A 57671-nucleotide genomic window follows, 5' to 3' on the forward strand; every position below is an offset into this window, starting at 1 on the left:
AAGTTTTGTTCAGTTTTCAATGTGCGTACCCGATTGGGCAACTCATATATCATAGCAGCTTATTACCTTACGGTCAACTGTTATTTTGAGTTTTTATTGACGCTCGTGACTTAAGTCATTTGCACCAGTCCCTCGCAAGGAACAATAATTAGTATACTGACTTTGCCGGGGCAGGTCAATGGGTTTTTAGAAGAAAATCAACGAATCTAGAAAAACCGAAGAAAGATTCATAATATGAACTGAATCGTCTGCCTTTTACCCGTTAATCGCCTCTTATTAATTAAAAGACCTTCGCCCTATTCGTCAAAAGAGGTAAAGGTGGAAGGCTGAATGGTCATTAAGAGATCCCGGAGCTCATCCCCCGACTTAAAAGAGAGTGTTTTCGGAAGATCCTTTTCGACTTTTGCAAAGTCGGTCACGTGAAAGGAATAAAGCGGTGCCTGCTCTTCTCCCGGCAATTTAATCGTCGCCAGTTCTCCTAAGCGCCAAGAATCAAAGTCTTTGACACCCAAAGCGGCAAAGGACTTCAAAATCATGCCCAGTGACGTTTCCTCATGGTGCTGGTGAACATTGACTGCTAGGAATTCATCCTTGCCCTTCACATCTTCCACCAAAAAATAAGGGATCTCATTCTGATAGGCAATCACCGTTGCTGCAACTACTGTCATCGTCTCACTCCTTTTAGTCCGAAATTCCCAAACGTTTCGTCGCTTCCTTCAACCAACTTGGCATTGCCAAGGCAATTGGTTCAAAGCCAAAGTCCAAATGGTAGTTCGTCCAAAAACGACGCTTCACATTCGTGTTTTTGATAATTGGCGTATCCGCAAGGGGCATCAGGCTCAATTGACGAACTGAAAGCGAGATTTTCTGACTATACTGGTCAATGTCTAACACAATAGCCGTCACCTTTTGACCAACCGACAGTTCGTCTGAAAGGTTTTTTACCACGCCAGACTTTAATTCTGAAATGTGAATTAACCCCTGGGTGTCGTCATCTAATTTAACAAAAGCGCCGTATGGCTGAATACCCGTTACGGTTCCCGTGACTTGTTGACCGATTTGATATGTCATCACGCGACTCCTTTCTTTTTTAAATAAAAAAGTCCTCGCCAAAGGCTAAAGGACAACTTGTTCAATCACAATGTCTTTTACTGGTCGGTCGGCACGATCGGCTTTTGCTGCTGCAATCTTATCAACAACGTCCATCCCTTCGACCACCTGGCCAAAGACGGTGTGCTTACCATCTAACCATGGCGTGCCACCCTCTTCTTGATAAACCTTCGCGATTTCGTCATCATAACGGCCCAAATAAGGTTTCATCTGCTTTGGGAAGTGCTTGTTTTGAACAATGAAAAACTGGGAACCATTCGTATTGGGACCAGCGTTTGCCATCGACAAAGCACCGCGGATGTTAAAGAGTTCCTTTGAGAACTCATCCTTAAAAGGCTTCCCCCAAATACTTTGACCACCACGACCCGTTCCTTCTGGATCGCCGGTTTGAATCATAAAGTCATTAATCACACGGTGAAAAATCACTTGATCATAGTCGCCGTTTTTAGCATGGGTCAAAAAATTCTCAACAGCCTTTGGCGCTTGTTCGGGGAAAAGCGCTAAGGCAATATCACCAACGCTTGTTTTCAAGGTCGCTTTGATGTCATTTGGACCTAAGTCCAATTGTGGAAAGTCGCTCATCTTAATCCTCAGTATCTTGCACAACGGGGTTAATCACCACGTCGCCGGCTTCGATTTCTTCAAGGGCTTGTCCGACCGTTTTAACGGAATCAAACTTCACTTGCGTTGCAGGCATTCCAGCGTCCAATTCGCGGGCACGCTTTGATGCCAAAGCGATTAACTTATAACGTGAATCGACTTTTTCAAGTAACTTATCAACTGATGGGTAAAGTAACATGGTTTTCTCCTTATTATTCCGTAATTTGGTCAATCACGCGCGACACCCGAAGGCGTTCGGCTGTAATAATGGCCTTGATTCGATCAACCGCCTTTTCAACCACGTCGTTTTCAACAGCGTAATTGTAGTTAATCATTTTCTTCAACTCATCCTTGGCGGCTGCCACACGTTTTTCAATCACTTCAGCGGAATCCGTTCCGCGACCTTCCAAACGCATGCGTAAGTTCTTAATATCTGGTGGCGTCAAGAAGATATAAACGCCCTCTGGCATCTTAGCCTTTACTTGCAAGGCCCCCTGAACATCGATTTCCAAGAAAACATCTCGACCGGATGCTAAGGTTTTTTCAATAAACGAACGGGGTGTGCCGTAGTAATTACCAACGTACTCGGCATACTCTAACATGTCACCAGCTTGAATCTTTTCTTCAAATTCGTCACGGGAAACGAAGAAGTAATCCTTCCCATTCTCTTCGCCAGTACGAGGCTTTCGCGTCGTCGCTGAGATTGAGTAACGGAAATCAACCGCGTCATCCTCAAAAATCGCCTTTCGAACCGTCCCCTTACCAACACCAGATGGTCCTGATAAGACAATTAGCAAGCCCCGTTCAGTCATGTTCGTCCTCTTTATCGTCTTTAGTATCTAATAGTAGTAGTCTACCAGGAAAAGGCAACAAATTCAATCAATCCTTCCCATAATCCCGTCCCTCAATCCGCCACTCGTCCCTCATAAAACGAGACGAACAAAATACGAAAAGAGAAAGGCTGTTCCCTTTTTCTGAATTGTGGATAAATGACTGATATAGAAGCTTTTATCCACTCTTTAGATAAATTTAAGAAAGAAAAGCTCTTGCTTTTCCGAACAGTTGTTCGTATACTAAAGTCAACAGCTAAAGAGGAGGCGGCATGATGCAAGTTAAGCTTTCAGCCCAACCACAAATCAATTTTTTCAACCAACTCAAAAACAGTTGGACAAAAATCAAGGAGCACTTTGAAGTGGTGCCATTAAAGGAACAACAGAACAGCACCGTTCTGATTAACCGGTTAGAAGCGGCCATTAACAATGGTCAGCCCGTGGCCGTCCAAATGAACTACGGCTTTGATCAAGAGCGCATTCAAGACTTCTTTGGTATCGTCTTCCAAGACAAGGCAGGCGCCCTACTCATTGAAGATGAGATGACGAACCGCTGCCATCAATTGGCCCCCGCTCTCCTTCGCCACATCGGCTAAACCGAATCAAAAAGACGCAACGTCCCCTCTCTTGGGCGTTGCGTCTTTTTTTATTTCTCAGATCGCTTTGGTTCTTGTAAAAGTGCTTCAACACGCTGCATTGAAAGTTGTGCCAGCAGAGTGTTCACCGCCAAAATATCAACAAAGTGATCCAGACCTGAACTTTCTAAGGCTGCTAAGCGAACCGTGTCAACGGCCTTCTTTTGGTCAAGGAACTTCACGTAACGTGCAATTTCGCCCCCTAACCCATCAAGAGAATCCCATTCTGGTTGCCAATAAGCCATCAAATCGTTCTTAGCAAAAGTGGTTAACAGATCATTTGTCCATTCGCGGTGCGTCACCTGGTACTTTTCAGCTAAGCCCTTATGGAAAGCCAATAACATCTGAACTTCCTGCTCAGAAACCACATCCTTGATGGCCGTCTTCTGGAAAGTCTCGACCATTCGTTTACCGAAGGCCACTTCGTCATCAATTGCTTCTGGCGAAAGCTTCTCTTCCTTGGGTTCGACAGTCTTACCAGACAACACTGGCTGCGTGACCGCCAAGCCCTTATAAACCTCTTCAATTGTCGCCAAATCAAAGTCGTCATCTTCAGCGTTTTGGTTCAGGAACTTAAATTGCAGGTCATCAATGGCATTGCCTTCCGACATGACTTTGGCAACATCTTGCCCTTGAAAACGGAAATAGTTAACCGCAAGCACTGTTCGGATGATCATTCGCCAGAAGTTTGGGTCGAAAGCAGTCGTCTGAACGGAAAAGCGATCCGAAACGGAAGCTTCCTTGGCGATAAAGGCCTGAATATCGTACAAAACGGGCATCAGCACGATAAAGTAGCGCCAATCGCGATCAGAAGACTGGACCAATGCCGCCTCCATGACCTCATTGAGCTTAACAATCACGTGCTTATCCGAAGTGAAGTCCGAAAAGTTCTGCTGCACCATTGTCGCAATCAAATCATCCAAGAAGAATGAAGCCACTTCAAAGGTTTCCTTTTGATAACTGTGTTGCTTCGTCAAAAAGAATCGTGCACGTAGAAAGCCAGCAAAGTCATTGTAGTCAAATGGGGATAACTTTGCCTTTTGCTGAAACTTCTGCAAGCTTTTTTGCTTTTTGAATTTTTTAATTTGAGCTGATTTTCCTTGTTTCATGACAACTCCTTAAATACTTAGGTCGAGAAGGTACTTTCCGTGACCAAATTCCTTCATTTTGAATTGGAAAATTTGGTCTTTACGTGTTAAGTCGGGTGTTTTCACCGTCGCTTGTCGGTCACCTTCCAATTCTGCAATCTCGATGGCTTGGTTAATCGCTGACAGTACTGGAGCAAAAGCCTTTGGTTCTGCCGATGAATAGAATAAATCGGCGTGTCCATAGGTGTTTGACCGGCGCTGCAAGGAAACGGACACCTTGAAGCGGTTCACTTCAAATACTAAGTGATTATAGTTAAAGTCACGGGCATAGCCAAACAATGCGGATAGGTATTGTCCTGCTGGATACTTCTTTTCTGCCATACGGCTCCTTTTGGGCAAAAGCCCCTCATTTCATTTAAAAGTTCATCACGTGACCTCGTCTTATTTCAAAGTCACAATCGTTGCGCCATCGCCACCGGCGTTTGCTGAGGCAAAGTGGAATTCCTTTACTCGGCGATCAGAACGTAAGAATTCGGTGACACCTTGACGTAGTGCACCAGAACCCTTTCCGTGAATAATTTCAACGGAGGAAAGGTTGGCCAGCACCACAGAATCCAAATAGCGGTCAAGGTCGTGCAAGGCGGCTTCATAACGAACACCACGAAGATCAAGCTTAGCCTGAACGCGACCGGTATTACCGGAACGAGCGGCGGTCTTTTTCACCTTTTGTCGCTGCTTCTTTTCCTTTTGCGCCTGAGCGGTTCCTTCGGTCTTCGTCAGGTCATCTTCATCGACCAGCATTTTCAAAATACCCATCTGAACTTCCCATTGGCCATTTTTGTGTTTTTTCACCAAAGTTCCCTGCTGATTGTAAGATGAAACCACGACTTCATCGCCAGCATTCAGTTCCTTGACGCGTTTGGCCTTTTGTAAGACCTTGTTCTTTTCAAGCTTATCCGATTGTTGCAAGGCAGCAATCGCTTGCTTTTGCTTCTGAAGATCTTGTTCGGACATCTTTTTCTGCTGCCCACCAGCCAAGCGTTCGGCCCGAATGGACTTAATTAATTGATCCGCTTCATCGCGGGTCTTTTTAACCAGCTCATTAGCCCTTTGCTTGGCATCGAGCATGACTTTGGCCTGCTCTTTTTCGATCTTCAGTTGTTTTTCTTCTAGTGTCTTTTGTAAGCGATCGGTTTGTTTTTGCTCTTCACTCAAGCGTGCCCGCTCACTCTTGACCGCTTGCCGTTGATCAACCAGGTCCTTAATCATGTCATTGAGCTGCTGGTCTTCTGGGTTCACCATTGTTTTGGCATCATCCAAAACATCCTTTGAAAAACCGAGTCGAGCAGCAATGGCAAGGGCGTTCGACTGTCCTGGAACACCGATTAGCAATTGGTAAGTCGGCTGCAAAGTTGCCACATCGAAGACCATTGAGGCATTTTCCGTTTCGGACCGCTCGTTTCCATACAGCTTTAATTCGGGATAGTGCGTGGTGGCAATGGTTTTTGCACCAAGCGCCTTCGTCTTATCCAAAATGGCCATGGCCAGGGCTGCCCCTTCGGCTGGATCCGTTCCGGCGCCTAATTCATCAAAGATCACGAGACTGTTTTCATTTGTTTGAGACAAAATGCCCTTGATATTTTCCATATGTGATGAAAAAGTCGATAGATTCTGCTCAATTGACTGTTCATCCCCAATATCGGCAAAGATGTCTTCAAAAACGGTCACCGTTGATGGCCGAGCCACTGTGATAAAGAGACCGGATTGGGCCAACAGCTGCAGCAGGCCCAGTGTTTTAATCGTGATGGTTTTACCACCCGTGTTTGGCCCTGTAATAATCAACGTTTCAAAGTCACCGCCAAGACGAATATCATTTTTAACGGCCTTTTCTTCGCCGATCAACGGATGCCAGGCCTGGACCAAAGACACTTCCTTTTTTTCAGACAGTTCGGGTGCCATCGCATTTTGAGCTTTGGCGAGACGGGCCTTGGCGTTAATAAAGTCTAGCTGCCCCAAAACAAAAGCGTTTTGGCGCAGGTCTTCTTCGTGTTCCGCCAATAAAACAGAAAGCTCGGCCAGCACGCGGTCTTCCTCGGCTAATGCCAAGACGCGAACTTCTGACAAGTCGTTTGCTAATTCAACCACTGCCTGTGGTTCAATGTAGTAAGTTTGACCGGATTGACTCTGATCATGAACGATTCCGGGCACTTGATGTCGGTATTCGACTTTGACAGGTAAGACATAGCGATCAGCACGCTTCGTCACGATGGTTTCGGACAGATAGCGTGCGGATTTACCACGGGTATAGTTAGCTAAGCGATCTCTTATGGCTGCTTCCTTTCCAGCCATTTGCCGGCGGAAGGAGGCTAAGGCTGATGAGGCCGAATCGAGCACGCGGCCCTGTTCGTCAATCGTCTGGGCTACCTTCTTGGTTAGCTCTGGTAAGAGAATCAGTTGATCAACCTTTGCCTGCAACCGTGGCAACGATCCCTGTAGGTCGTCTGCCTCAATGCGTTCAAAGAAATGCGCAACCGCAGCGGTCGCCTGCAAGACTTTGGCTAGGGAGACGATTTCGCTACCACTAAGCGACGCTTCGATTTGCAAACGGCGCGCTTGCTCTTGAATGTCTTCCAAATTTGGTAAAGCCAAGCCACCGTGCAGCCGTTCAACCATTGTGGCTTCCGCTGTTTCTTGGAGCCACTCGGCCACTTCAGCATAGGAAGAAGATGGTTGCAAAGCCGCCACCATCTTTTCGCCCTGAGCCGTCTGGACATAGGGCAGAAGCATTTGTTTTACTTTTTCGTATTCAAGTGTTTGAAGAACTTTTTGATTCATAAGACCTCAGTAATTAAAGCCACCATTGATAAATTTGATTTGAAATGATGGGGAATTGATCCAAATAGTGATTTAAGAATTGGTTTTCCGCAAACTGGCCCTGCAACCAGGCGTTTGGAATAACCGACAAAATTTCAAGGCAAAAGAAAGAAAGGACCAGTCCCAAAACAAGGGACAGGGCTGCGCCTAGTAGGCCATCGACTTTGCCTAAGAAAGGAATGCGGCGCACGAAATGCACCGACCGTAGCAAGAAATGGCCAACGAATGTCCCGAGCGCCATGATTAGTGCAAAGGCAAGGCCCGATGCGAGAAAAGTCGATCCTGAACTCGCCCAAGAACTTGGTACCGATGGCCGAGCAAACTGGCCCGAAATCCATCCAGAAAAAACAGTTGAGAGGGGCTTTGAAAGGACGGTTGCCACGTAAAGAATCAGTCCCCATAGGACAATCCGTGCCAGACTCGTCACAAATCCAGTCCGATAGCCCGAATGGACCATCAGAATTAAAAAGATTATGCCAATCCACATGAGTACCATGGGCGTCCTCCTAAAAAATAGGCGAGCAAAAAGGCTCACCTGAATCCTCTCAATTATACCATTAAAACTGCTATAATTAAGGCATGCAAACTGTGATTTTACTGACAAACGAAGGCCTAAAACAGGTCAAAGCGGCCTATTCGAAGGAACTCGTTCGGCCCGCACCGAAAAACAGCCTTTTTCAAGCAAAGAAAAACGGCCTGACAATCACTGGCTACTCTTCTGGCAAAGTGCTTTTTCAAGGAAAAGAAACGGATCACGAAGCGGCTCGCTTTCAGTCCCTCATTAAAAAAGGTGAAAAAATGACCCAACACAACCAACAGCGGTCTAAATCGACCAAGAGCAGTCGGCCAAAACTACCGGCCGGCTTCGCGGATTGGGGGGTCATTGGTTCGGATGAGGTGGGTGCTGGTGCTTACTTCGGTCCGCTAACCACCGCAGCGGTCTACGTTCCGGCAGATCAGGTCGAAAAGCTCCGTGAACTTGGTTTTGCCGACTCAAAAACCTTGACCGATGACAAAATTAAGAAGTTAGCCCCCTACATTCTGGAGCATTTACCCTATCACATTGTCAATTTAATCCCTGACTTTTATAATCAAAAACAAGAAAGCGGTCAAAACGTTGTCGCGATGAAGGCCCTCTCCCACAACTTCACGCACAATCAGGTTCTAAAAAAGATTGGGCAAGAAAAAAGGCCCGATGCCATTCTGGTCGATCAATTTGTCCAGGGGTCCTCCTACTATCGCTACCTAGAAAAGAACCACCAACCAAGGCCGGACCTGCCGACTTATTTCATTACAAAAGGGGAAACCGAGCACGTCGCCGTGGCGGCCGCCTCGGTCCTTGCCCGCTATGTCGAATTACGCAGTATGGCCGAACTGAGTCAAGAAGCCGGCGTCACCTTGCCCATTGGTGCCGGAAAAGAGGCTGATCGAATCGCTGCTTCCTTAATGAATCAAGGCAAAGACTTACGACACTTTGCGAAGCTCCACTTTGCCAATACAAAAAAAGCCCAGGCCTTTCGTTAAACGAAGCCAAAGAAAAACACCGCTTTCATCAAAAGTCGGTGTTTTTTCTTTACTTATTCAAATCAAGATCCGTTTCTTCAAGTTCGATGTCTTCTTGATTGTCATCTTCACTTGGAACAACGGAATCAGACAGTGCTTCTTTTGATGACACATACGAAGCCTTTGCCTGTTCGATGTATGGCTGAACTGCCGTTGATGCCTTGTCAACCATGTCAGCCAATTGGCTTTGAACGTCGTTTAACTTGGCTTTCAGGTTTTCTTGATCTTGTTCGGACTTAGATAGCTTATATGCGGCTGATGCGCCCATGGCAAAGAGAAAACCTGCCAGTACTTTAGTTGATGCTTTCATGATTGATCCTTTCACTTTGCCTTCTTTGAGGACTTTTTGAAGAGTTTTGACAAGACGAGGGCAAAACCAGTCTTGGTTGCTGTCCCAAATCCAGAAACTGACGTCGATGTCTTACGAACGGATTGGTTCAAATCAGAAATCGTTTCGGACAAGTCAGCTGCGGCCTGTACCGTCACGTTCAACGTCGCCATTTTGTCATTGACATCATCAACCAACAGATTGGTATTGGCAATCAATTCGTTTGATGAACGGACCACCGTGTCCAAATCAGTCGTCAATACCGAAACGGAACGCGTCAAGCGAAGCAAGAATACGGACAAGGCCAACACAAGTAGCAAGAAGGCCAAGGCGAAAATTAATAGTGAAATCTGTCCTACTGTCATAATCTCTCCAATCAATAAATTTAATAAATAATCAAACCCATTGTAACAAAATATGAAGGAAATAACAGGAAAAAGGCGGTATTCGCCAGTTTGCAACCGCCGATTTGTTTTCAAAAAAGAAAAAAGCCCCGAGGGGCTTTTTTTAACGGGCGTAATCAACTGCTCTTGTTTCACGGACAACCGTTACCTTCACGTGTCCTGGATACTCGAGCTGATCTTCAACTTCCGCTTTAATATCGTGGGCGAGAACCGTTGCCTGAATGTCAGAAATCTGATCAGGCTCAACCATCACGCGGACCTCACGGCCGGCTTGAATGGCATAGGCGGTTTTAACACCTTGATAGTCACTTGCGATGTGCTCCAAATCCGTCAATCGTTGAACGTAATTTTCAAGCGACTCGGAACGAGCCCCTGGACGAGCAGCTGATATGGCATCGGCCGCTGTGACCAGTTCAGCAAGTGGTGATGTTGCTTCCGTATCACCGTGGTGGGCGGCGATGGCATTAACGACATTGGCCTTTTCATGATACTTTTCTGCAATTCGAACACCGAGTTCAACGTGAGAACCTTCAACTTCGGCATCGACGGCTTTTCCAATATCATGTAAAAGTCCGGCACGCTTTGCTTGTGCGACATCCATTTTAAATTCTGAAGCCATTAAACCAGTGAGTTTAGCGACTTCTAGAGAGTGTTGTAAGACATTTTGGCCATAAGAAGTACGGTAATTCATGCGACCAACCAACTTAATCAAGTCGGGGTGCAAACCGCGGATTCCCAATTCAAAGACTGCTTCTTCACCCTTTTGACGAATGTTTTCATCCATCTGACGGCGAGCCTTTTCAACTGCTTCTTCAATCTTTGCAGGATTGATTCGGCCATCGGCAATCAGCGCCTCCAAGGCGTTTTTAGCAATCTGTCGGCGGAGTGGGTCAAAACCAGACAAAACGACGGATTCTGGCGTATCATCGATAATCAAGTCGATACCCGTCAGCGATTCAATCGTTCGAATGTTTCGTCCTTCGCGACCAATAATCCGGCCCTTCATGTCCTCGCTAGGCAAGTTCACAACGGAAACCGTCACATCGGAAACCGTGTCGGCAGCAGAGCGTTGGATTGCCTCCACCACTAGGTTACGGGCACGCTTCTCCCCTTCGTTTTTAGCGTCTTGTTCATATTCTTGAATCAAGGCTGCCCGCTCTTTTTCGAGTTGGGCTTTGGAAGTCGACAAGATGACGTCTTTGGCTTGATCCCTGGTCATTTGACCAATTTCTTCAAGCTTACTCTCTTGTTCGGAAAGCTTTTGCTGTGCCGCTTCTTCCTTTTCAGTCGCCGCATCCAAACGGTTTTGCAACTTTGTTTCTTTCTTAATCAAAGAAGCATCGCGTTCATTTAACGTGGCGTCCTTCTTGTCCAGTGTATCAATCCGGTCTTGCAGACGTGTTTCCTGTCCTTCGACTCGCTTTTGGCGATCGGCAAGGGATTGTTCAACCTGGTGACGATACTCTTGGGCGTAGACCTTCGCATCGACTTCAGCGGATTTTTTAATGCTTTTTGCTTCGTCTTCTGCTTGTTTTAAAATGTTTGTTGCCATCTGCTTAGCGTTATTCAAACGAATCTGATCCAGAATCTTTTTCGTTAAATAACCACCAGCTAAGCCGATGAAAAGTGCAAAGAGTGCTGAGATAATGATAGTCAGCATATTCTTTTCCTTTCAGTCATGAATTTTAATTCAATTCACATGTCTAGTATAGACAAAAGACAGCCGCCGGTCAATTAGAGAAAGGATTAAAAAGCTCCTAGAATTCTTTTATTTAGACGATTAAACGGGACTTTTTAGCGCGAAGTAACCGATTAAAAATTTTATGAGCAGGCGGCTGAATTTTCTAAATAAGAAAAAGGGACCATCAAATGATCGCCCTTTTTCTTATCGTTTAAATTGTCGGTTCAAATCACGCTCGACATCCCGTTTCTTAATCGATTGCCGCTTGTCATACTGCTTTTTTCCACGGCCGACACCAATTAATACCTTAGCGAAGCCTTTTTTTAGGTAAACCTTTAACGGTACCACGGTCACACCGCTTTCCTTCACCAACACTTCGAGATGCTGAATCTGTTTTTTATGCAAAAGCAAAATGCGCGAACGTAAAGGATCAACATTAAATTGATTGCCTTGTTCATAAGTGGCAATGTGCACGTTCGTCAGGTAGGCCTGCCCGTCATGCACCGTCACAAAGCCATCCCCAATGGTAATTTGTCCGGCACGAACGGACTTGATTTCCGTCCCTGTTAAGACAATGCCGGCCTCAAAAGTCTCTTCAATCGCGTAGTTAAAACGAGCCTTTCGATTGGTTGCCAGAGCATCATTTTGAACTTGTTTTTTCTTTGCCATGGCAGCTCCTTTCGCTAACGACTTACTTCTGCTTCATTTGGAAGGGGTGCTTGTGGTTTTGACCAGACTTGGCAGCCTGCTGGCCCCTCTTTTGATTGCCATTCGAACGGCCTTGGACTGACTGACCCTGGCTCTTTCTCTGCCCATCTTGTTTGCCTTGACGGTCAGAGCGGCCACGGTTACGGTCATTACCGCCTTTCCGGTTGCCACCGTTTCCACGCCCGCGGTTCTTGTCCCGCTTATCGCGACCGAATTGGCCACGGCTTGGCTGTGGGACTTTGATATCAGTCGTTGGTGCTTCTTCTGGATTGACCAGCATAAAGTCGACGGTCGAATCCTTCTTAGAAGCACGGATGACCTTCACCTTGACCTTTTGACCAATCTGGAAGATGTGGTGCTTGGAACGGCCAATCAAAGCCGCGTGCTTTTCGTCGTAGTCATAGTGGTCATCCGTCAGGTTTGAGATGTGAACCAAGCCTTCAACGGTGTTATCCAAGGAGACAAAGAGGCCGAACTTCAAAGCCGCGTTGACCACACCTTCGTATTCGTTGCCGACTTTGTCTTCCATGTACTCGGCCTTCTTCATGGCATCGACCAAACGTTCCGCGTCGATTGCCCGGCGTTCACGAGTGGAAGTATCGACCCCGATTTCTGCCAGTGATGAGGCATACTTTTCCTGTGCTTCAACGCCGTAACCATTCTTTTCGTACCACTTAATCAAGCGGTGAACCGTTAAGTCAGGGTAACGACGGATTGGCGAAGTAAAGTGCGTATAGTACTCAGCTCCCAGGCCAAAGTGGCCCAGTGGTTCTGGTGAATACTTGGCCTGCTTCATGGCCCGCAGCATCATCGTTGAAATCATTTGTTCGGTTGGGTCGTCCTTGACCTTTTTCATCAAGGTCTGGAGCATCATTGGCGTCACGTTGGCTGGATCTCCCTTAACCGGGTGGCCCAATGCCTTAGCAAATTCAAAGAAGGACTGCGCCCGTTCCTCATCCGGCGTTTCGTGAATTCGGTAAAGGAATGGGACCTTCTTCTTATCAAAGTGTTCGGCGACCGTTTCGTTGGCAGCCAGCATGAAGGATTCAATCATCCGTTCTGCAGTGCCTCGTTCGCGGACAACCACGTCAATCGCCTTCCCCTGATCATCGACGATAATGGAGCCTTCCGGTGCATCGAATTCGATGGCCCCGCGCTTTTCACGCTTCTTGGCCAAAATTTGGTGCAAGTCGCCCATCGTGTCAAACATGTCGGCCAGACCGGCGTATTCTTTTCGAGCTTCTTCATTGCCAGCAAGAATCTGGTTGACTTTGTCATAGGTCATCCGGGCGTGGGATTCGATGACGGATTGCTCTAAGCGGTGCTTGACTACTTCACCCTGTGGGTTGATTTCCATCTCCACGGACATGGCCAAGCGGGTGACGTTGGGGTTCAAAGAAGCAATGCCGTTGGACAACTTCTGAGGCAGCATTGGAATCACGCGGTCAGTCAAGTAAACCGAAGTGCCACGGTTGTAGGCCTCTTCATCGATGGCCGTTCCCGGACGGACATAGTGGGAAACGTCGGCGATGTGGACCCCGAGGTGGTAGTTCCCGTTTTCTAATTTCCAGGCTACAACGGCGTCATCAATATCCTTGGTATCAGCCCCATCAATGGTCACCAAAGGCTGATCCGTAATGTCTTGTCGGCCTTCCCATTCGGACTTCAGCACTTCGTTTGGAATGGCGTCAGCTTCCCTCATCACGGCGTCTGGGAAGCGGTTTGGCACCTTCTTGTTTTCAACGATCTGCATGATGTCCATGCCGGGTTCATTTTCAAAGCCAAGTACTTCCGTCACAGAAGCCACCAATTGCTTTGGATGAACGGCATCAGCGTATGATTCGACTTCGGCGACAACAACTTGGCCATCGTGTAAATCCGCATCGGCCGTTGATGATTCAACAATCACCTGAAAGGAGCCAACCTTTTTGTCGGAAAGTCGGATCTGGCCAAGCGTTCCCTCAAATGGGGAATCGGACGTGTAAACGCCAACTACTCGAGTATAGGCATGCTCGAGAATCTCTTCGACTCGTCCTTCTGGGCCTCGGTCAGCTGATTGGGCTGGCTTTACCATCGAAACACGAACCGTGTCCCCCTGCATGGCTTGCATGGTGTTATCGGGTCCAATAAAGTAGTCAGGAAGGTTTTCATCATAGCGAACAAAGCCAAAGCCCTTATCATTGGCCTTGAACTCACCAACGATATCGCCCTTTTTGCCCTGGAATTGATAGCTATCCTTTTCGACTCTCTTAACAATCTGATTATCAGCCAAATTTTCGAGGACGGCAAGCACCTGACGGTAGCCCGCTGCCCCTTCTAAACGAAGCCCATCCGCCAAGTTTTGGGCGGAAAAGGCTTGTTTGGGGTTGGCTTTCAAGAAGCCTTCCAATTGTTCTTTTACTTGCTTTGTTTCCATCTTTGTTTCTTTCTAAAAAATGCTAATAAAAAATCAGTCTACAAAAAAGTAAACTGACCTTATTGATTAATGAGCGGCTAAGTACATCAAAATAAGTGCAATGATGAACCAGAGAGCACCAAGAACCGTCGTAATTCGACGCATGATGGCCTCAAAGCCGCGAGACTTTCGTTCCGTAAATAAATCGGTTGCGCCACCAGACAAAGCTGACAGTGCATCTTGTTGCTTACTAGGCTGCATCATTACCGAAACAATCAGTAAGAAGCCAACGACTAGCAAGAGAATGGTTAAAATATTAGTCACAAGGACGCCTCCACTCGCAATTCATACTACTTAGTATAGCAAAGTTCCCTTTAATTTCCAAGGGACAGGCGGAACATCAAAACGCCACCAGCAACGGCAACGTTCAATGATTCGGCTGAACCAATCAATGGGATATAGAGGTTGGCCGTTGTCTGCTTGGCCAATTCTGGATCCAAGCCCTGTCCTTCGTTTCCCACAATCAAAGCACCGGCTGAAAGACCGTGAATGTCTTGATATGGCTTGGCTTCTTCGTTTAATTCTGATCCGTAAACAGGCAAATCATTTTCCTTGAAAGCCGAAATCCAATCGGTCAAGTTACCTTGCAGCACTTCCAAGTGGAAGTTTGATCCCTGCATGGCACGAACCACTTTTGGCGCGTACAAGTCGGCCGTTCCTTCACCCAAAACGACACCCTTAAAGCCAGCGGCATCAGCTGTTCGAACCAAAGTACCAACATTGCCAGGATCCTGAATGGCATCCAAGAAGAGCCAAAGACCATCGTGGACATAATTTGGATCAAAGGTCTTTTCTGGCAAGGTCACCTCAGCAAAAATGCCCTGGGGAGTCTTCGAACCAGCGATATGGGCCGCCACTTCCTTTGAAATTTCAAAAGCTGGCACACCGTGTGGAACATCGGGCAGGTGTTCGGCCATTTGCTCTTCCGTTGCCATAATGGCGTGGAATTTGGCGTTGGCGTTAATCGCTTCTTGCACCAGGTGCCACCCGTCCAAAAGATAAGTCTTTTGTTCGAGACGGCCCTTCTTCGTGGCCAACTTCGCCCAGGCTTTCACCTTATTATTCTGTTTTGATAAAATTCGTTCCATAATACTTCCTTTTTTTCTTGGACAATTTAGTCGTTTTCACGGTGTTGCTTGCCAGCGTTACGGCCTTGTTCGGGCTTTTCATCCGTCACATCGCGTGGTCGAAGATCTTCTGGGCGAACACGGTTAACGGTTTCATTTCCAAAAGATGGGCCAGCCTGACCGGCTGTTTGAGTGGCCGCTCCTTGCTGCAACAATTCATCCGCCGTCTTCAAAATCACAAAGTCATCTTCTACTTGCTTCTTCAAATTAGCGTGCATCAAGTGGGTGATAAATGCCTGCAAAACCACGAAGATTCCACCAACGATGAAATACAAGCCCAGCGCACCAGAGGAAACAAAGGTAAAGCCAGCAATCACAAGTGGCATCATCCACATCAAAGCGCCGGTTTGCTTCTTTTGTGCTTCTGGAACATGCAACTGTGTCAAATAGGCTTGCCAGAGGTAGATGACCAGCACCAAAACAGAGAACAGCACCTGTGGTGATGACAATTGGAAGCCAAAGAAGGTCGCACTCTTCAGCCCGTTGGCATGCATGATGGCCAAATACAAGCCGGAAAAGATGGGCATCTGAATCGCCATCGTCAACCAGGAAACACCGCCAGTTAAGGAAATGTTGTTTTCCCGGTAAAGTGCCATGGAAGCCATTGAGGCGGCCTGTTGTTCGGCTGGTGTTTGCGCACTTTTAACAGCTGCTTGCACCTTTTCAAATTCACGACGCATCTTTTGCATCTTGAGTTGTGACACGGTCGTCTTCTTTGATTGGTTCACCATGATTGGCAACAAAATCAAGCGAATGATGGCGGTCAAAATAATAATCGCCCAACCAATGGCGTTCACACCACCAACGGCTTTGGCAATTTGCAAAAGGATTTCGGCAATTGGCTTGGAAACCAAGGCATAAATTCGCCCGTGGACACCGTATCCACCTGTGAAGAGGTAGATGTCAAAGAGAACCACCAAGATCGTGGCATAGCGTTTCAATAATTTCATAGTTGCTCCTAAAAAGCTGATTTCAATTCGTTTTTTCAGTAATCCTCACCAATTATAGCAAGATTCGTCGATCACTGGGTTACTTTTCGTCTTCGTCGGATTCCGTCACGACCTGTTCAGTGGTTAAGGGAAAGCGCAAGCGGAAAGAAGAGCCCGAGCCAAGGGCCGACTCAACCTGAACCTGACCGCCGTATGCCGCCACCATCTTTTTGACGATGGAAAGGCCCAAGCCGTTACCACCCGGTTGGTAGACACGGGCCTTATCGACACGGTAAAAGCGATCAAAGATGCGGTCCAAGTCTTCGGCGGCAATCCCCTGGCCAAAGTCCTGCACGCCAATTTCAACCCAGGCGCCCGTCTTGGCTAAAGCCAAATGGACTTCCTTACGTTCGGTTGAATACTTCAGGGCGTTATCCAATAGAATAATCAGTAATTGCTCCAAATGGTCGGGCCGAATGGCAACGGAAGCCTTCTGGTCGAGACCGTTATCAAAGGTCCAAACAAACTCGGGATGCAGAATTTGAAAATCATGGTAGACCCGCTCCACAACTGGCCAAACGGCCGTCTGGACTTGGTCAGCGTTGACCGTCAACTTTTCAGCACGGGTCAATTCAAGCATCTCGTTAACAAGGACTTCCATTCGCTTGATTTCAGAAAGTGAGGAGGACAAAGAATCAGCCAACACCTCTGGGTCGTCCTTTCCCCAACGCTCCAAAAGATTCAAGTGTCCCTTCACAATGGCGACGGGCGTCCGAAGCTCATGGGAAACATCCGAGACAAAGTCCTGCTGTGAATGGACCAGGTTTTGCACCTGTGTCATCGTCACGTTCAACAGTTGGCCAAGGTTGTCGAGCTCTTGATTGTAGTGCACGGAGCGCACACGGTCGCTTGTCAGTGGATCTTCTTCGAAGGCCAGCATGACTTTGGTAATGGCCTTAACTGGCCAAACAAACAACTGAGCCAAGAGAAAGGCGAGCAGCAAGATGCCCAAAATGGCAAAGGCCAAAAACGACCACCACCAATGGCCAATGGCGGAAAAGACCGCCTTAGTTAAATCGGGGCCCTGAACAACCATCAAGCCAAGAATAATCCCGCAGGCGATTAGTAAAAAACCCACCGTTAAACCAAGGGTCAAGATGGCTTGACTCGTTGTCAACGATGAGTGTTTTGAATTGTTATTCTTACCTTTAGCCATCTCAGCTCCGCATCACATAGCCCGTTCCACGGACCGTTTGGATATATGAAGTCTTTGATTCGGGATCATCGAGCTTGTTTCGTAAGTATCGAATGTAGACGTCAACAACGTTTGTTTCAATCTTTGTGTCAAAGCCCCAGACTTTTTTCAAAAGCTTTTCGCGGGCTTGGACAACGTCGATATTTTCAAGCAAAATCAACAAGAGATCGTACTCACGTTTTGTTAATGAGATGATTTGATCATCCCGGCGAACCGTCCGGTTTTCCTTTTCCAACTTCAAGTTTTTAAAGGCAATCACGTTTAATGAAGCAGCCGATGGCGCCTTTTCAATGTCAATACGACGCATCAGCGAGCGAACGCGGGCCAACAATTCTTCGATGGCAAAGGGCTTGACGACATAGTCATCAGCACCGTAATCCAAGCCGGAAACACGGTCGATGACTGAGTCACGGGCCGTCATCATAATGATTGGCGTCTTCTTGACTTCACGCAGGCGACGGGCCACTTCGAAACCGTTTAATTCGGGCAGCATTAAGTCCAAGAGAATCAAATCAAAGTCTTCTGCAAGGGCACGGTCAAGGCCTTCACGACCATTCAAGACCGTCTCAATTTGATAGCCTTCATGCTCTAATTCCAACTTGACGAACTTTGCCAAATTTTCTTCATCTTCAACAATTAAAATACGACTCATAATCTTCTCCGCTGGCGTTCTGTCACGAACAGACTCAAAGTCGTTCGTTGCCACTCATAAATGAATTTCTTTTAATGGTATTTTACCACAGGTTCATTTATTATCTCATTTTTTAAAGAATTCGTCTAATTTTGCTAACCGTGGATCAAGAACCGTTTCCGCTTCGGCTGCCTCGTCTCCTTCGGCGGCTTCCTTTGGATGTTCTTGTAAGAATTCCGCTTCGGAAATCACCTGCCAGTCCTTTCCTTCTGGAAGCGGCGCCCCCGCCTTTTCATCTTCCGTCAACACTTGAAAAGGTAGGGCAGACACCAGGTTATCCAGGACGGCCTGATCCAAATCAATGGCGTTTTCAACGAGCGGAAAGACCGCTGCATCCTCTTCGAATTGCTCAATTTTCTTCGGGTCTTCCACATAGGTTTCTTCAATGGTCAAATCAGCGGCCCAAGAAACGGGTGCAAGCGAACGGGAGGAAGGAAGTGTCAAATCCGCGTGAAAAGTCGCCTGTAACTGATAATCATCTTGATCATCCACCGCCACCGTTCCGCTCACCTTCACGGGTTCAGCCGTCAAAATCAAGTCGCTAAAGCGCTCTTGAATCAACGGATTCAGATCCAGCGTTTCTTCGAATTGCAGCGGCTCGTTGCGATGCTTTTTCAGTTGTTGTTTCAGAAATTTCATGACTACTCCTTCTCTTTAATGTAATGAATGGGACGGCGGGTCAAGTCTTGACTCTCTTGGCTTCCAGCCTGGTCGGCCAGCAGTTGCCAAATCAATCCGGCCTTATAGTCCAGACGGAGGTTTGCTTTGGCCAAGCCCTGGTCAACACGCGAAATGATTGGCAACCGTGCACGGCGTTTCACTTCCGAAAGATAAGCCTGCCCCTGGTAAGTAAAGCCTAAGAGCCGAATGTATGAATCGGCCATGGCGGCCTGCATCTGATCGACTTTGATATTTAAGAGCGTGTACAACATGGTCCGCTGCATGCGGGCAAAGGTGTAGCGCTTCGATTTCACCGCCTTGATGAAGGACTGGTAGGATTGTGGGGCTTCCTTTGCCGTCGCAACACCAACCAAACGGTGCTCCAGGCCTTCGGCCATCTGGTAAACCTGGCCAAGTTGGCCAACCGTATCCGTCAGCAAGCGATAACGCAGAAGCTGAATGAAAATCCCCTCAAAAGCCAAGGTGTTCGGCTTTTCTTTCAGGGCCTGCAGCGTATCTTTGGGGACAACTCGCTCGACTTTGTCCCATTTTCCCTTGTGAAGCGCGAGGCGGATGGACGAGGCTGAGGCAATTTCTTGATCAGCATCAATGGTTTGATCGTGATAGGCCGCCTGCTTTCGGGGAATTGGTCGAAGCGTCATCGAAACGCCGAGTTTCAACACGGCTTTGGCGTAGGAAAAAGCCAAAATATCGTTGGGATCTTCCAACTTAAAGCCCGTCTGCGCTTCCAGCTCACTGGCATAGGCAGCCGCATAGGTCTGTGTTCGATCGACTTTGCCATCCTGACCCTGAATCGCTTCTGCTTGTTTGGCCAAGTCTAAAAAGTCAATCTCAGGATGTTCGGAACCAAAAACCAACTCGTCAACACCGAGCGCCGCTAAAATCTGAACGGCCCCCTCGGCAAAAAGATGGCCGGGTTGCACAGCGGAAAAAACGGGCAATTCAACCATCAGGTCCGCCCCGTTATGCAAGGCGAGCTTTGTCCGTTCCCACTTATCCAAAATGGCCGGTTCGCCCCGCTGCACGAAGTTTCCAGACATGACAACAACGGCAACGTCTGCGCCCGTGACACGCTTAGCCTCCTGTAAGTGGTAGGCATGGCCATTATGAAAGGGATTGTATTCGGCAATGATGCCAACTGCTTTCATTTTGTCGCTCCTTTTTGACAACGAATAAACCAACGGCTGTCGTTTTCATCGGCTTCTTTCTTAAAAAAGTCCGCGCCTAATTCAATCTTCGTAAAGCCGACTTCTTTTAGCATCGCTACATACTCAGCGAGTGGATAGGTCTGCTCATGGTGAACCTCTCGTACGATTTTAAAAGCGTCCAGCTTCTCATCGTAGAGGAAGAATTTCAAATCATGGTCCACTGAGTTTTCTTCTTCACCAAAAAAAGCCGTCCACATGAAAATCTTTTCTGGATCCTCATCATTGTTATAGTAAAAATCCTCATAATCGACATTAACCATCTTTGGTGTAATGACGTCAAAGAGGAAGGTTCCACCATCTTCCAAGTGTTCATAAACCTGGCGAATACCGGCGAGAAAGTCGTCTCGACTCGGCAAGTAATTCAGGGTATCAGCAAAGGAAACGATGGCTGGATAACGCTCTTCCCAGTCCGAAAAGTCACGGATGTCTGCCTGCAACAACCGGAGATCAACCGCTGCGTCAGCTGCGTGATCCTGGGCCAGACTGAGCATGGACGAAGACAGGTCTAACAAGTCCACTTGATACCCGGATTGGGCCAGCAAAACCGCTAAGCGACCGGCACCGCCACCCAAGTCGAGGATTTTACCAACTGGCACTTGTTCTTTAACCAGATCCGCCCAGTCATCGTATAACTGTCCGTCAAAGAGCTCGTCGTAGAGCGAAGCAAAAGTTTGATAGGGCTGTTCTTCTTCGGCCATGGCGGCCTCCTTTCACGTTGAAAGGGCCACTTGAGTAAAACCCAAATGGCCCCATGGACTTAATCGTTGATGTATTCTGACAGATCGATAGCCTTGGCATCGAACCAAAGCTTATCAAGGTGGTAAAAGTCACGTGATTCTTCATCAAAAACATGGACAATCACATCGCCTAAGTCAAGAACCACCCACTGGCCTTTTTCAAAGCCTTCAATGTGGTCAATTGGATAACCAGCAGCAACCACTTCCTCTTTGACCTCACGGGCAATCGCTTGCACTTGACGGGTTGAACCTGCCGAAGCCAAGACGAAGTAATCAGCTAAGAGCGAGACACCCGACATGTCCAATGCCGTCAAATCTTCGCCACGCTTGTTGTCAATGGCTTGCAAAACGGTTTGCAAGAGTTCCTTACTTTCTGCGACCATGTGATCTCCTTTTTACTGTTTCAAATACTGTGCCCAATCATTGTAGGCATCAAAAGTCTTCGGGTAAATAACCTGTTCTTTTGAAGCCAGATAAGACAGCGTGTGGGCCAATTGGTAAAAGACGCCCTGATTGAGGGATTCATCCGTCACCCGACGAGCTGTTTCAACGCCGGGAAAGTCACGCCCCTCTTCCAAGTAGTCAGCCATGAAGACGACTTTGTCCAAAGTCGTCATTTCCAAGTGACCGCCACCCGTTGTATGGAGGCGGATTGCTTGTAAGATGGTTGGATCCTCAATGCCTAGTTCATCTTGAACGAATGCTGCGCCAACGACGCCGTGCCAAATGGGATTGCCCCATTTTTTTAAATCAGCAGGGAGGCCAGTCGCATCGATTTTGGCTAAGAAATCGGCTTGGCTGCGTTCCTTGGCATAATCATGCACCAAGCCCGCCAATGCGGCCTCCTGTTGGTCAAGACCATTTTGCTTGGCTAACTTGACGGCGTAGTCTGAAACGCGCAGGCAGTGCTCAAAACGATGTTTTGAGAGATGTTCAGCCATCACCTTTTTCAACTTTGCCATCTGTTTTTCATCCAATTCGACCGTCATACTGCCCTCCAAACTTATGCGAGTTTATTGACTTCTAAGGAGTACTTGACGTACTTGGCGTCCTTTGCTTCTTCATACAAAAGAACGGTTTTTCCAATGACTTGGGCAACTGTGATGGCGGATTTCGCCTCAATAAATGCTGCCAGATCCTTCGCCATTACATCGGCCCCCTGTTGCACGTTGACTTTGATTAGTTCTCGTTTTGCCAAGGCCTTTTCAACTTCAGCTAACCACTCTTCTGAAGCACCGGCCTTTCCGATTGAAAAGATTGGGCTCAAAGTATTTGCTTGCGAACGCAAGTATCGTTTTTGTTTACCTGTTAATTGCATTAAATCATGGCCTTTCTCAAAAATACGGCAACACCTTCTGGCGCGTACCCCTTGACTGTCACACCAGCTGGTAAGGTAATGAAGCCAAGACCGGCAAAGACCAAATCAGCGGTCGTCTTCGTCTTGAATTCATGCCCAATCAGCTTCGCACCCTCTTTTTTAGGTACGGGAGCAAGGAGCCCACCATGGTGTTTCTCGTAAAAGTCGTCGGCACCAACCATTTTGGTCCGGTGCAAGTTCAAGTTGTTCTCAAAATAAAAAGTTGCCGAGGTCTTTTGATCCGAGACCCCTGTTAGCAAATCAAAGCGAGCCAATCCACCAATGAAGATGGTCTGCTCCGGATTCAGTTGATAAGTACGCGCTTTGATCTCGTTTTTCGGCAGAACGTACTTCAAGTCCTTATCCGCCACTTGATGGGCGTATTGGTACGCCTTAATAATGCCCGGCGTATCAATCAGCGAACGGCCATCATCGAGCGGAATGGCAATCTGGTCCAGTGTGGTCCCTGGGAAGCGAGAAGTGGTAATCAACTCTTGCACCCCGGTCTTTGATTTAATAATCTGATTAATTAACGTGGATTTCCCAACGTTCGTCGTCCCCACAACGTAAACGTCTCGTCCGGCGCGTAACTCATCGATACTTGCCAAAATAGCATCCAAATTAGCTGGATGGGCCGCTGAGGTCAAAGCCACATCAACCGGCTTAATGCCCTGTTCCTTTAGTTGACCACGAACCCAGTCTTTAATCTTGTTTGCCTTTAAGGACTTTGGTAGTAAATCAACCTTGTTCCCGACAACAAAAATCGGGTTATCCGCCCCAACAAAACGTGGCAGGCCGGGAATGGTTGAGCCAGAAAAATCAAAGAGGTCCAAGACATAGACGATGAGTGCTCTGTCTTCTGAGACTTGATATAAGAGCCGGATAAAGTCATCATCCGTCAATGAGACCGGTTGAATCTCGTTGTAGTGACGCAGGCGAAAACAGCGTTGGCATAGAAGTTGCTCTGATTCTAGCTGTTTTTGCAAAGCCGACATTGGTAAATAACCCGCTTCTTCTTTGTCAGTGGTCTGCATTTTAGCGCCACAACCAATGCAATAAAGCCCTTCTTCAAGAGCAGCGGTTACTTCTTCTTTTGTTGCCACGTTCGGCTGTTCTTCTACCATATTGGCTTAGTCTTCCTTTGCTTGTACGGCTTCAGTGAGGGAATCGTAAAACACCAAGCCTTTCTTCTTATAAATGATTTTCTTAGCACCATTTTCCAAAAAACGATTGGCCCAAGTTTGCCACATGTCCGATTCAATCAAACGTTCAACCAGAACGGAGGGCACCCCAGCCAAATGAGCGGCCCAAACATCCGTCAGCATTTGATCACCGACCATCAAGACCTCGTTTTTTTTCAAGTCACGTTCCTTTAAAACCTTTAAAATGCCGCGAGGCAGGGGCTTTAATGACCAGGCGGTGTAATCAACGTCTAAGTCGCCAACGGCCTTTTGGACACGTTCCCAAGTATTGTTGGAAACCACAATAACTTCAATCCCAGCGGCCTTCGTTTCCTTTAACCACGCATGCAGCTCAGGGGTTCCCTGTGGATTATTCCAAGCCAAAAGCGTGTTATCCAAGTCGGTCAACACGGCCTTGATGTGGTGCTTTTGCAATTCAGGAACGGATAAATCGTAAACCGATTTGACACTGTAAGTTGGTTTTAAAAAGTTTAGGACCATGGCGTTTCTCACTTTATTATTTAGTTCTATTATACACGAAAAGAGGGGTGTTCCGGAACAAAAAAAGACCCCGAAAGGGGTCTTCCATCCGTCAACAATTGGTTTAGTACCAACCGTTTGATTGGAAATGCGCAATGGCATTGGCAACTGATCCATAGCGAGCAGCAATGTATCCTTGCATAGCTTGCAATTGAACCGCGTAGTTACCTTGATAGTCTTGACCAGCCGCATAAGTTGCGTAAGCTGATGCTGACAACTGTCCGATTCCATAGAAAGAACCGTTTTGGGCATTGACGTTTCCGCCGGATTCACGTTGGATCAACCAGTTGATATCACCGGAAGCATCAGAAGTCGTCGTAGTCGTTGCGGCAGAAGATGCCGTAGAAGTCGTTGCAGTACTTGATTGGGTGCTTACCGCAGTCGCAGCAGCGGGTGCTGCTTGACTGGAAGTGTCATCTGCTGATGTATCTTGCGTTGATGCATCAGAATCAGAAGAAGCTTCTTGACTGACGGCTGCAGTTTCTAAGCTCTTAATGTTATCCAATGATGAAACAGCCGTCTTGACCGTCTTACCATTGACAGAGCCAGCAACCTTAGCAGCTTGGTCAGTCGTGGATTTAGAACTATTAAATTGTGAGTTGACAGCTGTCAGTGCAAGACCAACAACTGCAACACTCGTAAGTAAAATTTTATTAAACATCATGTCTTACATTATTCCCGATAAAGATTATCTGAAGATTAAAGCAAGGAAAGCCTTATTTAATCAAGAGAATAAGTAATCAAACCTCCGTTGTCTATCTGTTAAAACAACCGCGTTGAGCGGGCGTTCGTGTGGTGTTTTTTATCTATTTTTCTTATTCAACCAGTGGTATACTGGCCAACCCAATAGAACAATTATAACGGAAATCAACACTCCTTGCAAATCGTTGGTTAATTCTGACACTTCCACATAGATGGAACCAACGATGGCAATGATTGGAATCAGCGGATAAAGGGGCATGGAGAAGTCCCGGTTCTTTCCCTCTGGATCACGCCGGCGCAAGATGAAAGCACCGATGAAGGCCAGAATGTAAAAAAGAAAAGTAATGAAGACGGCGTAGTCCGTCAGCTTATTGGGATCCGTGATCCACATCATCAAATAACCAATGCCAATCATGAACCAGATGGCCAAATTAGGTGTCTTGGACTTATCGTTCAACTTTGCAAAGGCTTTGGCAAAGGGAAAGTCCCCTTTCTTAGCCATGGCAAAGAGCACACGAGGGAAGGACACGACTTTTCCATTCAAGGTCCCCATCAACGAAATGAGGATGGCCACGGACAAGAGCTTTCCACCAAATTGGCCAAAAGCCTGCTCGGCCACATGGACGGTCGCATTCGAACCAAGGGCGACAATCTTGTCAGCGGGCAAGGCCCGGTAGGTGCCGTAAGAAACACCAACAAAGGCGACAATCACAATCAAAATGCCGTAAATAATCGCTTTTGGCAAGGTCTTTTGTGGATTTTTAATCTCACCCGAAATGTTGGCCAGCGTCACCCAGCCATCGTAGGCAAAAAGGGTTGCCAAAACGGCCACACCAAAGCCACCACCGCTTGTCTGCATCGTTGCTGACAGCGTTTGTGACAAGGCGTCTTGCTTGCCGAAAAAGAGGCCGAAAATGATCAAAGCAGCGATTGGCAAAAGCTTGATCGTTGTCGTCAACACCTGGAAAGAGGCGGAAGCACGGTTGGGAACCGAATTAATCAAGCCAATGATGCCAAGGCCCACCATCCCAACCGGAACCGACCAGCCGGTATGCCAGCCAAACAACGAGGTGAAAAGCAAGCCAAGGTAGGCAGCAATCGCCCCCATCATGGCTGGACCGTAGAAGACAACCTGCATCCAGCCTGCTAAATAACCAATCGTCTTCCCGTATAGTTTCGTCAGGTAAATATAGATACCACCTGTCTCGGTCATCTGTGAGCCGACTTCGGCAACCGTCATTCCAGCCGTCAAAGTCAAGACACCACCAGCCAACCAGGCCAGTAAGGCCGAGGAGGTCGAGCCAGCCGTTTGTAAGACCGATCCTTGTTTAAAGAAAATACCTGAGCCGATGATAGTTCCAATCACCAAAGCGAGTGAGGACCAAAGACCAAACCCCCGGTTTAGTTCTTCTTTTTCCATTCTTCGACCTCCTTTTTTCACTGATTTCATTTATTTCAATACTAAATATTTTAACATGTTTTTAATTTAAGTGGATAAAAAGCTTTTGATAGAGATTCAAAGCGAATAAAAACAGCCAATGACGAAACATTGGCTGTTTTAAAGTAATCGAATATGATGACTCATTAATCTTCTTTAGTTCCACGAATGGCATCAGAAATCGTTTGTGCATTTGATTCACTTTGCTTACGAACGTTTCGATCATCTTGGAAAGCTGCGATACGGCTGACAACTTCTTCTTCAAATTCATCAACGTGGTTCGCTTCGAAAAATGGGAATTCAATCCGCTTTTCAATGCCCATTCGTTAATAGGCAAAAGTCGTCTTAATACCAGAACCGATCAAGAGCACCCCGATCACTGCCAAAATCAAACCAGTCATGAAGCTTGATCCAAGTGACATCACACCAAAAATAGCAAGCAACAAGCCAATAATAATGTTTGAGAGCTTGTATTCTTTTGAAGTGTAAACGTTTGACACACTAGACAATGGTGAATTATCCTTTGTCATTCCAGCAGGAATCAGACCAAAGAAAATCGTATTTTGCATCCGGACCTTTAAAATATCATCATCCGAAACAAACATGTTTCCCTTAACCCATGGGGTAATCAGACTTACCGCAAAGTCTTTGTTCTTTGATTTAGCAATTGATTCAACCAATTTTCCTTCTCCTTCTAAATAAGTAATGCAACATTACAGTTTTGCAAACGTTGTCCACAATTAAAATCGGATAATAGGGACGATTTAGTAAGATAGAAATCAAATCAAATGGTTCAGTTTTTAAGTTGCTAAAAGGGTTCGTAAATATTCGAAAATAAATACAAGGCAGCACAAGCAAAGCTAAGTTTAGTCTATCACTATTCTAGATAAATTCAAAAAAATGCTTAAAAAAGCAAAAAGTCCGGCTTTTAGCCAGACTTTTTGCTTTTTCTTTACTTCTTTTCCGCCTTTTCCCGAGCGATATCACGATCCATGATTTCCTTCAGGTACTTGGCCGTATAAGATTCTTTACTCTTGGCGACTTTTTCAGGGGTCCCGGTGGCAATAATTTGGCCACCGCCAGCGCCTCCTTCGGGGCCAAGATCAATGATCCAGTCAGCGGACTTAATCACATCCAAGTTGTGTTCGATAACCGTCACCGTGTTCCCGTTGTCCACCAGACGGTTGAGAACCTGCAAAAGGCGCTCGATATCGTCGGTGTGCAAGCCAGTCGTTGGTTCGTCCAAAATGTAGATGGTCTTACCGTTCGTCCGACGGTGCAATTCGGAAGCCAGCTTCATTCGCTGCGCTTCCCCACCGGACAAAGTCGTGGCGGACTGCCCCAACTTCACGTAGCCAAGGCCAACATCCACAATCGTTTGCAAGCGACGGGCAATCTTTGGAATTGGTGCAAAGAAGTCCAAGGCATCCTCTGCCGTCATGTCTAAGACGTCCGAAATCGTCTTCCCCTTATAAGTCACTTCCAAAGTCTCGGAATTGTAACGAGTGCCATGACAAACCTCACAGGCCACGTAAACATCCGGCAGGAAGTTCATTTCGATTTTAATGACACCATCACCGCGACAGTTTTCACAGCGCCCCCCCTTCGTATTGAAGGAGAAGCGGCCCTTGGCATACCCACGCAGCTTGGCTTCGTTTGTTTGGGCAAAGAGTTCCCGAATATCGTCAAAGACGCCCGTATAGGTCGCCGGGTTCGAACGAGGCGTTCGTCCAATTGGCGACTGGTCAATGTCGACGACTTGTTCGACGTTTTCGACCCCTTCAATCTTCCGATAAGCACCAGGCTTGTTTGAATTCTTATTCAGCTTCTGCTTTAAGGCCCGCTTCAAAATCGTATTGACCAAGGTCGACTTTCCAGAACCGGAAACCCCGGTTACCGCAACGAATTTACCGAGTGGGAACTTGGCCGTCACGTTCTTCAGGTTGTTTTCCTTGGCACCGCGGATAATGATCTCTTCCCCATTACCCTTTCGACGAGACTTTGGCACGGGAATGAACTTCTTTCCAGACAGGTACTGCCCCGTCAAAGAATTTGGATTCGCCATGACCTCCTTTGGCGTTCCGGCGGCCATGATTTGACCACCGAGTGAACCGGCTCCAGGGCCAACATCGATCAGATAATCCGCCGCGTTCATCGTGTCCTCATCGTGTTCAACGACAACCAGCGTGTTCCCCAAGTCGCGCATGGCCTGCATGGAAGCCAGCAACTTATCGTTATCCCGCTGGTGCAACCCAATCGAAGGCTCATCCAATACATAAAGCACACCGGACAAGTTGGCACCAATCTGCGTTGCTAAACGAATTCGCTGGGATTCCCCACCCGATAAGGTGGCAGCAGACCGGGACAAAGTCAAGTAGTCCAAACCAACGGATTGGAGGAAGCCCAAACGATCGCGGATTTCCTTCAAAATTGGTTGGGCAATTTCTTGGTCCTGCTGGCCGAGCGTTAAGCCGTTAAAGAAAGTCAATTCATCATTAACGGGCAAGTTCGCCACGTCCCCAATGTTTTGCCCAGCGACTTTGATTGACAAGGCCGCCTTATTCAAGCGATAACCATGACAAGCTGGACAGGTTAGCTTCGTCATGTATTGGGCCATCACCTCACGGGTAAAGTCGGAATTCGTTTCCTTAAAGCGACGCGCAATGTTGTTCATCACACCTTCGAAGGGTTGATCAACGTCACGCACCCCACCAAAGTCTGAATTGAAGTGGAAATGAAAGTTTTTTTCACCCGAACCATAGAGAACCATTTCCTGCTGATCCTTTGGTAAGTCCTTAAAGGGGGTGTTCAAGTCAATCTTGAATTGCTCACAGAACTGCTCCAGCAAGGCGGGGTAATAGTTCGATGAAATCGGGTTCCAAGGCGCAATCGCCCCTTCTTTCAAAGTCAGTGTATCGTCTGGAATGACCAAATCAATATCCACTTCCTGGTTTGAACCCAAGCCCTGACAAACAGGGCAGGCCCCATCGGGCGCATTGAATGAAAAGAGACGGGGCTCCAAACGTCCTGGGCGGAAATCCTTTAATTCCCCAAGGTAGTGATCCGACAGACGAAGGCTGTCTTGAACTTCTTCTCCCTCACGCGCAACGGGTTCCAAGACCACCAGCCCATTGGCCAAATTGGTCGCCGCTTCAATGGAATCAAACAGTCGTGAACGCGAACCATCCCGCAAGACCACACGGTCAACCATTACCGAAATGTCGTGGAACTTGTTTCGATCAAGCGTCAACTCATCTTGGTCATCCAGCTCGATGACTTGTCCATCGACTTTGGCACGGAGGTACCCCTGCTTTTGCATCTTTTCAAAAGTCTTTTGGTGCGTCCCCTTCTTGTGCTCGATGACGGGGGCAAAGACCTGCAGGCGCGTCCCTTCGGCCAACTGCTTTTGCACATAATCGACCATCTGATCGATGGTCTGCATGATCTTTGTGCCATCCGCCGGGTCGTCCGGCTTCCCAACGCGGGCAAAGAGCAAACGGAAGTAGTCGGCAATTTCAGTCACCGTTCCAACCGTTGAACGGGGGTTGTTCGACGTCGTCTTCTGGTCAATCGAGATGGCTGGCGATAAGCCGTCAATCGAATCAACGTCGGGTTTGTCCATCTGCCCCAAGAATTGGCGGGCATAGGCTGACAAAGATTCAACATAACGTCGCTGACCTTCGGCATAGAGTGTGTCAAAGGCCAAGGAAGATTTACCGGAACCGGATAGCCCCGTCACAACGGTCAATGATTCCTTGGGAATATCAACATCAATATTTTTTAGATTGTGCGCACGTGCGCCTCGAATTTCAATTTTGTTCTTAGCCATTTTATCCTCTACTTGTTAAAAAGTCCCTTTTAGACTTCATCGTTCGATCGGGCGAATCGCCTTTAACGACCCGCCTGCTTTTTCAATTTCATGATGTTATCACGAACCTTTGCCGCGGTTTCAAAGTCCAGCTCCTTCGCAGCAGCTCGCATTTGGGCGGCCAGGTTCTCCAAAATATCGGTCTGATCCGACTTTGGCAAGTCCGCAAAGTCGACCTCGGTCATATCAACGGATTCCGCCGCCTCGCTTGGTTTCGTCGAGGAGATTAAGTCACGAATATCCTTCTTGATCGTTTGTGGCGTAATGCCGTGTTCCTTGTTATAGGCCATTTGGATTTCACGACGACGGGCTGTTTCATCCATGGCCCACTTCATGGACTTGGTTACCTTATCGGCATACAAAATCACGTGTCCGTTAGCGTTACGAGCGGCACGCCCAATAGTCTGAATCAGCGAGCGTGGGTTACGCAAGAAACCTTCCTTGTCAGCATCCAAGATGGCGACCAGAGAAGTCTCTGGCACATCGATTCCTTCACGAAGCAAGTTAATCCCAACGAGGACGTCGTACTTACCCAAGCGCAGTTCGCGGATGATTTTTGTTCGCTCCAACGTCTTAATATCCGAGTGCAGGTAGGCAACTTTGATTCCCACATCCTTTAGATAATCCGTTAAGTCTTCGGACATGCGCTTTGTAAGCGTCGTGATAAAGACACGCTCGTCCTTTTCAATTCGCTTATTAATTTCACCAACCAGATCATCAATCTGCCCCATTACTGGACGGACCTCAACTTCTGGGTCCAGCAGACCGGTTGGTCGAATGATTTGTTCGACGACATCCTTTTTAGGGACTCGTTCCAGTTCATAATCACCCGGGGTGGCCGACATATAAATAATCTGGTTAACGTGCTTTTCAAATTCCGGCAACTTAAGCGGCCGGTTATCCAAGGCTGATGGCAGTCGGAAACCATAGTTCACCAAGGTTTCCTTGCGCGCCTTGTCACCGTTATACATACCGCGAACCTGTGGCATCGTCACGTGACTTTCATCCACAACAATTAAAAAGTCATCCGGGAAAAAGTCGAGCAACGTGTAGGGCGCCTCGCCCTTTTCTCGGCCGTCCATCCACCGTGAATAGTTTTCAATTCCAGGTGTAAAGCCCATTTCCTGCAGCATGGCCAAGTCGTATTCCGTTCGTTGACGCAATCGTTGGGCTTCGAGCAACTTGCCCTCTTTTTCAAAGACCTTGAGCTGCTCCTCCATCTCTTCTCGAATGCCAATCAGAGCCTGTCGCATCCGCTCATCATCGGTCATAAAGTGCTTAGCTGGATAAACTGCGACGTAGTCCTTTTCAGCAACCACCTGTCCAGTAAGGGCATTAACTTGGCGAATTCGATCAATTTCATCACCAAAAAATTCGACACGGAGTGCCAACTCATCTTGCGATGATGGGAAAATTTCAATAACATCACCGCGTACCCGGAAGGTTCCACGTTGAAAGTCGATGTCATTACGTGCAAACTGAACGTCAATCAAGTCGTGCATTAGCTGGTTACGACCGTATTCATTGCCCACTCGCAACGAAATGACGTGATTCTTGTATTGATGGGGATCACCCAATCCAAAGATGGAGGAAACGGAGGCCACCACAATGGTGTCGTTTCGTTCAAAGAGCGAAGCCGTCGCCGAGTTACGCAACTGATCGATTTCATCGTTAATCGCCGAATCCTTTTCGATAAAGGTATCAGAGGATGGCACATAGGCCTCGGGCTGGTAGTAGTCATAATATGAAACGAAGTATTCGACCGCGTTATTCGGGAAAAACTCCTTCAATTCCGAATACAATTGGCCTGCCAAGGTTTTGTTGTGCGACAGCACAAGGGTTGGCTTGTTATTTTGCGCAATCACATTTGAAATCGTAAAAGTCTTTCCGGTTCCGGTTGCCCCCAGAAGGATTTGTTCTTTTTCGCCGTTTTTCAGGCCATTCACGAGGTGGTCAATCGCCTTTGGTTGATCACCGGTTGGTTGGTACTTTGAGACAACGTGAAACTGTTCGTCTGTTCGCTTTGGTTCAACCATTTTTGCCTCCTGAACGCAATTAACATTTAGCTTTAGTATAACAAAAAACGAACAGATGTTCTATATCTCACATCTGCTCGTTTTTTATTTTGTATCGAACGCACTACTTTAATTCTGGTGCGCTCGTCTGGTAATCGCCCGTTGTTGTCTGGTAGTTATTTCGTGCCAGAAGCGAGGTTGGGTTCGATTTTTGATTCTGCTTCAACGACTTTAACGCAGAAGCCTTTTGATAATCATAGGATGATTTATCGACCGTATAGGCGTTCAAACGATTCTTGTCGAATCGTAGTAGATCGCCGGTAATGACTTTGTCCGAGTAAGAAAGAGACTTATCCGCATAAGCCTGAACTCGTTTAGCCGTTGCCTTCAAAGCCGGATTCGACGCCATCGAGAGCTTCTGTCCCGTCTTCGTGTCGTAGTATTCTGTTCGATACTTAGTAAAGGTAGGCGTGACCCAATCACCGTTACGGAAGACGACGGTTTGTGGATTTTGCTGTGAGAGCAAATCGTGTCCGAAAATCGTCAAGCCGTCAGTTGAGACACCAAGCAAGTGCAAAAGTGTTGGCATCATATCAATTTCGCCACCGTAGGTGTGGTTAATACCACCTTGCAAACCAGTACCATGAATCATGAATGGCACCTTTTGGAAGTTGGCCAAGTCATAGTTGTTCACGGAATCCTTACCCAGCAACTTAGCGATGGCTGGTTGGTGGTTTTCAGAGATACCATAGTGGTCCCCATACAAGACAAAGGTCGAGTTATCGTACAAGCCCGTCTTCTTCAAGTAGGCCATCAATTCCCCGAAGGCTTCATCCAAGTAATGGGCCGTTTGCACGTAGCCATCAACCGTCGAATCACCCGTCTGGGTAGCTGGGAAGTCCGTGTTTTCCTTATCCAAAGTATATGGATAGTGGTTCGTAACCGTAATCAACTTCGCATAGAAAGGCTGTGGCAACTGTTCAATGTATTGGGCAGTGTCCTTCAAGAAAATCTTATCCTTCAAGCCGTAACCAACGGAGTAGTTGGCCTTATCGGAATTTGGATAGTAATTCTTCGAGAAGAAGTAGTTGTAACCAAAGGACTTGTAGGTATTATTTCGGTTCCAGAAGGTCGAAACATCCCCGTGGAAGGCAGCCGACGTATAGCCCTGCTGACCAAGAATACCAGGCATGGCCTCAAAGGTGTTTGAACTACCATACTTGGTCATTGCCGAGCCAGTGGACAAGCCATAGAGGGAGTTTTCTTGCATCATTTCGGCATCGGACGTCTTTCCCTGCCCAACCTGGTTATAGAAGTTGTCAAAAGAAAGCGTGTTTTGATCGTGATAGAAGGCGTTCAAGTTTGGCGTCACTTCTTGTCCATCGACTTTGTAGTCAATCAAGAACTGCTGGAAGGACTCCAAGTGAATAACGAAGACGTTCTTCCCCTTTTGCGAACCATAATAAGAGGTGTTGGCTGGAATGTTATTCTCGTTAATAAAGTTTTGAACCGTTTTGAGGTCCTTAGCCGTCGCTTCCTTACGAGAATCCGACTGCTTTTTTGTTTGAAAAGCATTAAAGGCAGCATATTCGTTTAAGCCCAAATACTTCACGATGTAGTTGTTGTCAAAAGAACGCGTCAGCAAACCGGAACGGTCGACCGAAGCAATCCCAAAGTCAACAAACATCAAGGCAACCCCAAGGCAAGTTGTCAAGAAAGCATAGCGTTTGGCCAAGCCCTTCTTATCAATGGGCCAAAACTTAAAGAGTAAGCAAACCGCCAAAACAATCAAATCGACATAAACCAAAAAGTCGGTTGGCCGAATAATGGCCACAATCGATTTACCTAGGTTATTACCCGTCGATGAACCCGATCCAAGAATACCAAAGGACAAGAAGTCCGAAAATTCTCGGTAGTAAAGCATGTTGGAAAAGAGCCAGAGCGTTTGAATTAGGTTAAAAAGCCAAACTAAAAAGTAAGCCAAGCGACCACGGAAATAAAGGGCAATCCCAAGGAGAATAATCGCCGTTGGGATTGGATTCAATGCAAGCAGGAATAGCTGAACCGGACCCGAGGCCCCCAACGAAAAGTTAGCGAAGTAATTCAGGTAGGTCTTCAACCAAACCAAGATCAGGTTTAGAACAAAAAAGCCAGTTAGGCTGGTCCACCAAGGGCCAGAAGCTTTAATCGTTGACCAGGTAAAACGCTTTTTAACGGCATCCATGAATTTGTGTAACATTTTTTTATTCCTCACAAAAACTGACCTAGAAGGTCAGCTGTACATCACGAAGCAAATCGTATATTTCAATGGCAACTAAATCGACGTCATCAAAATGATAATGCTTTTTCAAGCGGTGGTCCAAAATATCCCAATCCTGGTTTTCCTGATCATAGGTGACCTGAAGTAATTCGAGGCCGTAAAGATCGAAGCGCCGTTTTTGAAAGCGACCGTCCTTTGCCTTTTCCATGGCGAACAAACGCTTTAAAATATCTTGTAATTGACTCTTTTCTTCAGACATATCAACCTTTCTTTGCTTCCTTTGTCGGAATGACATAGGCCAAAATACCAGCAAAGAGACCGAAGTAATACGTAATTAAACGCCAAATCAAAATCACGAGGACCAAGGTAGCCGGATTTTTAACAAAGGGTGTAAAGAGCAATTGGAAGGACAGCTCCGCACCACCAACGCCACCTGGAATTGGAAAGAGCGAGATGACCATGACAATCATAATGTTCATGGCAATAATCAGCCAAGGATTAACCGAGGCGTAACCAAAGGCTCGAATCACAAAGTATGGCACTACGTAGAGTGCCATCAACTGCAAAGCCGTGTAGATCGTTGCCACGAACAAGGAGCGGCCGGAACGAAGCACTCGTTTCGACTCCTCATGAAAGCTCATAATCTTTTGCTTGGCGCCTTCCTTTACTTGCGGAATACTCTTTCCCTTGTAAAGTCCTGAGATTAATTTAGCACCAAGGTCAACGACTTTCAAGGACAAAGTTGGCCAAAACATCACTAATAAAATGCCAAGGATGACCACGGCGTGAATCGCGATGGCAAAGGGAATGAAGGTGGCAAAGGCCGGGTTAACGTTTTGATAGATAAAGTTCTCAGCGGCAAAGTAGCCAACAATAAAGAACAAAACGACGACAACTTGATACACTAGGAACTTCATCAAAATGACAGAAAGTGCTCGTGAAGCCGGCATCTTGCCCCGTGTCAGCCCGTACAATTGGGCCGGTTGACCACCAGTTGCAAAGGGCGTCAAACCCACCCCTAACTGATTCATCAATGGCACACGAATAAGCGTCCCAAAAGAGGTTTCCGACCGGTCTTTTTGGCTAAGTAAGGCGTGCGTCGCAAAGGCTTCTAGCACTAAGGAGGCAACCATCATAAAAAAGCCGACCAGCAAAAAGCGCCAGTCCAAAACCTTTAAGGCCGCTTCGAGTTGCTTTCCACGACCGGACAGCTCATTAACCAAGTAATAAATGACCAAGCCCGTCGTCAGTAAGACAATGACGGCGGAAATTTGATTTCGACGTGACATAGGGTGAACTCCTTAAGCGTGGTGATCCGATAGTCCGAGATGAACCATGCCGTTTTCGTTCAATGGCAGTGTTTTCTCGTCCAAAGTCGCCCGGTAAACCTGACCTAATACCTCACCAACTTGGTGAAGGTCACGCGCCTTGGCAACTTGATAACCGGCTGCCGTCAAGTCTTCTTGTTGTCCCGAAAGAATGGCGACCATTTGCTTGTCAAAGTCATCCAAGTCACTTGCTTTATAGCAATTTTCTTGGTCGACCAGCCAACCATCATAGACCGGAATGTCCCGAACTAACAAGCGCTGCTTTGAGGCCAACGCTTCCAGCACAACGATACCTTCGGTTTCTTCATATGACGGATAAAGAAAGAGATCAGCACCCGCATAGGCGCCTTTGATAATGTCACCCGTAATGTAGCCAGGGAAAATCAGGTTATCCGGATGATGTTCAATGGCTTCCCGAACCTTGGCTGGCACAATGGCCAAGTTCGTGCTACCAAACCAAATAAAGGTAATTTCAGGATGGCGCTTGGCTAATTCGATAAAGTCAAAGAGACCCTTGCGTTCGAAGAAGAGCCCCACAGACATGACAACCTGCTGCCCTTCCTTGATATCAAAGTATTCCTTATAGGCTTGAATCCGTTTGTCATCGGGTTCGTATTTTGTTAAGTCAATCCCGTTTGACACGGGGTAAATGGGTTGCTTCAAACCGTAGTTTTCAAGTAATGACTTGGAATAAGGGGTTGGCGTCACCAAAGCATCCGCTCGACTGTACAAGGCAACCAAATACTTCTTATATAGCGGTGCCAGCAGGTTCGAGCCAAAGAAGGAATTACGGAAATCCTCATAGGTCGAATGGGCGTGGTAAACCACCTTTTTCCCCATCTTATGCGCCTTTTTCACCATGTGCATGGAATTAACACCGTAGGTGTTAATGTGCAAAACATCATAGTCAACGCATTTCGGGTCAGTCGTCACCGTCACGTCAGCAACTGGTCCAAGGGCTGCTTGTTGCAAGCGCATGGCCCGTCCGATACCCGATTGGGCAATCCATTTTTGATTTTCAAAGTATAAAAGGACTTTCAAAGTCAATTTCTCCTAAATGGGTTTCGTAACAATCGTTTGATATAGCCGATTTCGTCGTCATTCAACTGATCGGAATCATCACTATTTTCATCTTGCTGATAGTTGTCGATAACCTCGCGGTAAAAGGCAAGGACGCGGTTTGCAAACGTCGTGGCATCCACGTTTTTAACAGCCGCCTGGCGGATCTGACGATCTGCTTCAGTGGCTGGCCGCTGCAGATAGGCCTGCATGGCATCGCGAAAGGCATCATAGTCGTCGACTAGCTGACCAATGGCTGGGTCCGTTACCAACTGATCCAAATAAGGCGAATGAATGGCCACAAATGGTCGGTCCGAAGCTAAGGCCTCAATAAAAGTCAGCCCCTGTGTTTCAGAATCAGAAGACGAGACAAAGACCGTTGCCAAACGGTAATAGTCGGCCACTTGATCGTGGTCAATCATCCCAACAAAGGTAATCGAATCCTGTAAACCAAGATCTTCCACCTGCTCTTGCAAGGACTTTTTAGCAGGGCCATCCCCCGCAATAATGAGACGGGCATCTGGCAATTGTTCTAAAATTTCGGAAAAGGCCGAAATCGTCATGGCGATGTTTTTTTCAAAGGCCAAACGACCCAGCGACAAGGCAACTGGCGTGCCTGGCTTGATGCCATACTTGGCGTGCAAGTCTTCCTTACCAGCGCCCAGTTCCTTGACGGCAACACCCGTTGGAATCACGGGGATTGGAATATCATCCACACCATAGGAGAGCAAGCTTTCCTTTACCCGCTCCGATGGAGCGATGCAGCCATCCATGGATTTCAAATAGGCTTTGACCAAGTGTGAAACGGCTGATGGTTTTAAGAGCATTCCCCGGGCCACGTAATGGGTGTAGTCCTCATACATGGTGTGGTAAGTATGCACGGCCGGAATCTTTAATCGACGGGCCACGTATTTACCAATCAGGCCAAGTGAAAACTCCGTTTGGGTGTGGACAATGTCCAAATCGAGTTCGCGGGCGATCTCGACTGCCTGAATGAGGCCACGAAAAGTTAATCGACGGTCCTTGAAACCAAAGTATGGCAAAGAAGAGAAACGGTAAATCCCCTCCTCTGGCGTATGCTTATCAACTTTTGGATCCGTTGTTGTAAAAATATAGACGTCGTGTCCTTGTTCTTCCAAGGCATCTTTCAAAGTTTGAATGGACGTCGCTACTCCAGAAACCTGTGGGAAATAGGTATCCGTGAATAAGCCAATTTTCATGGTTTGCCCCCATTGCATCGTGTCGCTAAGCGTAATGCTAACATTATACCATTTTTAAAGACCCCAGCCAAAGCAGTCCCCGTTTAATCAAAGACCATTTGGTTATAGTAAAGCTCGGCATAGAAGCCTTTTTGCGCAATTAATTGATCATGCGATCCCTTTTCAATCACGCGACCGTCCTTCAGCACAACGATCTGATCGGCCGACAAAATCGTTTTCAAACGGTGGGCGATAACAAAGGACGTTCGGTCCTTCATCACGTTTTCCATCGCCCTTTGAATCTTTTCTTCGGTCACGGTATCAACGTTAGCCGTTGCTTCATCTAGGATGAGCAAATCGGGATTGGTCAGAATCGTTCGGGCAATCGACAGCAGCTGCTTTTGACCGGTTGAAAAAAGGTTATCCGCGCCTGTCACCATCGTCTCGTAACCCTGCGGCAGGGTCATGATAAAGTCGTGAATGTTGGCTTGCTTTGCCGCTTCCTCGACTTCTTCTTGGCTAGCATCCGGTTTCCCGTAGGCGATATTATCGCGAATCGACTTTGAAAAGACGACGGATTCCTGCAGCACAATGCCGACGCGACTGCGAAGTGAGCGCAAATCAAAGTCGGCTAGCGACGTGCCATCATAAGTGATCTCACCAGCAGTTAAATCATAAAAACGATTCAACAAATTCATCACCGTGGTCTTACCGGAACCCGTTGGCCCCACCAAAGCGACCATCTGTCCCTTCTTAACGTCAATGGAAACATCCTTTAGGATTGGCCGCTCCGGCTGGTAAGCAAAGTCAACGTGTGACAACACCACACCATCTTTCAATGGTCCGGCCACTTTCTTGCCATCGTTGACTTCGTTTGGCTTTTGTTCAACATCCCGAATACGGTTCGCACCCGTGATGGCCAACTGAAGTGGGTTATAAATGGCAGTCAATTGAGAAATGGGTTGGAAATACTGCTGTGAGTAGGTGACAAAGACAACGATTAAGGACAACCCCGCCGCCTTATCCATTCCATTATGCAAAACCAACCAGGATCCAAAGAAAATCACAATGGCTAAGTTCAAAAGCGAAAAGCCCTGCATCAATGGCGATAAAAGACCAGAATAGAACTGGCCCTTCTGGCTAGCCTGACGGACTTTGTCATTATATGGGGCAAAGGCGTCAATGGAAGCCCGCTGCTGGCCTTCAGCTAAGAGAACCGCTTGGCCGGATAGTTGCTCGTTAATGTAACCGTTCAAATCGCCAGTTGCTTGTTGCTGCTGCTCAATTTGCTTACGGGCCTTATTGACAATCAAAAGGGCAACCAAAATGGCCAATGGTGACAAGGCCATGGTGACCAGAGCCATCGTCAACGACTTTTCCATCATCATCCAAATGATGCCAAGGAAGAGCACACCCTGGGAGAAAATCTGAAAAACCGCCGAGTTCATCGCGTTAAAAACATTATCCAAATCGGAGGTAAACAGCGACAAAATCTTACCATCCTGGTGAGAATCAAAATAACGAATAGTTTTCTTTTGTAAGTTTGAGAAAAGGCCCAAGCGCATCTGACCAACAGAATCAGAAGAAACGCGGGAAATCACAAGGCCCGAGAGGACTAAGCCGATTTCAGACAGTAGGTAAAACAGTACCATGGCCAGCAAGGCCTGGTAAAAATCATTCAAGGAGGCATGACCACCTGGCGTGAGTGCCGCGGTCACATATTTCGTCAAGGCTGAAATCGCATCCCCCAGGTACAGCGGGGCCTTAATCTGTGCATAGGTACCAGCCAAAACAAAGACAGCAGCCACCAACAAGCCCTTCCAGTAGGGCTTCAGGTAGTTGATAAAATAAGCAATCGCTTCTTTTAATTTATTCATGGTCGGCCCCCTTCCCCTTTTGGCTTGCATAAATTTCTTGGTAAATCGGGCTTTGATCGAGCAGGTCCTGGTGAGAACCAACGCCCACAATCCGGCCCTCATCGAGAACTAAAATCTGATTGGCGTGGATAATCGAGGCAATCTTTTCGGCAATAATCACCTTTGTCGTCTTCGAAAAGTCCTTCTCTAAGACTTCTTGCACGCGCTTTTCGGACCGGGCATCCAGTGCCGAGGTCGCGTCGTCGAGGATTAAGAGCCGGGGCTTTTTGACCAGGGCACGAGCCAAGGACAGACGCTGTTTCTGACCACCAGACAGGTTAGCCGATCGTTCGGAAATCTCGTGAGCGAGGCCATCTGGGTAGGCCTGAACAAAGTCCTCGGCCTGCGCCGCCCGTACGGCAGCAGCTAATTCTTCTTGACTAGCATCAGGATTTCCCATCCGTAAGTTTTTTTCAATGCTTCCGGAGAAAAGAACGGGCTTTTGCATCACGATGCCCACGGCCTGATGCCAATCACTGGCCTGAATATTCTGAACATCCTCGCCGTCAATGGTCATCGTTCCAGCTGTCGGCTGGTAGAGCCGAGCTAACAACAAGGCCAAAGTCGACTTTCCAGAACCCGTTGAGCCAACGATACCAAGCGTTTGTCCGGCTGCGAGTTCGAAGGACAGGTCCTTTAGAACGGGTTCTTTTGCTTTTGGATAGGTAAAGGAAAGCTTTTCAACCCGCAACCCCTTGGTTAAAAAGGCCGCCTTGTCGATTGGCTGACCCGCCGCTTCTTTATCAAGACGGGCTGTTTCTTCTGCCATCACCGACCCGATACGCTTTAATGACACAAAGCCACGGGAGGCAAAAGTCGAAATCATCCCCAGCATCAAAAGAGCCATCAGAATTTGGTTCAGATAGGTAATGAAGGGTGTGATTTTTGCTAACTGATCGGGGGCTTCTTTAATCGAAGTGGAAATAAACAGCAAAGCCGCCGCGATCGCTGCATAGGAAATCAACATAAAAATCGGGAACATCAGGTTAAAGAGGTAGCCGATCCGGCGGTTAACCGCCGTTAATTCATTGGTGTTATCGGCAAAGGACGCCTCTTCTTGCCCCTGTTGGTTAAAGGACTTGACCACCCGAACGCCGGCGAGGTTTTCTTGGGCCAGGGTGTTGTTTTGGTCAATGAGTTGTTGAATCTTGCCAAAGTAACCACCCATCATAGAAAAGATGCGTTTTGAAGACAACACAATCAAGGCAATCATTAACAAAACCACCCACCAAAGGGAAGGCAGCGTCCAGATAGCTAAGATAATGGCACCCAAAAACATCATGGGCACTCGAAGAACCATTTGCAACATCTGCATCACCAGTTGCTGCACTTGGTTAATATCATTGGTCAATCGAACCACTAAATTAGCCGAACTGTATGACTGGACCTGTTGAAGCGAGAAAGCCTGGATTTTTTCGTACTCGGCTCGTCTGATGTCGGCTGCGACACCTTGTGAAACCTGGGAGGCATAGTAGGTGCCCGTGATACCTGCGGCAATCCCCACAAAGGCTAAGGCCAATAGAAAAACACCATTTTTCAAGATCACATCGGATTGATCTTGAATAATGGCCGTCATCATCTTTTCCAAAAACTGTGGCTGAGCCAAGGTTGAAGCGGCTAACAAAGTCACCGAAAGCACGGCAACAATGATTTTCTTCCAATAGGGTTTTGCGTATGTCAGGAGTAATCCCATCTTGATACTTCCAATCCGGCAATGTTTTAAAAAGGACTCTTCCACTGAAGAGTCCTTTTGACGGTTTTCCGTCGATTTTGGGCTTTGCCCACTGCCAATTTTCTTTCACTTAGCTTACCACCATTCAGGCAAAAGATAAACGTCCTTCCATGGACAGAAAATGACTTTCGCACCATTTTTACAAGGAATCGTCATGTTGCCGACTGGAAAAAAGGGAGAAGATGAGTAGAAAGGCCCCTAACAAGACCAGCAAAAGGGTCAAAAAGCCCGGGACCGTCTGACAAACGGCTGGATAAAAAAGGATGGTGAAAGCGGCCCCAATAATTAAAAAGCAAGCGATCAGGGCACGAAGGTAAATAGCCGACATAAAAGCTCCAATCCGTCATGACAAGGTGTTGCTCGAAAAGAATTCTTCGCCTGCATTATAGCATCTCCGTGACCCTTTTGGCGGCCTTGAACCAATCTTATACAAAGTGTCTTTCTTTGTCTAAAATACAAAAAAAGACCACCTTTTCGGTGGCCTTCATCGAAAGACAATTAGTCTTCCTTCTTATCATCAGCTGACTGAGCTTCTTCAGCAGGTTGAGCCGTTTCTTCAGTCTTTGCAGCTTCTGCGTTCTTAACGGAACGAATGGCTGTCAATTCAAAAGTCAAGATAACGCCTTCACAGTCCAAATCAACGGTCTTTTCGGCTTCGTTAACGCGGTCGACTTTGGCGTGCAAACCACCAATTGTCACAACGTCGGAGCCCTTTACCATTTGGTTCTTCATTTCAGCTTGGCGTGCCTGTTGCTTCTTTTGTGAACGAGACATCCACCAGATCATCACAACGACAAGGACAAGGGGTAGGATAAAGCTTTGCATAAAGTTACTTCCTTCTTTTAATTATTGAATACATTGTATCAGATTTTAGAAAAGGCGGGCGTTCTTTTTGTTATAGCCGTAGTCTTCTAAGACCTGTTCGCGGAATTCCAGCAGGCGATCTTCTTCGATCGCTGTTCGCATCTCTTCCATCAAGTGGAGGAGATAACGCAAGTTATGTTCGGATGCGATTTGGGCACCCAAGCGTTCGTTTGCATTAAAGAGATGGTGCAAATAAGAACGTGATAGATTTTGATAAGGACTGTAATTTGGCAAGTCATATTGCGCTAAATTACCAAACTGCTCTTTTCGGATGGGGTTGTCCGAATAGTAGGTTAGGTCTGGATCAATGGGGGAAAAGTCCTTTTTGTAACGGGCGTTTTTAATTACCACCCGTCCCTTTGAAGTCATCAAGGTTCCCTTTCGACCGATGCGTGTTGGCAGGACACAGTCAAACATATCGATCCCGCGAATCACGCCGTCAATCAAGGAATCCGGTGCTGCCACGCCCATCAAGTAACGGGGCTTGTCTTCTGGCAAAAGCGGCACCGTAAAGTCCAAGACCCGGTTCATTTCCTTTTTCGACTCCCCAACGGATAGGCCCCCAACCGCATAGCCCGGCAAGTCCATCTTCACCAATTCATTGGCTGATTCCGTTCGCAAGTCCTTGAATCCGGCACCTTGCACAATCCCAAAGAGGGCCTGGCTGTCCGTTTTTTGATGGTACTGCTGAGCACGGTCGGCCCAACGCAGCGAACGTTGCATGGAATCCTTAATGTAATCATAGGTTTCAAAGTAAGGAATGGCTTCGTCCAACTGCATCATGACGTCAGAACCAAGGTTGTTTTGGATTCGCATGGCCACTTCAGGTGACAAAAACATCTTGTCCCCGTTCACGTGGTTTTGAAAAGTCACGCCCTCTTCCTTCAGCTTACGCGCATCCGAAAGAGAAAAGACCTGAAAGCCGCCCGAATCAGTCAAAATGGCCTGGTCCCAGCCCATGTATTTGTGAAGGCCGCCTGCCTCGGCAATTAATTCATCACCTGGACGTACCCAAAGATGGTAGGTATTGGCCAAAATGAATTGTGAGCCGATTTCCTTAAGTGTTCGTGTGTTAACACCCTTGACCGCTCCCTGTGTCCCAACGGGCATAAACATTGGGGTTTCATACACCCCGTGGGGGGTGTGCAGGCGCCCACGACGGGCACCGGTGTATTTTTCAGTATGGAGATGTTCATACCAAACAGCTGGTTTTTGCTCTTTCATCATGCACCTACTCGAATTATTTGCTAAAACCATTGTAACACGGTCTCCTTCAGGACAAAGCCCCCGCTGTTGTTTCTTCCTGCAATCCGCGTTATGATAACCGCAGATTTAAAAGCATGGCAATCGAAAGGAACAACAGCATGGAAGAAAATTACATCGCGCGCATGCGTGCAAAAGTCGGACACGAAGGCATGATTTTTAACTCGGCTTTCGGTGTCCTTTGGAATGAGAAACACGACGCCATTCTTTTGGAAAAACGTGGTGACAGCAAGGTCGGTTATGGCTTTCCGGGAGGTTTCCTGGAATACGGCGAATCCCCAATGCAAGCTGTCGTGCGCGAATTCAAGGAAGAAACCAACCTCGATGTTGAAGTCGTGCGCATGCTTGGTATGGCCACACACGTCAATCCAAAGAATTCTTGGGGTGATGAACAAGAAACCATTTCAATGGGCTTTGAAGTGAAGCTTGTTGACGGAAAATCCGCCGATCAACTAAAGGCTGATGGCGACGAGACATTAGCCGTTTCCTTCGTTCCAGTAAACCCTCGCCCAACCATGTTCGTACCGGCTGCCCAAAACACCTTAGAGCGAATCTTAACGATTAATGAAGAAAACGAACAACCCTGGCTCCGTGAACCAGCCAAAAAATAATGATCAAAAATAAACCAGCGCAAGCTGGTTTTTTGATTGCGGGAGTAATCGTACATTCTCCTTTATTTTGTATAACATTTTAAAATAACTTGTCAACTTTTTAAAATATGTTAATATGATGTTGTCGAAAACGTGACAGTACTTCCTAGTATTTCTGTCTACCAGTATCTCGATTTATTCTCTTTTCATCTGATTACAACGAAAACAACTGGACCCAACCGTTCAGCATAATTTGGCCCCCGGTCTCATCAACCTGGGACATGAAACAAGTGATATTCCTAAAACTTTACCTGTAGTCAACCGAAAAATGCTTTGATTTCAAGCTGTCACGAGAACCGACTAGAAACGACCGAGCGGTCGTTTTTGTTTTGATGACAAAGAGCTGATAAAGTATAAGTAGAAGTACTAATCTTTTAATGAATCGAGAAAAATAATGATTACCATTCTTTACGGCTTTTTAATTGGTTGTTTTGTTACCCTCATTGGTGGTGGCGGAGCGACTTTTTATCTGGGCGTGCTGACGAGCACCCTGGCGATGTCAACGGAAATGGCCGTTCCAACCTCCCTTTTCATCGCCGTCTTTGCGCTTTTTTCAGGATTTTTAACGCAGCTAAAGCTCAAAAACGTTGATTTAACCATCGGCAATCGCCTCATCTTAGTGGCCATCCCCGGCATTATCATCGGGACGGCAATCGCCAAGTTCATACCAGTAACGGTTTATCGACCAGCTGTTGGTTCCTTGCTTACCTTTATGGGCTGCCTCGTGCTCTATAAGAATCTTTTCAAAAAGAAAAAGACCCAAGTGGTCAATGAACATTCCAAAGTCGCCCTGTTATTTGGTGCACTCGCTGGTTTGATGGTTGGTTTTGGCGGTCTTTCTGGCGGCTCAGCCGTCGTTGCTGGCTTGACCATCATCGGTCTGCCAGCCGTCCGGGCAACGGGGACGACCACCTACATTCTTTGGGTGCTCGCCATTGTTGGCTTGGCAAGCCACCTTCTCGCCGGATCGCCCATCTCCTGGACAGCTGGGCTTTTTCTCATGATAGGTGGCGTCTTGGGCTCCATCCTAACGCCACTCGTTCTTCGCCTTTTTGACCAAAAGAAATTAAACAAAGCGCTTTCGCCCTTTATCGGGCTAGTCATTATTTATTTTGGCCTGAATTTATTCTTTTAATAAAAGTTCCGCTATCCCATTCGATAGCGTTTTTTATTAGATAATCACTGATTTTTATGAGTAAAAAATTAAAAAGTGCTTGTCAAAAATTCATTTCCGTGTTTTAATAAAAACAACTTCAGGAAAGGAATTCCGAACATGAAATCAATCAACGTTACTATGATGAACCGTTATTACGGCTTTTATTACTTTAGATAGCACGTCCGGATTCGATGCGGACGTGCCGACACGTTCGCATCTAGGTAGTAAGAGTCATTTTTAACTTGGCTGACTAGGTGCACATCCTAGTCAGCGATTGATCAATTTGTTCTGGAATTTTTTTCCACACAATTCATGAGCCGACTAGGGTTTCCCTAGTCGGCCTTTTTTATTCAATAAAACAGGAGTTCTTATGCAAATTAGCAACTTTCGTCTAAAATTCAGCCTTTTCCTGAACTACTTTGTTCACGGTTGTGGGCTGATCATTTTGACACAAAACCTGACACAACTTGCCAGTAACTGGCATTCAACACTAGCGACCGCTTCCTTTGTTCTTTCCGGTATTGGCATCGGCCGGCTAGCCGCTTACCTTTCCATGGGCTTCCTCTCCGACAAAGTCGGCCGTAAGAAAATTCTTCTCTTTGGGATGTTGTCTTACCTCATCTTCTTTATCGCCAGTCCAGTTAATGAGAGCATCCCAATCGCCTATGGTCTTTCGATTCTAGCCGGGATTGCCAATTCCGCCCTAGATTCAGCCGCTTACCCAATTCTTTCCGAGTTAAGGGGCAATCAAAAGGCCAACTCGGTTAGCTTAAAGGCCTTCATGTCTTCCGCGGAATTCATTCTTCCAGTCATTGTCCTAACGGCCAATCAAGAAAATTGGTGGTTCGGACTTTCCTTCCTATTGCCAGCCGTTATTTTAATGGCCAACCTCATCAATGTGACCTTTTTGACTTTCCCAAAGTCGGTAACTAAAGAGAATGAAAATATTCAAAAAGTTCAGCTGAACACTGGTAAGAAAGTGCTCGTCACGGCCGCCTTACTCCTATACGGTTATACATCCATGGCCGTCATGATCTGGTTTACCCAGTGGATTTCCATTTTTGCAAAAAACATCGACTTTGGTAATACCACGGCCCACCTTCTCCTTTCACTCTACAGTCTTGGTTCGATTTCAGGGGTTTTGTTAACCTTAATTCTCCTTCGAATCAAGGCCGTTGCTAACCGCCTATTTCTTTTCCAAAACATCCTTTCCTTGCTCAGCCTCATCATCATTGCCTTCTCAACGCAAGAAAGTCTTTCCATGGTCGCCTGCTTCACCTTTGGCTTTTCCGCAGCAGCCGGCTTGATGCAAATGGCCCTGGCCACCCTCCTTCGACTTTACCCGAAGAAAAAGGGACTCTTAACTGGCCTCTTCTTTTCCTTTGGTTCGCTGGCCTCCTTTACCGTCCCACTCATCACTGGTTGGCTGGTGGCCCAAGGAAAGGCTAACCTGATGGTGGGCGACGTAATTGTGGCCCTTATTGGACTAGCCGCCGCACTCATTATCCAAGCTTTCTTTCCAAAAGAAGCACCATCGTTAAAAGAAGCCCGGAAAGTGATTGATCGAATCGATCATCAGCTGCTCCGCTTAGTCGAAAAACGTTTTCAAGCCGTCGATGCAGTCATTGCCCTTAAGCAAAAACAGGAACTACCGGTCTTGGATGCTTCAAGAGAGGAAAAAGTGCTCGAAAAGATTGCCAAAAACAGTCACAACAAAGCACTCATTTCATATAACCAAGCCATCTGGCAGACAATGATGGCACAGTCCAGAGCCTATCAAAGAGCCAAAGCACACCATAACAACAAAGAATAAAAACAAGAGGAAAAAACATGATCAATTACTTAACTGCAGGTGAATCACACGGTCCCGAATTATCCGGCATTTTGACTGGCATCCCCGCTGGTCTTCACTTAGACATCGATGAAATCAACGCCGCACTAGCCGCCCGCCAGGGTGGTTACGGTCGTGGTAACCGTCAAAAAATTGAACACGACCAAGTCATCATCACCGGCGGTGTTCGACACGGCGTGACTTTGGGCTCACCGATTGCATTAACCGTTAAAAACCGCGACCATGCCCAGTGGTCAAAAATCATGGATCCGGTTACTCCAGCCAATGCCGAGAACACCTTACGAGCCGTCTCCCGCCCCCGGCCTGGTCATGCCGACCTAGTCGGTGGGATGAAGTACGGCCACCGGGACATGCGAAACGTCTTGGAACGTTCATCAGCCCGTGAAACGGCCATGCAAGTAGCAGTTGGTAACATCTGCAAACAGGTCTTAGAAGCCCTGGGTGTTAAGATTGTCGGCCACGTTGAATCGATTGGTGGCATCGAAGCTGCCGGTAATCTTTCAACAGACGTGACTACCATTGAAAAAAGTATCGAAGCCAACGACTTGCGCATTTTGGACCAAGGGAAGGTCGCTGAAATTCACCAGCGAATCGACCAGGCCAAGCGCGATGGTGACACCCTTGGTGGGGTCATTCGCGTCGTTGCCGAAAACCTTCCCGCCGGCTTGGGTTCCTACACCTCCTGGGATACCAAGCTCGATGCCAAAGTCGCCGGCGCAGTCGTTGGTGTCAACGCCATGAAAGGCTGTGAAATTGGCGACGGCTTTGAAAACGCCGTCCGACCAGGATCGCAGGTCATGAACGAAATCGACTGGGAAAAAGGCAAGGGCTTCACCCGTAACTCCGACCACTTGGGCGGCTTTGAAGGTGGCATGACAAACGGCATGCCCGTCATCGTCAAAGCAGCCATGAAACCAATTCCAACCCTATACAAGCCCCCCCAATCGGCTGACATCAACTCAAAGGAAATCAGGAAGGCAACGGTGGAGCGATCGGATACGACCGCCATCGTCCCCGCTTCCATTGTCATCGAAGCCGTTGTCGCCATCGAATTGGCCAAGGCCATCTGTGAGACTTTCGACGGTTCCCAGATGGACCGGTTAAAAAAGCAAGTTGCCGATTACCGAAACGAGTTGCTGAACTTCTAAGGAGTACTTATGACAATTCCGACTTTACAAGGAACCATTCAGGTTCCTGGTGATAAATCCATCTCCCACCGAGCCATTATCTTCGGTGCGATTGCAGAAGGCAAGACGACCGTTTCGAACTTTCTTCGTTCAAACGACTGTCTGGCCACCCTTCAGGCCTTTCGTCAGATGGGCGTCCACATTGAAGAAGAGGGCAAGCACCTGATCATCGACGGTGTCGGTATGCAGGGCTTAAAAGAAAGCCAAGAGCCGCTAAACATGCAAAACTCTGGGACATCCACCCGCTTGCTAGCCGGGCTCTTGGCCGGCCAGCTCTTCGACAGTCAACTATTGGGCGATGCCTCCTTGTCAAAGCGCCCGATGGGCCGTGTCATCACGCCACTTTCTCAAATGAACGGCAGGATGATGGCCACAGACGGCCACTTGCCAATGGTAATCAATGGCGAGGTTCTCCATGGCATCCACTACCGCCTGCCAATCGCCTCGGCTCAGGTCAAGTCGGCCATCATTTTGGCAGCCCTGACCGCACAGTCGGACACGACAATTGAAGAACCCCTGCCCTCCCGCGACCACAGCGAAAAGATGCTCAAGCTCTTCTCTCCTGAGTCCATCGATAAGAAGAACCATTTGATTACCATTCATCCCGGTCACCCACTCACTGGTCAGCAAATCGAAGTCCCCGCCGACATTTCCTCGGCCGCCTTCTTCCTGGTCGCTGCTGCCATTGTGCCGGGTTCTGAGGTCACCATCGAACGCGTTGGTCTCAACCCAACCCGTGACGGCATCATTCGTGTCTTGCAAGAAATGGGGGCTGATTTAACAATCGAAGGCATCGACCAGCCTGGCGAACCCATGGCCAACTTAACCGTCAAAGCTGGGCCTCTCAAGCCTTTTCATATAAAAGAAGCAGACATCCCCGCCCTCGTTGATGAAATTCCGGTATTAGCCCTTCTAGCAACGGCGGCTGACGGGGTTTCTACCATCTCTGGTGCACAAGAGCTTCGAGTTAAGGAATCGGACCGTCTGACCGCCATCCGCTCGGAATTAGGAAAGCTCGGCGCTGCCATCGAAGAAAAACCGGATGGCCTGATTATCACCGGTGGCCGACCATTGCAAGTTCAAAACGCAGCACTCGACTCCTTTGGTGATCACCGGATTGCCATGACCTTACAAGTCGCTTCCCTGCTGGTTGACCAAACCGTCACCATCAAAGATGCCGACTGCATGGCTGTCTCCTACCCGACTTTTACAAGCGATTTGCACACACTCATAAAGGAATAACTCATGACCACTGTCTTTATCGACGGGCTGGGGCTGATTGGCGCTAGCCTGGCAACTTTCATCAAGAAAAACCATCCAACGACACGCATCATCGCCAACGATTTGAATCCCGAAAACTTGCTTTATATGAAAGAGCAGGGCGTATTGGATGCTGCCAGTTCCTTTGAAGACGGTGCGAAAAACGCGGACATCATCCTCTTGGCTTCACCCGTCGCGGCCATCTGCCTGCGGCTAAAAGAACTGGCCGACCTTTCCTTAAAAGACAACGTGCTCGTCTCAGACGTCGGTTCGTCCAAAGTCCAAATCGAAGAAAGCGCCCAGGCCCTAATGGCAAAGGGCGTCGCCTTTTTGGCCGGTCACCCGATGGCCGGCTCGCACTTAACCGGCGCCAAAAACGTGGATACAAAACGATTGGTCAACCACACCTACTTCTTAATTCAAGAAAACAGCAGTCAAGAACAGCTGAGCAGCTTTCAAAATCTGCTGTCAGCGGCTAACTTTGACTTTCGCCTTGTGGATGCGGCCAGTCACGATCAAATCGTCGCCGCCTCCTCTCATTTGCCACACATGGTCGCCTTTGCGCTCGCTTCCACGGTTAACAAGGCCCGCGAAGCCTCAGCTGTTGACTGGGGCAAGCCGGCCGCCGGTTTTCTCGATGCCACCCGAATCGCCAAAGCCGACGCCACGATGTGGACCAGCGTCTTCTTGTCCAACCCCCAACAGATCTTAGCCTCGCTCGACGACTTTGAAAAGGAAATTGGCCGGTTAAAGCAGGCCATTGCGGATCAAAACGCCGATGCATTATTCAAGGATTTAACGACGGCTCAGGCAGCCCGCCGCCAAATGGAAAAGGAGTAACAGATGAAAAATCCAATACTGATTGGCTTCATGGGCGCCGGAAAGACAACCGTCGGCACCACCCTTGCCAAAGTCTTAGGGCAACCCTTCTATGACCTAGACGATGCCATCGAAAAACACTTGGGTCAAAGCATCCCTTCTTACTTCAACGAAAAGGGGGAAAGCGCCTTTCGACAAGTGGAAAAGGAGTTGTTAGCCCGGCACTTATCCACGGATAATGTCTTAGCAACTGGCGGGGGCACGGCCTGCCAAGTGGTCAATCAAGCACTCTTGCGGGCAGACAAGCGTCCGGTCGTTTGGCTACAGGCCTCTGACAAAACCACGCTAGAAAACCTCTCAGCCGAAGATTGGCAAAAACGCCCCATCCTAGCTGATAAGACAGCCGAAGACCTAAGCAAACTCAAGGCTTCCCGGGAAGTCTTCTACCGAAAAACCGCTGATATCATCGTCAACGTCGACCAAAAGACACCCGAAACCATCGCAGAAGAGATTATCGACCGTCTTCAAAACGCTTGATAAAGGAAAGGACTCGCATATGGCCATACTCCACACACTGGGTCCAGCTGAAACCGATGCCAATTTAGTTGCTAACCATCTAAAGGATGAAGACCCCCACTATCAGAACGTAACCATTCAGCTACACCCTGATTTTGCTTCGATTTATGCGCAGCTAACGCAGTACCGAGGTGACTACTTTCTGGTGCCGGTTGGCTATCAAGGACCTGCTGGTGACAGCTGGACCAGCCAGCACTACGCCCATTGGCAAGAACTAACCATTCAAAAGACCTGGGCGGCACCGACCATGGAAATGCTTTTAGTTGAAAACACCGAACAAAAAAATGGCAAAGCCGTCAGCCACAAAACAACCACGGCCCTTCTTCAAGACTTTGCCAAACAAGAACAGCGCAGCCTGACGATCGACTATGTCCCCGCCAAGCCACTGGCTGCTGATGCTTTTTTAAAAGGGCTGCACCAATACGCCATCTTCAGTCAAAACGCCGAACAAAAACTGCAGGCAAAACATCAAATCATTGCCCGTTTCCAACCAGAAATGATTTGGTGCCTCTATCAAATCAAATAAAAAAGCGAACGCCAAGCGTTCGCTTTTTTATCGTCTTCTTCTCACAAACCAGAGAACCAGAATAATGATAATGATCAAACCAAAGAAGCCAAAGAAAGAGGCCAATTCGGCCCCAATGTGCCAACCCAAGCTCCAGAAGAGCCCGCGAGCGATCCAACGACCAAAGCCGCCACCAAAACCAGTGGAACGACGACGGTAAGAGCGGCTCGTTCGAGTTGGACGAACACGCGTGACACCGGCACCTCGTAATAAAACATTTTTCATAACTGGAAACATGCTGACTCCTCAATTGACTATTCTTATTGTCATCATAACAAAAAAAGTCGTTCAAAGAACGACTTTTTCATTTGAAGCATTTTACAAATCTTGCTTAAAGTCAGCTGGCTGATAAAGCTTCAACATCTTTGAGAAGATGATTTGTGCCAGCACACCGGCGATCACTGGGACAACGAACCAAGCAATCAAAGCAACAACGGGTGAAACAAAGTTATCCATCACCGTTGATGGGATCGCTGCATCCTTAATCATGGATTGCAATGGTGACACCATACCGATGTAACCAAATCCAGCCGTAATGGCCGTTCCCTGTACGTTAAAGAGCGCAACAGGAATACCAGACAAAGCAGCGGCAAACATGAATGGCAAAAGCGTCACAGGCTTCTTGAAGACAGAAGGCATCATGCCCTTCATGGCACCCAAGAAGATGGCAACCGTCGTTCCCTTCTTGTTAACTGACCATGAGTTAATCAACAAGACAACCGTCGTTGCGACAACACCCATAGCAGCAGCACCAGAACCGATACCAGTCAAGTTAATGGCCAAGGCGATTCCAACCGTCGAGATTGGCGTCACAATGATGACAGCAAAGGCCATGGCAATCAAGATGGCCATTGGCACTGGGGCCAACTTCGTAAATGATTCAACGATATCACCAATCCAAGTCGTAAACTTTCCGACCGTCGGGGCAATCTCCTTACCAAGCAAACCAACGCCACCACCAATCAAGATTGGGGACAAGATAATGGCAACAGAGCCAAAGCCGTTTAAGTAACGCGACACGGCCCAGATAACCAAAACGGCGATGGCCGCAACGATCATGGCGTTAATCACATCACCGGCACCCGATACCATGTAAAGGCGTGTTGGCGTTGCAAGGGCCTTATGGGTCACGGGGTTAACCGTTCCAGCCTTTGCCATTCCCCAAAGCACGGACTTTGAGGCAACCATTGTCGCCAAAGCCACAACACCCGTATCCAAGATCTTCATCTTAAAGTTCATGGCAACGGCCATACCAATCAAAAATGGAATCATTGACGTAAAGAGCGTCAAGATGGCTGAAAAGTCAGCCCCCCATTGTGTATTACCCATTCCAGAATACTGGATGATGTACTTCATCACGGCAGATGGCAAAACACCAATCAAAATTCCGTTAGCGGAACCTGACAAGACCTTGAAGAAGAAATCCTTCAAGTGTAGGTTTTCCTTTCCAGAAAAGACAGGCAATGGCTTGCTTTCTGGCATTACGTTTTCAGACATTATTCTCTCCTCTAAAAAAGGCCCCAAAGGCATGTGCCTGGGGCCTAGCCTAGCTATTAATACTTAACAGCGATTGCTGGTGTTTCACCCTTAGCAAAAGATACCGCAGCATCAAATGATTGGTGAACCATTTCAGAAACAGCCTTTGTCGTGTAGAAGGCGATGTGTGGCGTAACCAAAACGTTTTCACGGGCAATCAAGTCAGCGATCTTAGCATCTGGGAATTCCTTACCAGACCAATCCTTGTTAAAGAGACCAACTTCTTTTTCATAAACATCCATGGCAAAGTCAGAGATTTTACCAGAGTTCAAACCGTCGATAACGGCATCGATGTCCATCAAGTTACCACGGGCACAGTTAACGATAACCACGCCGTCCTTCATCTTGGCAATTGATTCCTTGTTGATCATGCGATCGTTTTCAGGAACACCAGGCACGTACAATGAAATGGCATCTGCTTGGGCGTACAATTCGTCCAACGTGTCAACGTACAAGCCTTCCTTTTGCAATTCAGGGTTAGGGAACTTGTCGTATGCAATCACCTTAGCGCCGAAGCCCTTCAAGATGTTGATGGCAACGCGACCAATGTGACCAGTACCGATGATACCAACCGTTTGCATGCGCATTTCACGGCCGATAGTTGGTGCCCAACGCAAGTCGTGCTTAGCGACCTTAGCATCCATTGGCTTCGTACGACGAAGCAAACGTGACAATTGAATCATTGAGTGTTCTGCAATGGCGTTTGGTGAGTAAACGGGAACGTTTGAGATGTTGAATCCCAAGGCCTTTGCTGCGTCAAAGTCGATGTTGTCCGTACCAACGTTACGGAGTGACATGTTCTTCACACCAACAGCTGCCAATGCTTCCAACGTTTCCTTCGTGTAGTCCAATTGTTGGTATACAACAGCTGAATCAGCACCCTTTGCCATCTTGGCTGTTTCAGGCGTCAAGAGTTGGTCAGTGTATTCCACCTCAACGTCAGGGTTCTGTGATTCCCAGTCCTTCAAGGCTGGCTTTTCATCTTCACGAATTCCGTAAGCAAAAACTTTCATGATTCGTCCTCCAAATATTTTCTATATGTTCATTATACGTCAAACACAAGCCTGGTGCTAGGCCTCGTGCTTATTTCTTCAAGGTTACTGGCTTTTCACCAGCTTTTTCCATAATGCCGTCAATTAATCCGTAATTCAAGGTTTCTTCGGCTGACATCCAGTAGTCACGTTCGGTATCTCGTGCAATGGTCTTCAAATCCTTGCCCGAATTATCGGCCAAAATCTTGTTCAACTTGTTACGAGTCTTTGTTAATTGTTCGGCAATGATGGCCATGTCAGACTGTTGCGTACCACCGGCAGCCCCACCCATTGGTTGGTGAATCAAGTACTCGGCGTTTGGCAACATGAAACGGTGCCCTTTTTCACCGGATGAGGCGATAATCGTTCCCATCGAAGCGGCCAAGCCCATGACGATTGTCGTCACCGGTGCCTTAATAAAGTTCATGGCATCCGTGATCGACAAACCAGCGGTAACTGAGCCACCCGGTGAGTTGATGTACATGGAAATTTCCTTGTCAGGGTCCTGTGCTTCCAAGAAGAGCAGTTGGGCAACGATGGACGTTGCCATGCTATCTTCAACCTCACCTTGCACCAGAATAATCCGATCCTTTAAAAGTCGTGAGGGCAAGTCGTAAGACTCGCGTCCATTTGCAGTTTGTTCAATAACACCTGGCCACATAGTAATCTCCTTTTATCTTCTTTAGTATTCTATTGTAACGCAAATCGCTTTCTTTCTAAAACAAAAAGAGGCTTTCGCCCCTTTTATAACTGATCGATTTGAAAAGTTCCTTCATCAATCTGCTTCGCCAGTTCTTTTAATTTTCGCATCCGGTGGTTGGCGCCGGACTTTGAAATTTCGAGGTAATCCCCAATTTCTGTCAGCGAGGCATCCGGGTGTTCGAGACGTGCCCGGGCAAAGTCGGCTAACTTAGCGGGTAGTTCTTCCAGGTCCCCAATTTCCGATTGAATCGTCAAGATGGTTTGGACCTGGGCGTTTGCAGCGTTCGCGACCTTTTGCAAATTGGCCATGTCAGCATTCATCATCCGGTTCGCCGAATTTCGCATGTCTTTGGCCAAACGGACGTCTTCAAAACGAAGCATCGTGGCCGTTGCGCCAATCAGCTTCATGAATTCAACAATCTTATCGGAGCGTTTCATGTACAAAACGTAGTGTTTGGACCGGTTAATCATCTTAACCGGCATGAGAAAGTCCTGAATTAAATCAAGTAACTGTTCGGCCAAGCCTTCCTGACCCGTCGAAATTTCCAAATGGTAATTGGACCTTTCGGGCGAATTAACGGAGCCGGCCGCAAGAAAGGCCCCGCGTAAAAAGGCCGCCCGTTTATCTTCCGTATTTAAGAGCCAGGCGGGTACCGATTGGTCAAGGCCAAAGGGATCGACCCCAAGGTCTTCTAGAATTTCTTCGACCTGTGAGTGCAAAACCACCGTCACGACTTTGTGCTCCGATAGGGCAAACTGTTGCTTTACGTTAAAGTCGACATCCGCCGCCGGGTATGATTGACGAATAAGACTAAAAATCCGCCGAGCAATCGCCGGATTATCCGTTTGCACGCGAATCTCCTGCTCAAATCCCAAAGTCGTGACACCGTTCATTTGAAGAAGAGCGGCTAACTCAGGTTTAGCGGCATCGTCCGAAACGATTCGACCGGTCAATTCTTTTTTCACTTCCGCAGCAAAAGACATCATGGGCGCTCCAATAGCGACAGCAAAACATCCGCCACTTTTTGCCCATCGTGAAAGGCACCGGCGTCTCGAAGCAGCAAGAAATCACGGGAAACCACGCTGGCCCCCTCGTCTTCAATGCCCTCTGGATCTTGTTTTACCTGCGTGGCGATTTCACCCCAGCGCTGGTAATCGACAAAGTCATCGGGCACTTCGCTTTGGTTCGTCAAAACAGCATCGACCATTGGCTTTCCCAAATGACGGTTCAAAACTGCCAGGTGTTGGGCATCCGTATAGGCGTCCGTTTCCCCCTTTTGGGTCATGATATTGGCAATGTAAACCTGTTTTGCAGGCGTTGCCTGCAAGGCTTCCTTAATCCCAGGAACCACAATGTTTGGCAAAATCGACGTGAAGAGCGAACCCGGACCATAAACAATCATGTCAGCGGACAAAATGGCATCGACGGCCTCCGGATTGGCTTGAATCTTCTGATCCTTGGTCGATGGGCCCACCCAAACATGGTCCAGTGCCTGATGCGCAGCTGTAATGGCGGCTTCACCGGATAATTCTTGTCCCGTTGTGGTTTCGGCCTTTAGAACTAAGGCCTCCTTTGAAACAGGATAGACCTGGCCTTTAATCTTTAGATAATTGGCCAATCGGGCAATGGCTTCTGAAACATCCCCCGTCATTTCCGTCAGGGCTGCTATCAGCAAATTGCCCACCGCATGTTTTGCTAAGAAATCATCCTGTGTTTGAAAACGATATTGGAACAAATCGAGCAATTCCTGGTCGGCTGTGGACATAGCCACTAAAATATTTCGGATATCCCCAGGTGGAATAATGTTCACGTAATCGCGCAGCAAACCGGATGAACCACCATCGTCTGCAACGGTGACAATCGCGGTTAAATCGACATCTGCTTTGACCAATGGTTGAATGATGACCGGTAGACCGGAGCCACCACCAATCATGACGACTTTTGAAGGCATCGTATCGCCCCTTTCGTTTGAATCTTCCTTTCTAGTTTACCATTTTCCTTGAAAGGACGGCTCAAAAAGTCAGGCTTTCATGCAAAGTCTGACTCCTCAAAGGGCCCCTCCTCTTCCACCCGCGACCAGTAGGCATCCTTGGTCACAATGAAAGCATCCAGCAAGGGCAAGCCCAGTAGCTGCCCGAGTTCATGCAAGCGCCGAGTAAAGAGACGGTCGGCAGCCGACGGCTGCACTTTGCCAGAGGGATGGTTGTGGGCAATGATCATTGCATAGGCGTTTTTATGTAGCGCTCGCTGAAAAATCTCCCGTGGTGAAGCCGATACCTCCGTTAACGTCCCGACAAAGACCACCTCCCAGCTAATAAGCTCTAACTGGGTGTTCAAAAGCGCCAAAAAGACCTGTTCCTGCTTTAACGTTCCAAGTTCCGCCTGGGCAAAGTGGCCAAAGGCCTCGGAATGCTTGGCAGAAATCAGTCGTTTTTGGGCGTGTTTGCTCATCATTTGCCCAGCAAAGAGCGCGTGTAAGAGCGCCCGATTGACCCGTGGATTCTCCGACACAAAGTCGGCCTCCGTCTCCGCATCCATCGACAACATATCGTAACCCTCTGGAAAATAGAGGTTAAAACGAGCGCTTTCAGCGGCCGCGTCTTCCCCCAGGGCCTTGTAAAAAGAAAAAACCTGTTTTTTCATGTCAACCTCCTTTATAAGGTAATACGAAAAAACAGGAATTTTTACTCATTATTTCTTGTTCGAGCGG

61 protein-coding genes (1 of these 61 running past the window's edge) are annotated in these 57671 nt (G+C 47.5%); 10 read left to right on the plus strand and 51 right to left on the minus strand.

The features are described from left to right. Nucleotides 1–296 precede the first annotated feature (296 nt). The 5 genes from G6R30_RS04905 to gmk are packed head-to-tail and all read right to left on the minus strand — an operon-like array spanning nt 297 to nt 2522. Nucleotides 297–668, minus strand: coding sequence for a hypothetical protein (locus G6R30_RS04905; RefSeq protein ID WP_213822065.1), 372 nt, complete (start codon nt 666–668; stop codon nt 297–299). A 13-nt stretch (nt 669–681) separates the two neighbouring features. Continuing rightward, nucleotides 682–1071 (minus strand): CvfD/Ygs/GSP13 family RNA-binding post-transcriptional regulator, encoded by a 390-nt coding sequence (locus tag G6R30_RS04910; protein ID WP_213822067.1) that lies wholly within the window; start codon nt 1069–1071, stop codon nt 682–684. 45 nt (nt 1072–1116) lie between these two features. Next, complete coding sequence (locus G6R30_RS04915; protein WP_213822069.1) at nt 1117–1692, minus strand: peptidylprolyl isomerase; 576 nt, start codon at nt 1690–1692, stop codon at nt 1117–1119. 1 nt (nt 1693) lies between these two features. After that, entirely contained in the window at nt 1694–1909 is a 216-nt protein-coding gene (gene rpoZ, locus G6R30_RS04920; protein WP_213792852.1) for a DNA-directed RNA polymerase subunit omega, read from the minus strand. A 13-nt stretch (nt 1910–1922) separates the two neighbouring features. Next, entirely contained in the window at nt 1923–2522 is a 600-nt protein-coding gene (gene gmk / locus G6R30_RS04925) for a guanylate kinase (RefSeq protein ID WP_213822071.1), read from the minus strand. 290 nt (nt 2523–2812) lie between these two features. Here gmk and G6R30_RS04930 point away from each other — a divergent pair, with 290 nt between their 5' ends. After that, a complete protein-coding gene (locus G6R30_RS04930) occupies nt 2813–3136 on the plus strand; it encodes a hypothetical protein (RefSeq protein ID WP_213822073.1) in 324 nt (107 codons plus the stop codon). 50 nt (nt 3137–3186) lie between these two features. Here the strand turns inward: G6R30_RS04930 and G6R30_RS04935 are convergent, their stop codons facing one another. Genes G6R30_RS04935 through G6R30_RS04950 form a run of 4 tightly spaced genes read right to left on the minus strand, consistent with a single transcriptional unit; the run spans nt 3187 to nt 7633 of the window. After that, nucleotides 3187–4284 (minus strand): metaphase chromosome protein 1, encoded by a 1098-nt coding sequence (locus G6R30_RS04935; protein ID WP_213822075.1) that lies wholly within the window; start codon nt 4282–4284, stop codon nt 3187–3189. Between the two features lie 9 nt (nt 4285–4293). Continuing rightward, nucleotides 4294–4644: a hypothetical protein gene (locus G6R30_RS04940; protein ID WP_213822077.1), complete on the minus strand. Its 351-nt coding sequence runs from the start codon at nt 4642–4644 to the stop codon at nt 4294–4296. A 60-nt stretch (nt 4645–4704) separates the two neighbouring features. Continuing rightward, nucleotides 4705–7098: an endonuclease MutS2 gene (locus G6R30_RS04945; protein WP_213822078.1), complete on the minus strand. Its 2394-nt coding sequence runs from the start codon at nt 7096–7098 to the stop codon at nt 4705–4707. Between the two features lie 13 nt (nt 7099–7111). Beyond that, nucleotides 7112–7633, minus strand: a complete 522-nt coding sequence (locus G6R30_RS04950) for a CvpA family protein (protein WP_213822080.1) — start codon at nt 7631–7633, stop codon at nt 7112–7114. 83 nt (nt 7634–7716) lie between these two features. Between G6R30_RS04950 and rnhC the strand changes: the two genes are divergently transcribed. After that, on the plus strand, nt 7717–8661 hold the full coding sequence (rnhC, locus tag G6R30_RS04955; protein ID WP_213822082.1) for a ribonuclease HIII: 945 nt from the start codon (nt 7717–7719) through the stop codon (nt 8659–8661). A 49-nt stretch (nt 8662–8710) separates the two neighbouring features. Here rnhC and G6R30_RS04960 read toward each other — a convergent pair whose 3' ends face one another. The 34 genes from G6R30_RS04960 to tgt all read right to left on the minus strand — a co-directional run bounded on the left by G6R30_RS04960 (nt 8711) and on the right by tgt (nt 43587). Then, nucleotides 8711–9010 (minus strand): hypothetical protein, encoded by a 300-nt coding sequence (locus G6R30_RS04960; protein ID WP_213822084.1) that lies wholly within the window; start codon nt 9008–9010, stop codon nt 8711–8713. 11 nt (nt 9011–9021) lie between these two features. Then, a complete protein-coding gene (locus tag G6R30_RS04965) occupies nt 9022–9393 on the minus strand; it encodes a DUF948 domain-containing protein (protein WP_213822086.1) in 372 nt (123 codons plus the stop codon). A gap of 142 nt (nt 9394–9535) precedes the next feature. Beyond that, nucleotides 9536–11092 (minus strand): ribonuclease Y, encoded by a 1557-nt coding sequence (rny, locus tag G6R30_RS04970; RefSeq protein ID WP_213822088.1) that lies wholly within the window; start codon nt 11090–11092, stop codon nt 9536–9538. 225 nt (nt 11093–11317) lie between these two features. Next, entirely contained in the window at nt 11318–11782 is a 465-nt protein-coding gene (gene smpB, locus G6R30_RS04975; RefSeq protein ID WP_213822090.1) for an SsrA-binding protein SmpB, read from the minus strand. Between the two features lie 22 nt (nt 11783–11804). Next, entirely contained in the window at nt 11805–14237 is a 2433-nt protein-coding gene (gene rnr / locus G6R30_RS04980) for a ribonuclease R (protein ID WP_213822092.1), read from the minus strand. A gap of 66 nt (nt 14238–14303) precedes the next feature. After that, complete coding sequence (gene secG, locus G6R30_RS04985; RefSeq protein WP_213822094.1) at nt 14304–14540, minus strand: preprotein translocase subunit SecG; 237 nt, start codon at nt 14538–14540, stop codon at nt 14304–14306. Nucleotides 14541–14590: 50 nt separating this feature from the next. After that, nucleotides 14591–15364 carry a TrmH family RNA methyltransferase gene (locus G6R30_RS04990; RefSeq protein WP_213822096.1) on the minus strand — a complete coding sequence of 258 codons (774 nt, stop codon included), beginning with the start codon at nt 15362–15364 and terminating at the stop codon, nt 14591–14593. Between the two features lie 26 nt (nt 15365–15390). Then, nucleotides 15391–16353: a membrane protein insertase YidC gene (yidC, locus tag G6R30_RS04995; RefSeq protein WP_213822098.1), complete on the minus strand. Its 963-nt coding sequence runs from the start codon at nt 16351–16353 to the stop codon at nt 15391–15393. Nucleotides 16354–16432: 79 nt separating this feature from the next. Further along, on the minus strand, nt 16433–17548 hold the full coding sequence (locus G6R30_RS05000; RefSeq protein ID WP_213822100.1) for a sensor histidine kinase: 1116 nt from the start codon (nt 17546–17548) through the stop codon (nt 16433–16435). Nucleotide 17549: 1 nt separating this feature from the next. Continuing rightward, nucleotides 17550–18239 carry a response regulator transcription factor gene (locus G6R30_RS05005; protein ID WP_213822102.1) on the minus strand — a complete coding sequence of 230 codons (690 nt, stop codon included), beginning with the start codon at nt 18237–18239 and terminating at the stop codon, nt 17550–17552. Nucleotides 18240–18344: 105 nt separating this feature from the next. Further along, complete coding sequence (locus G6R30_RS05010) at nt 18345–18917, minus strand: YceD family protein (protein WP_213822104.1); 573 nt, start codon at nt 18915–18917, stop codon at nt 18345–18347. Between the two features lie 2 nt (nt 18918–18919). After that, on the minus strand, nt 18920–20107 hold the full coding sequence (locus G6R30_RS05015; protein ID WP_213822106.1) for a nucleotidyltransferase: 1188 nt from the start codon (nt 20105–20107) through the stop codon (nt 18920–18922). Further along, a complete protein-coding gene (locus G6R30_RS05020; protein ID WP_213822108.1) occupies nt 20104–20865 on the minus strand; it encodes a class I SAM-dependent methyltransferase in 762 nt (253 codons plus the stop codon). Before G6R30_RS05020 ends, G6R30_RS05015 begins: the two co-directional genes overlap by 4 nt. Before the next feature lie 59 nt (nt 20866–20924). Next, nucleotides 20925–21287 carry a ribosome silencing factor gene (rsfS, locus tag G6R30_RS05025; protein WP_213822110.1) on the minus strand — a complete coding sequence of 121 codons (363 nt, stop codon included), beginning with the start codon at nt 21285–21287 and terminating at the stop codon, nt 20925–20927. A gap of 12 nt (nt 21288–21299) precedes the next feature. Further along, entirely contained in the window at nt 21300–21893 is a 594-nt protein-coding gene (gene yqeK / locus G6R30_RS05030) for a bis(5'-nucleosyl)-tetraphosphatase (symmetrical) YqeK (RefSeq protein WP_213822112.1), read from the minus strand. A gap of 14 nt (nt 21894–21907) precedes the next feature. Beyond that, a complete protein-coding gene (gene yhbY, locus G6R30_RS05035; protein ID WP_213822114.1) occupies nt 21908–22222 on the minus strand; it encodes a ribosome assembly RNA-binding protein YhbY in 315 nt (104 codons plus the stop codon). Further along, complete coding sequence (gene yqeH / locus G6R30_RS05040) at nt 22222–23385, minus strand: ribosome biogenesis GTPase YqeH (protein WP_213822116.1); 1164 nt, start codon at nt 23383–23385, stop codon at nt 22222–22224. The genes yhbY and yqeH overlap by 1 nt, the downstream gene beginning before the upstream one ends. 6 nt (nt 23386–23391) lie before the next feature. Further along, nucleotides 23392–23943 carry a YqeG family HAD IIIA-type phosphatase gene (locus G6R30_RS05045; protein WP_213822118.1) on the minus strand — a complete coding sequence of 184 codons (552 nt, stop codon included), beginning with the start codon at nt 23941–23943 and terminating at the stop codon, nt 23392–23394. Between the two features lie 103 nt (nt 23944–24046). Then, the gene (locus tag G6R30_RS05050; protein WP_238476800.1) at nt 24047–24646 is read right to left on the minus strand and encodes an aggregation-promoting factor C-terminal-like domain-containing protein; all 600 of its coding nucleotides are present in this window, start codon (nt 24644–24646) and stop codon (nt 24047–24049) included. A 138-nt stretch (nt 24647–24784) separates the two neighbouring features. Then, the gene (locus tag G6R30_RS05055) at nt 24785–26104 is read right to left on the minus strand and encodes an APC family permease (RefSeq protein ID WP_213822120.1); all 1320 of its coding nucleotides are present in this window, start codon (nt 26102–26104) and stop codon (nt 24785–24787) included. 164 nt (nt 26105–26268) lie between these two features. Beyond that, nucleotides 26269–26445: a hypothetical protein gene (locus tag G6R30_RS06230; protein ID WP_238476801.1), complete on the minus strand. Its 177-nt coding sequence runs from the start codon at nt 26443–26445 to the stop codon at nt 26269–26271. 3 nt (nt 26446–26448) lie between these two features. Next, the gene (locus tag G6R30_RS05060) at nt 26449–26802 is read right to left on the minus strand and encodes a hypothetical protein (protein WP_238476802.1); all 354 of its coding nucleotides are present in this window, start codon (nt 26800–26802) and stop codon (nt 26449–26451) included. Between the two features lie 272 nt (nt 26803–27074). Then, nucleotides 27075–29951, minus strand: coding sequence for an excinuclease ABC subunit UvrA (gene uvrA, locus G6R30_RS05065; RefSeq protein ID WP_213822122.1), 2877 nt, complete (start codon nt 29949–29951; stop codon nt 27075–27077). Between the two features lie 62 nt (nt 29952–30013). Beyond that, nucleotides 30014–32026, minus strand: coding sequence for an excinuclease ABC subunit UvrB (gene uvrB / locus G6R30_RS05070; protein ID WP_213822124.1), 2013 nt, complete (start codon nt 32024–32026; stop codon nt 30014–30016). A gap of 103 nt (nt 32027–32129) precedes the next feature. Further along, on the minus strand, nt 32130–34244 hold the full coding sequence (locus tag G6R30_RS05075; RefSeq protein ID WP_238476803.1) for an LTA synthase family protein: 2115 nt from the start codon (nt 34242–34244) through the stop codon (nt 32130–32132). A 25-nt stretch (nt 34245–34269) separates the two neighbouring features. Beyond that, nucleotides 34270–34524 (minus strand): DUF1797 family protein, encoded by a 255-nt coding sequence (locus G6R30_RS05080; RefSeq protein WP_213822126.1) that lies wholly within the window; start codon nt 34522–34524, stop codon nt 34270–34272. A 1-nt stretch (nt 34525) separates the two neighbouring features. Next, nucleotides 34526–35554 (minus strand): lysylphosphatidylglycerol synthase transmembrane domain-containing protein, encoded by a 1029-nt coding sequence (locus G6R30_RS05085; RefSeq protein WP_213822128.1) that lies wholly within the window; start codon nt 35552–35554, stop codon nt 34526–34528. A 12-nt stretch (nt 35555–35566) separates the two neighbouring features. Continuing rightward, on the minus strand, nt 35567–36634 hold the full coding sequence (locus G6R30_RS05090; protein ID WP_213822130.1) for an LTA glycolipid anchor biosynthesis glycosyltransferase, IagA/BgsA family: 1068 nt from the start codon (nt 36632–36634) through the stop codon (nt 35567–35569). 2 nt (nt 36635–36636) lie between these two features. Further along, on the minus strand, nt 36637–37872 hold the full coding sequence (locus G6R30_RS05095) for a glycosyltransferase family 4 protein (RefSeq protein ID WP_213822132.1): 1236 nt from the start codon (nt 37870–37872) through the stop codon (nt 36637–36639). 83 nt (nt 37873–37955) lie between these two features. Further along, nucleotides 37956–39728, minus strand: coding sequence for an ABC transporter ATP-binding protein (locus tag G6R30_RS05100; protein ID WP_213822134.1), 1773 nt, complete (start codon nt 39726–39728; stop codon nt 37956–37958). Further along, the gene (locus G6R30_RS05105; protein ID WP_213822136.1) at nt 39721–41460 is read right to left on the minus strand and encodes an ABC transporter ATP-binding protein; all 1740 of its coding nucleotides are present in this window, start codon (nt 41458–41460) and stop codon (nt 39721–39723) included. Before G6R30_RS05105 ends, G6R30_RS05100 begins: the two co-directional genes overlap by 8 nt. 178 nt (nt 41461–41638) lie before the next feature. Next, nucleotides 41639–41827 carry a hypothetical protein gene (locus tag G6R30_RS05110; protein WP_213822138.1) on the minus strand — a complete coding sequence of 63 codons (189 nt, stop codon included), beginning with the start codon at nt 41825–41827 and terminating at the stop codon, nt 41639–41641. A 170-nt stretch (nt 41828–41997) separates the two neighbouring features. Then, nucleotides 41998–42324: a preprotein translocase subunit YajC gene (yajC, locus tag G6R30_RS05115; protein ID WP_213822140.1), complete on the minus strand. Its 327-nt coding sequence runs from the start codon at nt 42322–42324 to the stop codon at nt 41998–42000. A gap of 45 nt (nt 42325–42369) precedes the next feature. Continuing rightward, nucleotides 42370–43587: a tRNA guanosine(34) transglycosylase Tgt gene (gene tgt / locus G6R30_RS05120; protein WP_213822226.1), complete on the minus strand. Its 1218-nt coding sequence runs from the start codon at nt 43585–43587 to the stop codon at nt 42370–42372. 140 nt (nt 43588–43727) lie between these two features. Between tgt and G6R30_RS05125 the strand changes: the two genes are divergently transcribed. The 8 genes from G6R30_RS05125 (at nt 43728) to G6R30_RS05160 (ending at nt 51652) form a co-directional block, all read left to right on the plus strand. After that, nucleotides 43728–44237: an NUDIX domain-containing protein gene (locus G6R30_RS05125; RefSeq protein ID WP_213822141.1), complete on the plus strand. Its 510-nt coding sequence runs from the start codon at nt 43728–43730 to the stop codon at nt 44235–44237. A gap of 433 nt (nt 44238–44670) precedes the next feature. Next, nucleotides 44671–45411, plus strand: coding sequence for a sulfite exporter TauE/SafE family protein (locus G6R30_RS05130; protein WP_213822143.1), 741 nt, complete (start codon nt 44671–44673; stop codon nt 45409–45411). Nucleotides 45412–45802: 391 nt separating this feature from the next. Then, nucleotides 45803–47245, plus strand: coding sequence for an MFS transporter (locus tag G6R30_RS05135; protein ID WP_213822145.1), 1443 nt, complete (start codon nt 45803–45805; stop codon nt 47243–47245). A gap of 17 nt (nt 47246–47262) precedes the next feature. After that, on the plus strand, nt 47263–48432 hold the full coding sequence (aroC, locus tag G6R30_RS05140) for a chorismate synthase (RefSeq protein ID WP_213822147.1): 1170 nt from the start codon (nt 47263–47265) through the stop codon (nt 48430–48432). Between the two features lie 9 nt (nt 48433–48441). Beyond that, nucleotides 48442–49713, plus strand: a complete 1272-nt coding sequence (aroA, locus tag G6R30_RS05145) for a 3-phosphoshikimate 1-carboxyvinyltransferase (RefSeq protein ID WP_213822149.1) — start codon at nt 48442–48444, stop codon at nt 49711–49713. Between the two features lie 3 nt (nt 49714–49716). Further along, nucleotides 49717–50571, plus strand: a complete 855-nt coding sequence (locus G6R30_RS05150; protein WP_213822151.1) for a prephenate dehydrogenase — start codon at nt 49717–49719, stop codon at nt 50569–50571. Between the two features lie 3 nt (nt 50572–50574). Next, a complete protein-coding gene (locus tag G6R30_RS05155) occupies nt 50575–51087 on the plus strand; it encodes a shikimate kinase (RefSeq protein WP_213822152.1) in 513 nt (170 codons plus the stop codon). A gap of 19 nt (nt 51088–51106) precedes the next feature. Continuing rightward, nucleotides 51107–51652 (plus strand): hypothetical protein, encoded by a 546-nt coding sequence (locus tag G6R30_RS05160; protein ID WP_213822153.1) that lies wholly within the window; start codon nt 51107–51109, stop codon nt 51650–51652. 27 nt (nt 51653–51679) lie between these two features. Here the strand turns inward: G6R30_RS05160 and G6R30_RS05165 are convergent, their stop codons facing one another. The 8 genes from G6R30_RS05165 to G6R30_RS05200 all read right to left on the minus strand — a co-directional run. Then, on the minus strand, nt 51680–51928 hold the full coding sequence (locus tag G6R30_RS05165) for a hypothetical protein (protein WP_213822154.1): 249 nt from the start codon (nt 51926–51928) through the stop codon (nt 51680–51682). 81 nt (nt 51929–52009) lie between these two features. After that, the gene (locus G6R30_RS05170) at nt 52010–53188 is read right to left on the minus strand and encodes a PTS sugar transporter subunit IIC (protein WP_238476804.1); all 1179 of its coding nucleotides are present in this window, start codon (nt 53186–53188) and stop codon (nt 52010–52012) included. A 56-nt stretch (nt 53189–53244) separates the two neighbouring features. Next, on the minus strand, nt 53245–54240 hold the full coding sequence (locus G6R30_RS05175) for a D-2-hydroxyacid dehydrogenase (protein ID WP_213822158.1): 996 nt from the start codon (nt 54238–54240) through the stop codon (nt 53245–53247). Between the two features lie 70 nt (nt 54241–54310). Continuing rightward, nucleotides 54311–54919, minus strand: a complete 609-nt coding sequence (locus G6R30_RS05180; protein WP_213822160.1) for an ATP-dependent Clp protease proteolytic subunit — start codon at nt 54917–54919, stop codon at nt 54311–54313. Nucleotides 54920–55002: 83 nt separating this feature from the next. Beyond that, nucleotides 55003–55944, minus strand: a complete 942-nt coding sequence (whiA, locus tag G6R30_RS05185) for a DNA-binding protein WhiA (protein ID WP_213822231.1) — start codon at nt 55942–55944, stop codon at nt 55003–55005. Continuing rightward, nucleotides 55944–56912 carry a gluconeogenesis factor YvcK family protein gene (locus tag G6R30_RS05190; protein WP_213822162.1) on the minus strand — a complete coding sequence of 323 codons (969 nt, stop codon included), beginning with the start codon at nt 56910–56912 and terminating at the stop codon, nt 55944–55946. The genes whiA and G6R30_RS05190 overlap by 1 nt, the downstream gene beginning before the upstream one ends. Before the next feature lie 77 nt (nt 56913–56989). After that, nucleotides 56990–57604 (minus strand): JAB domain-containing protein, encoded by a 615-nt coding sequence (locus G6R30_RS05195; RefSeq protein WP_213822164.1) that lies wholly within the window; start codon nt 57602–57604, stop codon nt 56990–56992. A 48-nt stretch (nt 57605–57652) separates the two neighbouring features. Continuing rightward, nucleotides 57653–57671 carry the end of an MFS transporter gene (locus G6R30_RS05200; protein ID WP_213822166.1) on the minus strand. The gene runs 1439 nt beyond the window's last position, so the window shows 19 of its 1458 coding nt (coding positions 1440–1458); its start codon lies beyond the right edge, outside the window; its stop codon occupies nt 57653–57655.

Source organism: Fructobacillus parabroussonetiae, from assembly GCF_018437265.1.
Taxonomy (GTDB): domain Bacteria; phylum Bacillota; class Bacilli; order Lactobacillales; family Lactobacillaceae; genus Fructobacillus; species Fructobacillus parabroussonetiae.

Coding starts and splice junctions, on each gene's coding strand:
- G6R30_RS04905 (WP_213822065.1), bottom strand. CDS start 668: ATGACAGTAGTTGCAGCAACGGTGATTGCCTATCAGAATGAGATCCCT.
- G6R30_RS04910 (WP_213822067.1), bottom strand. CDS start 1,071: ATGACATATCAAATCGGTCAACAAGTCACGGGAACCGTAACGGGTATT.
- G6R30_RS04915 (WP_213822069.1), bottom strand. CDS start 1,692: ATGAGCGACTTTCCACAATTGGACTTAGGTCCAAATGACATCAAAGCG.
- rpoZ (WP_213792852.1), bottom strand. CDS start 1,909: ATGTTACTTTACCCATCAGTTGATAAGTTACTTGAAAAAGTCGATTCA.
- gmk (WP_213822071.1), bottom strand. CDS start 2,522: ATGACTGAACGGGGCTTGCTAATTGTCTTATCAGGACCATCTGGTGTT.
- G6R30_RS04930 (WP_213822073.1), top strand. CDS start 2,813: ATGATGCAAGTTAAGCTTTCAGCCCAACCACAAATCAATTTTTTCAAC.
- G6R30_RS04935 (WP_213822075.1), bottom strand. CDS start 4,284: ATGAAACAAGGAAAATCAGCTCAAATTAAAAAATTCAAAAAGCAAAAA.
- G6R30_RS04940 (WP_213822077.1), bottom strand. CDS start 4,644: ATGGCAGAAAAGAAGTATCCAGCAGGACAATACCTATCCGCATTGTTT.
- G6R30_RS04945 (WP_213822078.1), bottom strand. CDS start 7,098: ATGAATCAAAAAGTTCTTCAAACACTTGAATACGAAAAAGTAAAACAA.
- G6R30_RS04950 (WP_213822080.1), bottom strand. CDS start 7,633: ATGGTACTCATGTGGATTGGCATAATCTTTTTAATTCTGATGGTCCAT.
- rnhC (WP_213822082.1), top strand. CDS start 7,717: ATGCAAACTGTGATTTTACTGACAAACGAAGGCCTAAAACAGGTCAAA.
- G6R30_RS04960 (WP_213822084.1), bottom strand. CDS start 9,010: ATGAAAGCATCAACTAAAGTACTGGCAGGTTTTCTCTTTGCCATGGGC.
- G6R30_RS04965 (WP_213822086.1), bottom strand. CDS start 9,393: ATGACAGTAGGACAGATTTCACTATTAATTTTCGCCTTGGCCTTCTTG.
- rny (WP_213822088.1), bottom strand. CDS start 11,092: ATGCTGACTATCATTATCTCAGCACTCTTTGCACTTTTCATCGGCTTA.
- smpB (WP_213822090.1), bottom strand. CDS start 11,782: ATGGCAAAGAAAAAACAAGTTCAAAATGATGCTCTGGCAACCAATCGA.
- rnr (WP_213822092.1), bottom strand. CDS start 14,237: ATGGAAACAAAGCAAGTAAAAGAACAATTGGAAGGCTTCTTGAAAGCC.
- G6R30_RS04990 (WP_213822096.1), bottom strand. CDS start 15,364: ATGGAACGAATTTTATCAAAACAGAATAATAAGGTGAAAGCCTGGGCG.
- yidC (WP_213822098.1), bottom strand. CDS start 16,353: ATGAAATTATTGAAACGCTATGCCACGATCTTGGTGGTTCTCTTTGAC.
- G6R30_RS05000 (WP_213822100.1), bottom strand. CDS start 17,548: ATGGCTAAAGGTAAGAATAACAATTCAAAACACTCATCGTTGACAACG.
- G6R30_RS05005 (WP_213822102.1), bottom strand. CDS start 18,239: ATGAGTCGTATTTTAATTGTTGAAGATGAAGAAAATTTGGCAAAGTTC.
- G6R30_RS05010 (WP_213822104.1), bottom strand. CDS start 18,917: ATGAAATTTCTGAAACAACAACTGAAAAAGCATCGCAACGAGCCGCTG.
- G6R30_RS05015 (WP_213822106.1), bottom strand. CDS start 20,107: ATGAAAGCAGTTGGCATCATTGCCGAATACAATCCCTTTCATAATGGC.
- G6R30_RS05020 (WP_213822108.1), bottom strand. CDS start 20,865: ATGGCCGAAGAAGAACAGCCCTATCAAACTTTTGCTTCGCTCTACGAC.
- rsfS (WP_213822110.1), bottom strand. CDS start 21,287: ATGGTCGCAGAAAGTAAGGAACTCTTGCAAACCGTTTTGCAAGCCATT.
- yqeK (WP_213822112.1), bottom strand. CDS start 21,893: ATGACGGTCGAATTGGATGAAAAACAGATGGCAAAGTTGAAAAAGGTG.
- yhbY (WP_213822114.1), bottom strand. CDS start 22,222: ATGCAATTAACAGGTAAACAAAAACGATACTTGCGTTCGCAAGCAAAT.
- yqeH (WP_213822116.1), bottom strand. CDS start 23,385: ATGGTAGAAGAACAGCCGAACGTGGCAACAAAAGAAGAAGTAACCGCT.
- G6R30_RS05045 (WP_213822118.1), bottom strand. CDS start 23,943: ATGGTCCTAAACTTTTTAAAACCAACTTACAGTGTCAAATCGGTTTAC.
- G6R30_RS05050 (WP_238476800.1), bottom strand. CDS start 24,646: ATGATGTTTAATAAAATTTTACTTACGAGTGTTGCAGTTGTTGGTCTT.
- G6R30_RS05055 (WP_213822120.1), bottom strand. CDS start 26,104: ATGGAAAAAGAAGAACTAAACCGGGGGTTTGGTCTTTGGTCCTCACTC.
- G6R30_RS06230 (WP_238476801.1), bottom strand. CDS start 26,445: ATGGGCATTGAAAAGCGGATTGAATTCCCATTTTTCGAAGCGAACCAC.
- uvrA (WP_213822122.1), bottom strand. CDS start 29,951: ATGGCTAAGAACAAAATTGAAATTCGAGGCGCACGTGCGCACAATCTA.
- uvrB (WP_213822124.1), bottom strand. CDS start 32,026: ATGGTTGAACCAAAGCGAACAGACGAACAGTTTCACGTTGTCTCAAAG.
- G6R30_RS05075 (WP_238476803.1), bottom strand. CDS start 34,244: ATGTTACACAAATTCATGGATGCCGTTAAAAAGCGTTTTACCTGGTCA.
- G6R30_RS05080 (WP_213822126.1), bottom strand. CDS start 34,524: ATGTCTGAAGAAAAGAGTCAATTACAAGATATTTTAAAGCGTTTGTTC.
- G6R30_RS05085 (WP_213822128.1), bottom strand. CDS start 35,554: ATGTCACGTCGAAATCAAATTTCCGCCGTCATTGTCTTACTGACGACG.
- G6R30_RS05095 (WP_213822132.1), bottom strand. CDS start 37,872: ATGAAAATTGGCTTATTCACGGATACCTATTTCCCACAGGTTTCTGGA.
- G6R30_RS05100 (WP_213822134.1), bottom strand. CDS start 39,728: ATGAATAAATTAAAAGAAGCGATTGCTTATTTTATCAACTACCTGAAG.
- G6R30_RS05105 (WP_213822136.1), bottom strand. CDS start 41,460: ATGGGATTACTCCTGACATACGCAAAACCCTATTGGAAGAAAATCATT.
- G6R30_RS05110 (WP_213822138.1), bottom strand. CDS start 41,827: ATGTCGGCTATTTACCTTCGTGCCCTGATCGCTTGCTTTTTAATTATT.
- yajC (WP_213822140.1), bottom strand. CDS start 42,324: ATGCAAAGCTTTATCCTACCCCTTGTCCTTGTCGTTGTGATGATCTGG.
- tgt (WP_213822226.1), bottom strand. CDS start 43,587: ATGAAAGAGCAAAAACCAGCTGTTTGGTATGAACATCTCCATACTGAA.
- G6R30_RS05125 (WP_213822141.1), top strand. CDS start 43,728: ATGGAAGAAAATTACATCGCGCGCATGCGTGCAAAAGTCGGACACGAA.
- G6R30_RS05130 (WP_213822143.1), top strand. CDS start 44,671: ATGATTACCATTCTTTACGGCTTTTTAATTGGTTGTTTTGTTACCCTC.
- G6R30_RS05135 (WP_213822145.1), top strand. CDS start 45,803: ATGCAAATTAGCAACTTTCGTCTAAAATTCAGCCTTTTCCTGAACTAC.
- aroC (WP_213822147.1), top strand. CDS start 47,263: ATGATCAATTACTTAACTGCAGGTGAATCACACGGTCCCGAATTATCC.
- aroA (WP_213822149.1), top strand. CDS start 48,442: ATGACAATTCCGACTTTACAAGGAACCATTCAGGTTCCTGGTGATAAA.
- G6R30_RS05150 (WP_213822151.1), top strand. CDS start 49,717: ATGACCACTGTCTTTATCGACGGGCTGGGGCTGATTGGCGCTAGCCTG.
- G6R30_RS05155 (WP_213822152.1), top strand. CDS start 50,575: ATGAAAAATCCAATACTGATTGGCTTCATGGGCGCCGGAAAGACAACC.
- G6R30_RS05160 (WP_213822153.1), top strand. CDS start 51,107: ATGGCCATACTCCACACACTGGGTCCAGCTGAAACCGATGCCAATTTA.
- G6R30_RS05165 (WP_213822154.1), bottom strand. CDS start 51,928: ATGTTTCCAGTTATGAAAAATGTTTTATTACGAGGTGCCGGTGTCACG.
- G6R30_RS05170 (WP_238476804.1), bottom strand. CDS start 53,188: ATGTCTGAAAACGTAATGCCAGAAAGCAAGCCATTGCCTGTCTTTTCT.
- G6R30_RS05175 (WP_213822158.1), bottom strand. CDS start 54,240: ATGAAAGTTTTTGCTTACGGAATTCGTGAAGATGAAAAGCCAGCCTTG.
- G6R30_RS05180 (WP_213822160.1), bottom strand. CDS start 54,919: ATGTGGCCAGGTGTTATTGAACAAACTGCAAATGGACGCGAGTCTTAC.
- whiA (WP_213822231.1), bottom strand. CDS start 55,944: ATGTCTTTTGCTGCGGAAGTGAAAAAAGAATTGACCGGTCGAATCGTT.
- G6R30_RS05190 (WP_213822162.1), bottom strand. CDS start 56,912: ATGCCTTCAAAAGTCGTCATGATTGGTGGTGGCTCCGGTCTACCGGTC.
- G6R30_RS05195 (WP_213822164.1), bottom strand. CDS start 57,604: ATGAAAAAACAGGTTTTTTCTTTTTACAAGGCCCTGGGGGAAGACGCG.